General features: G+C 63.3%; 48 protein-coding genes and 1 tRNA gene (1 of these 49 running past the window's edge). 2 read left to right on the forward strand and 47 right to left on the reverse strand.

What is annotated here, in order from left to right; translation table 11 throughout:
* On the forward strand, positions 1-874 hold the 3' portion of the coding sequence (locus C7450_RS16260; protein ID WP_110375483.1) for a glycosyltransferase family 8 protein. 95 nt of this gene lie to the left of the window's left edge; the window shows 874 of its 969 coding nt (coding positions 96-969); its start codon lies beyond the left edge, outside the window; its stop codon occupies positions 872-874.
* Positions 875-1,083: 209 nt separating this feature from the next.
* Here the strand turns inward: C7450_RS16260 and C7450_RS16265 are convergent, their stop codons facing one another.
* The 4 genes from C7450_RS16265 to crcB all read right to left on the reverse strand — a co-directional run bounded on the left by C7450_RS16265 (position 1,084) and on the right by crcB (position 4,249).
* Positions 1,084-1,812 carry an ATP12 family chaperone protein gene (locus C7450_RS16265; protein WP_110375484.1) on the reverse strand — a complete coding sequence of 243 codons (729 nt, stop codon included), beginning with the start codon at positions 1,810-1,812 and terminating at the stop codon, positions 1,084-1,086.
* 61 nt (positions 1,813-1,873) lie between these two features.
* A complete protein-coding gene (gene copM, locus C7450_RS16270; protein WP_110375485.1) occupies positions 1,874-2,254 on the reverse strand; it encodes a CopM family metallochaperone in 381 nt (126 codons plus the stop codon).
* Between the two features lie 125 nt (positions 2,255-2,379).
* Positions 2,380-3,786 carry an RluA family pseudouridine synthase gene (locus C7450_RS16275; RefSeq protein WP_110375597.1) on the reverse strand — a complete coding sequence of 469 codons (1,407 nt, stop codon included), beginning with the start codon at positions 3,784-3,786 and terminating at the stop codon, positions 2,380-2,382.
* Positions 3,787-3,865: 79 nt separating this feature from the next.
* Positions 3,866-4,249, reverse strand: a complete 384-nt coding sequence (crcB, locus tag C7450_RS16280; RefSeq protein WP_110375486.1) for a fluoride efflux transporter CrcB — start codon at positions 4,247-4,249, stop codon at positions 3,866-3,868.
* A 113-nt stretch (positions 4,250-4,362) separates the two neighbouring features.
* Here crcB and C7450_RS33570 point away from each other — a divergent pair, with 113 nt between their 5' ends.
* On the forward strand, positions 4,363-4,728 hold the full coding sequence (locus C7450_RS33570) for a hypothetical protein (protein WP_146227357.1): 366 nt from the start codon (positions 4,363-4,365) through the stop codon (positions 4,726-4,728).
* Between the two features lie 343 nt (positions 4,729-5,071).
* Here C7450_RS33570 and C7450_RS16290 read toward each other — a convergent pair whose 3' ends face one another.
* From C7450_RS16290 to tuf (C7450_RS16500), 43 genes are all read right to left on the reverse strand, one after another.
* Positions 5,072-6,382, reverse strand: coding sequence for a replication-associated recombination protein A (locus C7450_RS16290; protein WP_110375488.1), 1,311 nt, complete (start codon positions 6,380-6,382; stop codon positions 5,072-5,074).
* Positions 6,383-6,461: 79 nt separating this feature from the next.
* Entirely contained in the window at positions 6,462-7,871 is a 1,410-nt protein-coding gene (locus C7450_RS16295) for a Do family serine endopeptidase (protein WP_110375489.1), read from the reverse strand.
* 148 nt (positions 7,872-8,019) lie between these two features.
* A complete protein-coding gene (gene rplQ, locus C7450_RS16300) occupies positions 8,020-8,442 on the reverse strand; it encodes a 50S ribosomal protein L17 (RefSeq protein ID WP_110375490.1) in 423 nt (140 codons plus the stop codon).
* Between the two features lie 126 nt (positions 8,443-8,568).
* On the reverse strand, positions 8,569-9,585 hold the full coding sequence (locus tag C7450_RS16305) for a DNA-directed RNA polymerase subunit alpha (protein WP_110375491.1): 1,017 nt from the start codon (positions 9,583-9,585) through the stop codon (positions 8,569-8,571).
* 234 nt (positions 9,586-9,819) lie between these two features.
* The gene (rpsK, locus tag C7450_RS16310) at positions 9,820-10,209 is read right to left on the reverse strand and encodes a 30S ribosomal protein S11 (protein WP_110375492.1); all 390 of its coding nucleotides are present in this window, start codon (positions 10,207-10,209) and stop codon (positions 9,820-9,822) included.
* A 153-nt stretch (positions 10,210-10,362) separates the two neighbouring features.
* On the reverse strand, positions 10,363-10,731 hold the full coding sequence (gene rpsM, locus C7450_RS16315; RefSeq protein WP_110375493.1) for a 30S ribosomal protein S13: 369 nt from the start codon (positions 10,729-10,731) through the stop codon (positions 10,363-10,365).
* A 220-nt stretch (positions 10,732-10,951) separates the two neighbouring features.
* Positions 10,952-11,533, reverse strand: a complete 582-nt coding sequence (locus C7450_RS16320) for an adenylate kinase (protein WP_110375494.1) — start codon at positions 11,531-11,533, stop codon at positions 10,952-10,954.
* Positions 11,530-12,870 (reverse strand): preprotein translocase subunit SecY, encoded by a 1,341-nt coding sequence (gene secY, locus C7450_RS16325; protein WP_110375495.1) that lies wholly within the window; start codon positions 12,868-12,870, stop codon positions 11,530-11,532. The genes C7450_RS16320 and secY overlap by 4 nt, the downstream gene beginning before the upstream one ends.
* Before the next feature lie 90 nt (positions 12,871-12,960).
* Complete coding sequence (gene rplO / locus C7450_RS16330; RefSeq protein WP_110375496.1) at positions 12,961-13,440, reverse strand: 50S ribosomal protein L15; 480 nt, start codon at positions 13,438-13,440, stop codon at positions 12,961-12,963.
* Positions 13,441-13,451: 11 nt separating this feature from the next.
* Positions 13,452-13,664 (reverse strand): 50S ribosomal protein L30, encoded by a 213-nt coding sequence (rpmD, locus tag C7450_RS16335; RefSeq protein WP_110375497.1) that lies wholly within the window; start codon positions 13,662-13,664, stop codon positions 13,452-13,454.
* A 12-nt stretch (positions 13,665-13,676) separates the two neighbouring features.
* Positions 13,677-14,246, reverse strand: coding sequence for a 30S ribosomal protein S5 (rpsE, locus tag C7450_RS16340; protein ID WP_110375498.1), 570 nt, complete (start codon positions 14,244-14,246; stop codon positions 13,677-13,679).
* 181 nt (positions 14,247-14,427) lie between these two features.
* Entirely contained in the window at positions 14,428-14,790 is a 363-nt protein-coding gene (rplR, locus tag C7450_RS16345) for a 50S ribosomal protein L18 (protein ID WP_110375499.1), read from the reverse strand.
* 10 nt (positions 14,791-14,800) lie between these two features.
* A complete protein-coding gene (gene rplF / locus C7450_RS16350) occupies positions 14,801-15,334 on the reverse strand; it encodes a 50S ribosomal protein L6 (RefSeq protein ID WP_110375500.1) in 534 nt (177 codons plus the stop codon).
* Positions 15,335-15,369: 35 nt separating this feature from the next.
* On the reverse strand, positions 15,370-15,768 hold the full coding sequence (gene rpsH, locus C7450_RS16355) for a 30S ribosomal protein S8 (protein WP_110375501.1): 399 nt from the start codon (positions 15,766-15,768) through the stop codon (positions 15,370-15,372).
* A 12-nt stretch (positions 15,769-15,780) separates the two neighbouring features.
* Positions 15,781-16,086, reverse strand: coding sequence for a 30S ribosomal protein S14 (rpsN, locus tag C7450_RS16360; protein WP_110375502.1), 306 nt, complete (start codon positions 16,084-16,086; stop codon positions 15,781-15,783).
* Positions 16,087-16,119: 33 nt separating this feature from the next.
* Entirely contained in the window at positions 16,120-16,695 is a 576-nt protein-coding gene (gene rplE / locus C7450_RS16365) for a 50S ribosomal protein L5 (protein ID WP_110375503.1), read from the reverse strand.
* A complete protein-coding gene (gene rplX, locus C7450_RS16370) occupies positions 16,688-17,005 on the reverse strand; it encodes a 50S ribosomal protein L24 (protein WP_110375504.1) in 318 nt (105 codons plus the stop codon). The genes rplE and rplX overlap by 8 nt, the downstream gene beginning before the upstream one ends.
* Positions 17,005-17,373: a 50S ribosomal protein L14 gene (gene rplN, locus C7450_RS16375; protein ID WP_019403813.1), complete on the reverse strand. Its 369-nt coding sequence runs from the start codon at positions 17,371-17,373 to the stop codon at positions 17,005-17,007. Before rplN ends, rplX begins: the two co-directional genes overlap by 1 nt.
* A gap of 102 nt (positions 17,374-17,475) precedes the next feature.
* Positions 17,476-17,718: a 30S ribosomal protein S17 gene (rpsQ, locus tag C7450_RS16380; RefSeq protein WP_110375505.1), complete on the reverse strand. Its 243-nt coding sequence runs from the start codon at positions 17,716-17,718 to the stop codon at positions 17,476-17,478.
* Between the two features lie 10 nt (positions 17,719-17,728).
* Complete coding sequence (gene rpmC, locus C7450_RS16385) at positions 17,729-17,944, reverse strand: 50S ribosomal protein L29 (protein ID WP_110375506.1); 216 nt, start codon at positions 17,942-17,944, stop codon at positions 17,729-17,731.
* Between the two features lie 10 nt (positions 17,945-17,954).
* Positions 17,955-18,368 carry a 50S ribosomal protein L16 gene (gene rplP / locus C7450_RS16390; RefSeq protein WP_110375507.1) on the reverse strand — a complete coding sequence of 138 codons (414 nt, stop codon included), beginning with the start codon at positions 18,366-18,368 and terminating at the stop codon, positions 17,955-17,957.
* A 21-nt stretch (positions 18,369-18,389) separates the two neighbouring features.
* Positions 18,390-19,100, reverse strand: a complete 711-nt coding sequence (gene rpsC, locus C7450_RS16395; protein WP_110375508.1) for a 30S ribosomal protein S3 — start codon at positions 19,098-19,100, stop codon at positions 18,390-18,392.
* Positions 19,101-19,110: 10 nt separating this feature from the next.
* Positions 19,111-19,503 carry a 50S ribosomal protein L22 gene (rplV, locus tag C7450_RS16400; protein ID WP_110375509.1) on the reverse strand — a complete coding sequence of 131 codons (393 nt, stop codon included), beginning with the start codon at positions 19,501-19,503 and terminating at the stop codon, positions 19,111-19,113.
* Between the two features lie 2 nt (positions 19,504-19,505).
* Positions 19,506-19,784 carry a 30S ribosomal protein S19 gene (gene rpsS, locus C7450_RS16405; protein WP_110375510.1) on the reverse strand — a complete coding sequence of 93 codons (279 nt, stop codon included), beginning with the start codon at positions 19,782-19,784 and terminating at the stop codon, positions 19,506-19,508.
* A gap of 10 nt (positions 19,785-19,794) precedes the next feature.
* Positions 19,795-20,634: a 50S ribosomal protein L2 gene (rplB, locus tag C7450_RS16410; protein WP_110375511.1), complete on the reverse strand. Its 840-nt coding sequence runs from the start codon at positions 20,632-20,634 to the stop codon at positions 19,795-19,797.
* Positions 20,635-20,655: 21 nt separating this feature from the next.
* Entirely contained in the window at positions 20,656-20,967 is a 312-nt protein-coding gene (locus C7450_RS16415) for a 50S ribosomal protein L23 (protein ID WP_110375512.1), read from the reverse strand.
* Complete coding sequence (gene rplD, locus C7450_RS16420) at positions 20,964-21,584, reverse strand: 50S ribosomal protein L4 (RefSeq protein WP_110375513.1); 621 nt, start codon at positions 21,582-21,584, stop codon at positions 20,964-20,966. Before rplD ends, C7450_RS16415 begins: the two co-directional genes overlap by 4 nt.
* Entirely contained in the window at positions 21,584-22,306 is a 723-nt protein-coding gene (gene rplC / locus C7450_RS16425; protein ID WP_110375514.1) for a 50S ribosomal protein L3, read from the reverse strand. The genes rplD and rplC overlap by 1 nt, the downstream gene beginning before the upstream one ends.
* 50 nt (positions 22,307-22,356) lie before the next feature.
* Positions 22,357-22,665: a 30S ribosomal protein S10 gene (gene rpsJ / locus C7450_RS16430; protein WP_110375515.1), complete on the reverse strand. Its 309-nt coding sequence runs from the start codon at positions 22,663-22,665 to the stop codon at positions 22,357-22,359.
* An 81-nt stretch (positions 22,666-22,746) separates the two neighbouring features.
* Entirely contained in the window at positions 22,747-23,937 is a 1,191-nt protein-coding gene (gene tuf, locus C7450_RS16435; protein ID WP_110375516.1) for an elongation factor Tu, read from the reverse strand.
* A 55-nt stretch (positions 23,938-23,992) separates the two neighbouring features.
* Positions 23,993-26,068, reverse strand: a complete 2,076-nt coding sequence (gene fusA, locus C7450_RS16440; protein WP_110375517.1) for an elongation factor G — start codon at positions 26,066-26,068, stop codon at positions 23,993-23,995.
* Between the two features lie 29 nt (positions 26,069-26,097).
* Positions 26,098-26,568, reverse strand: coding sequence for a 30S ribosomal protein S7 (gene rpsG, locus C7450_RS16445; protein WP_110375518.1), 471 nt, complete (start codon positions 26,566-26,568; stop codon positions 26,098-26,100).
* A 79-nt stretch (positions 26,569-26,647) separates the two neighbouring features.
* Entirely contained in the window at positions 26,648-27,019 is a 372-nt protein-coding gene (gene rpsL, locus C7450_RS16450) for a 30S ribosomal protein S12 (RefSeq protein WP_110375519.1), read from the reverse strand.
* Between the two features lie 594 nt (positions 27,020-27,613).
* Entirely contained in the window at positions 27,614-31,789 is a 4,176-nt protein-coding gene (gene rpoC, locus C7450_RS16455) for a DNA-directed RNA polymerase subunit beta' (RefSeq protein ID WP_110375520.1), read from the reverse strand.
* Positions 31,790-31,984: 195 nt separating this feature from the next.
* Positions 31,985-36,106: a DNA-directed RNA polymerase subunit beta gene (rpoB, locus tag C7450_RS16460; RefSeq protein ID WP_110375521.1), complete on the reverse strand. Its 4,122-nt coding sequence runs from the start codon at positions 36,104-36,106 to the stop codon at positions 31,985-31,987.
* Between the two features lie 433 nt (positions 36,107-36,539).
* Positions 36,540-36,914, reverse strand: coding sequence for a 50S ribosomal protein L7/L12 (gene rplL, locus C7450_RS16465; protein ID WP_110375522.1), 375 nt, complete (start codon positions 36,912-36,914; stop codon positions 36,540-36,542).
* Between the two features lie 45 nt (positions 36,915-36,959).
* Positions 36,960-37,478, reverse strand: a complete 519-nt coding sequence (gene rplJ / locus C7450_RS16470) for a 50S ribosomal protein L10 (protein ID WP_110375523.1) — start codon at positions 37,476-37,478, stop codon at positions 36,960-36,962.
* 589 nt (positions 37,479-38,067) lie between these two features.
* Positions 38,068-38,766 (reverse strand): 50S ribosomal protein L1, encoded by a 699-nt coding sequence (gene rplA / locus C7450_RS16475; protein WP_110375524.1) that lies wholly within the window; start codon positions 38,764-38,766, stop codon positions 38,068-38,070.
* An 11-nt stretch (positions 38,767-38,777) separates the two neighbouring features.
* Positions 38,778-39,209 carry a 50S ribosomal protein L11 gene (gene rplK / locus C7450_RS16480; RefSeq protein WP_110375598.1) on the reverse strand — a complete coding sequence of 144 codons (432 nt, stop codon included), beginning with the start codon at positions 39,207-39,209 and terminating at the stop codon, positions 38,778-38,780.
* Between the two features lie 259 nt (positions 39,210-39,468).
* A complete protein-coding gene (gene nusG / locus C7450_RS16485) occupies positions 39,469-40,032 on the reverse strand; it encodes a transcription termination/antitermination protein NusG (RefSeq protein WP_110375525.1) in 564 nt (187 codons plus the stop codon).
* 10 nt (positions 40,033-40,042) lie between these two features.
* On the reverse strand, positions 40,043-40,240 hold the full coding sequence (gene secE, locus C7450_RS16490; RefSeq protein ID WP_110375526.1) for a preprotein translocase subunit SecE: 198 nt from the start codon (positions 40,238-40,240) through the stop codon (positions 40,043-40,045).
* 160 nt (positions 40,241-40,400) lie between these two features.
* Positions 40,401-40,477 (reverse strand) — tRNA-Trp (locus tag C7450_RS16495).
* Positions 40,478-40,860: 383 nt separating this feature from the next.
* Positions 40,861-42,051, reverse strand: a complete 1,191-nt coding sequence (tuf, locus tag C7450_RS16500) for an elongation factor Tu (RefSeq protein ID WP_110375516.1) — start codon at positions 42,049-42,051, stop codon at positions 40,861-40,863.
* Positions 42,052-42,054: the final 3 nt, after the last annotated feature.

Consider the following 42,054-nt stretch of genomic DNA (forward strand, 5'->3'; position numbering starts at 1 on the left):
GGAACCGGATATCCCGGCCGATATCGTCATCCTCTGCGACGGGTCTGACGTGGCGCCCGGCTATGATGCCCTGCCGGCGGATATGCGCGCGCGCATCACCCTGCTGCCCTGGGAAAGGTCGTCCGAGATCGCCGCCCTGCCGCTGGGCCGGCACGTCACCCAGGCCGCCTATCGACGCCTGTTCCTGCCGGCGCTGCTGGCGGAGCGCTACCGGCGCATCGTCTACCTCGATTCCGACGTGGTAGTCGTGCGTCCCGGCCTGTCACGCCTGCTCGGCCTGGAACTCGCCGGGCGCCCCGTTGCGGCGGCCATCGACATGATCTTCTTGAAGGACTTCGAGGAGGGCCCGCTGACGGCGGAATTCCGCGCCTATCGCGCCGGCCTCGGCCTGCCGCTCGCCCAGCCTTACTTCAACTCCGGCCTGCTCGTCATCGACCGGGACCTGTGGCGCGAGCAGGCCGTGACCGAGAGGGCGCTCGCCTTTCTCGCGGCTGCGCCGGCCCGCTGCCTGTTCCACGACCAGAGCGCCCTCAATGCGGTGCTGCATAACAACTGGCTCCCGCTCTCGCCGCGCTACAACTTCATGGGGGACTTCCAGTTGCTCGATCTGGAAACCCGGATCGCGCCGATCGTGATGCATTTCGTCAATCATCCGAAGCCCTGGCATTTTCGGGATTGGGCCGGCGAGGATCGCTTCGCGCAGATCTACCGGGATTGGCTGGCCGATACGCCCTGGGCGGCCGACGCCCTGCCCTCGCCCCATGCCTTGCGGGAGCCTGCGCCGCTCACGCCGGCCTTCACGGCCTTTCGCGAAAGGCTTCTGGCCTATCTCAGAGCCCAGGCCTTCGCCGACACGGCCGCGGGCTGGCCTTAGCGGCAACAGGGATTAAGCGGTCATTCCGGGGCCTTGCGTTAGCAAGGAGCCCGGAACCCATGAACACCACAGTGGGCAAGAAGACACATCGGGCCAGCGCTTTATTGATTGGCCGTCGTGTTCATAGGTTCCGGGCTCGGGCCTCCCGGCCCGCCCCGGAATGACGACGGAGGTTCCGTGGGAAACCGACGCCGCCGGGCTGGCCGTGATCACGCCCGCGACAATGCGAACAGGCGGGCAGCGGCGGCAAAGTCCTGCCAGCGCGCCGCACGGCGGGCGCTGGCTTCTTCATCCTCGCCCCAGGCGTCGATCTGGAAATCCTCATCGACATGGGCCGCTGCCCAGGCTTCGGCCGGCGAGAGATGGCCCTCGGCGACGGCCAGCGCCAGCAGCACCGAGCCCGTAAGCGTCGTCATCACATTCAGCGCGGCGAGGGAAAAGGGCGCGGAATAGCGCTCAACGCGCGCCGCCACGGCCTCAAGGGCAGCATCCGGCTGCGTGACATGCATCACGCCCTCGGCGAGGATGAAGCGCGCCCCAAGCTCCTCCCGGGCCCAGGCAAGCACCGGGTCCCACAACGCCGCCTGGCGCGTAACGAGCTTCTCAGGATGGGCGGCGCGATAGCAAAGGAGATCGGAGCCGGCATAGCGGATGACCTCGGCGGCGACCGCCTCGCCGCTATCAGCCACCCCGTCGATGGCCGAATTGGCGAGCCGGGTCAGGGGCATCCGGCGCGGATCGATGACGCCCTCCTGCGCCTCCCATTCCGCGGCGACGGCCTCGGCCAAAGCCTGCGTCGGCAGCACGAGAGGCCTGCGTCCCGGCGTCCGCGCGCCCCGCCCGTCGAGCACCAGCGCAAAACCGTCCGGGCGCGTCTCCACGCCGGCCAAGGTGTAGAAGCGCTTCGGAAGGCTGGGGGTAGGCGATTCAGACGGCATGCCGGATCGGTGTCCCTTGCTGGCGTGGGCGGGCAAGGCTTCTCTTTACCTGCCTTGCCCGTCATTGACCATGTCTGGCGAGCCACCCGCGCATGAAGGCGATTTCCTTGTCCTGCGCCGCGATGATCTCCTCGGCAAGCTTGCGGATCTCCGGATCTTTGCCGTGCGCCAGCACGACCTTCGCCATGGCCACGGCGCCTTCGTGATGGGGGATCATCTGCCGGACGAAATCGACGTCCGCATTGCCGGTGTAAGGGATGGCCATCCCCGCATGCATGGCGGCATTGGCCGCCTCATAGGCCTTCGTGGACGGCGATGCAGCCGGCGCCGTCTGCGCAGCGGCCCCATGACCGGCATGAGGGCTGGCCTGCTGCGCGAGCGCGGGCTGGATCGTGAGAGCAGCCAGACCGGCGGCCGCAAAGATATACGTTTTTAAGAACATCCGTGGCTCCCTGAACTCTGGAACGCCCGGTGGACGTCGCCGAAAGTCCCGGTCAAATCACAGCCTTCCCTGTGGGAAGGTCAAGCGGCATGAGCGGCGGGGAGCGGCGATCACAGCCGTGGCTGTCACTCCTCCGGCGCCTCGACGATCGGGTCATAAAGGCTCGTGTCGAAGCCGAGCAGATTCCACGTCTGCTGCATATGCGGCGGCAGGGGGGCCGTAACGTCGATGGGCTTGCCGGTGCGCGGATGCGGGATGACGATGCGGCGCGCCAGGAGATGCAGCTTCTTCTGGATGCCGCCCGGCAGTTCCCAATTCTCGATATCGAAATATTTGGGATCCCCGACGATCGGGTGGCCGATATGGGCGGTATGCGCGCGCAGCTGGTGCGTGCGCCCGGTGACCGGTTTCAGCGAGAGCCAGGCGAGCTTCTGCGCCATCGTATCGACGAGCGCATAGTAGGTCACAGCGTGGCTGGCGCCGTCGTCTCCGTGCCGCGCGACGCGCATGCGGGCATCGCCGTCGAGCGCCTCTTCCTTCGCCAGATAGGTGGAAATGCGGCCCTGTTTCACGCGCGGCACGCCGGCCACCAGCGCCCAATAGATCTTCCGGGCGGAGCGCGACCGGAAGGTCTTGGCGAGGGTCGCCGCCGCCAGCCGCGTCTTGGCGATGACGAGGCAGCCCGCCGTGTCCTTGTCGAGACGATGAACGAGGCGCGGCTTCTGGCCATCGGCATCACGCAGGGCCTCCAGCAGGCCATCGACGTGGCGGGTGGTGCCCGAGCCCCCCTGGACCGCGAGGCCCATCGGCTTGTTGAGGACCATCACGTCGCTGTCCTCATAGAGCGTGATGGACTTCAGGAACTCCGCGTCCTCCTGGTCCCGGCCGGCCGCGCGCACGGGCGCCCGCCGTTCCTCGAGCTTGAGCGGCGGGATGCGGACGGACTGGCCGGACGCCAGCCGCTCGTTGGGCTTGGCGCGCTTGCCGTCGATGCGCAGCTCGCCCTTGCGCACGATACGCTGGATATGGGTGAAAGCGAGCTGCGGGAACCGCGCCACCAGGAAGCGGTCGACCCGCATATCCGCCTCGTCCGGCGTCACGACGAGCGTCTGCACGCCTGTCGCCAGGGTCTCGGTCGCCGCGGCCTTCTGCTTCTGCTTTTGCGATACCGGAGCGGCAGCAGGAGACGACTTGGCGGAAGGCGACTTGGCGGGAGACGATTTGGCAGGAGACGATTTGGCGGAAGGCGGCTTGGTCAAAGGCGGTTTGGCACGCCGTGACGGCGCCTTGCCCGCCCCGCTATCGCCCCGTGGGCTGTCCGATGCGCGTTCCGTCCGTGCCGTTGCTGGCGATCGCGAAGGCGTCGGGCGTTCGGCGCGCCGTTGAGCGCTCTCCAGGCCATCGTCATAACCGCGCCCGAACGCGCTCTCGCCTTCATGCCGCGCGGGACGCGCCTTCGCGGCGGAGGGCCGCGGCGCAGTCCCGGTCTTCGCAGCCGATGCGCTTCTGGAACGGAGATCACCGCTCTTCATGCGATCGCCGCCCTTGGTGCGCGCGCCGCCGCTGCGGCCGCGCGGCGACCTGCCTTTGGTCTCAGTCATAAAAAAGTTCTCACGCAAGGTTCCTGACGATGGCAAGCCCCGCAGCGAGCGCCAGAATCGAAATGACAACAGAGCCCAGGACATAGCCCAGGGCCGGGATCCACTCGCCCCGCTCCCACAGCAGGACCGCATCGAGGGAGAAGGTCGAGAACGTCGTATAGCCGCCCAGCACGCCGGTTGCCACGAACAAACGCACCGGCTGCGCCCATCCCGGTTCCGATTTAAAGGCCAGCCACCCGGCGACAAGCCCCATCACGAGCGATCCTGTCACATTGACGATCAGGATCCCCCAGGGAAAGGGGGTCGCGAGGAAGCGCCCGACACCGATGGTGACGCCATAGCGGAGACAGCCCCCGAGACCGGCTCCCAGAAAGATTAGCAACAATGCTTGCATCAAAGCCCCGTCTCATCACAGCACGCGCCCTCCTTTAGCAAGCGCACAATCCGGGCACCGAACGCAAGCCTTCCCACGCTTGATGCGTCGCAATGAGATCATCGTGGTGATCCATGGAGCAGTATTTTTTAAGGACTGCTTTTATGAAGTTCCCTTTGATTATCGTAACATCGATTGCGCTTGCCGGCTGTGGCGGACGCGAAGCCCACCCTGTGGCTGCGGCGCAACCCGGGGATTCGAGAGCCTCCTGCCCCGCTCTCATGTCGGAGTATCAGGCCAATGCCACGCAGATGGCCTCCAAGGGCGGCGAAAGAGCGCTCAACAACGGCAAGAATGCAATCGTCGGTGCCGCAGGGGCCTTGCTCTTTGCGCCCTCGCTGTTCTTCATGGATCTGAAGAGCTACGAGAAGGCCGAAATCGACGCACTGCAAGCCAGAAACCAAGTGTTACAGGGCTTGATGAGCGCACAGGGCTGCTAGAGCATGCTGTATTTGGATGGAATCCCACGGTCATCCCGGGGCGTTGCGCAGCAACGAGCCCGGGATCCATGAACACGCGGCCCGAGAAAAGACGCATCGGACTGTGCCTCTCTGGTAGACCATGGTGTTCATGGGTTCCGGGCCCGGGCCTCTCGGCCCGCCCCGGAATGACACCACGGTTCCGTATGAAGTCAGCATGCCCTAGCGCATTTTCGAGCGAGGTGGACACCGGTTCGCGTGAAGAAAATGCGCTAAAACAAAGACATGGAGCATTTTCGCGATTCGGAGAAACGCGAAAATGCTCGAGCGCATGATCCGATCGGATCGAAAGGCACACTGAACTCTATTCGCCGCGCCGCTCGCTGCGCAGTTTCTCCCACCAGTCGAGCCGCTTGCGGATCTCCCGCTCGAAACCCCGCTCGACAGGCGCGTAGAAATGCTGGCGGCCGAGGGCCTCAGGCCAATAATCCTGGCCTGAGAAGGCATCCGGCTCGTCATGGTCGTAGGCATAGCCCGCGCCATAGCCCTCCCCCTTCATGAAGCGGGTCGGCGCATTGAGAATGACCTTGGGCGGCATCAGCGAGCCGCCCTGCTTCGCCACCGCCTTGGCGGCGCTGAAGGCCTTATAGGCCGCATTCGATTTCGGTGCGGTCGCGAGATAGATCACCGTCTGCGCCAGCGCGAGTTCCCCCTCCGGCGAGCCGAGAAAATCATAGGCATCCTTCGCCGCATTGGCGACGACGAGCGCCTGCGGATCGGCAAGGCCGATATCCTCCACGGCCATACGCACCAGCCGACGGGCGAGGAACAGCGGGTCCTCGCCCGCGTCGAGCATGCGCGCGAGATAATAGAGGGCGGCATCGGGGTCCGAGCCCCTGATGGTCTTGTGGAGCGCGGAGATGAGGTTGTAGTGCCCCTCCTGCGCCTTGTCATAGATCGGCGCGCGGCGCTGCACCACCTCCTGCAGCGCCGCCGCCGTGAAGATCTCACCCGCGCCGGCCGCCCGCCAGATTTCCTCCGCCAGCGTCAGCGACGCCCGGCCATCGCCATCGGCCATATGGATGAGCGCGAGCCTTGCACCCTCGTCGAGCGGAAGCGGTTTTCCTTCGATGTCCTCGGCCCTTGCGAGCAAACCCTGAATCGCATTCTCATCGAGCGCACGGAAGGTCATCACCCGCGCGCGCGACAGGAGCGCCGCATTCAGCTCGAACGACGGGTTCTCCGTCGTCGCGCCGACGAGCGTGATCGTGCCATCCTCCATGACCGGCAGAAAGGCATCGAGCTGGGCCCGGTTGAAGCGGTGGATCTCGTCGACGAAAAGCAACGTGCTCTGTCCGACCGCGCGGCGGCCACGCGCCACATCGAAGGTCTTCTTCAGGTCGCCGACGCCGGAGAAGATCGCCGACATGGGCTCGAACACGAGGTCGGTCTCATGGGCGAGGAGCCGCGCGACCGTCGTCTTGCCCGTCCCCGGAGGCCCCCAGAAGATGAGGCTGCCGATCGAGCCCGATCGCAGAAGGCGCGTGAGCGCGCCTTCCGGCCCGACCAAGTGGTCCTGGCCCACGACCTCGCTCAGGCGCTGCGGACGCAGGCGATCCGCCAGCGGACGCGGCGCGCCACGGTCGAGACCCGCCGATTGGAAGAGATCAGCCATCGCTAAGATCAGACATCAATGAGATCAGACATGGATCTGTTCCCCAGTTCTCACAGCACCGCCGCCGGAGCGATCGGGCTCACCCACCGAACATGGTGGTGAACACCTGCCCCTTGCGGTTGATGGTAACTTGCCAGTAGCTCGCACGGCTGCGCATCACTCTGTCAAGGTCCTTCGTGGTCTCGACCTCGCTGCCATTCACCGCCAGGACCACATCGCCCGTCTGGAAGCCGAGCCGTTCCGCGGTCGAGCCCTGATCGAGTTCCTGGACGGCGACGCCCTTGCTGAGCCCCTGCAGCGACAGCTCCTCGGCAACCGCCGGCGACAGGTTGACGATCGTCGCACCGCGCAGCGGCGAATTGCTGGCAACCGTCAGCGCCTCGCGGGCGGGCCTCTCCGGAGCCGCCGCGAGCTCGACCGGGATATCCGCGCGCTTGCCACCGCGCAGGATGGTGACAGCCACCCGGCCGCCGAGGGGCCGCGTGGCAAAGCGGTAGCCGAAGCTGTCAGGATCCTCGATCGCCCGTCCATCGACGGCGACGATCACATCGCCCGATTTCAGGCCGGCGGCGCCCGCCGGACTGCCGGGCAAGGTCGACACAACCAGTGCGCCCGTTGGCCGCTCCATCCCCATGCTCTCCGCGATATCAGCGGAAACAACCTGCAGCCGCGCGCCGAACCAGGGCCGCCGCACGGATTTACCGCCCTCCTTCGCCGAAGCAAGGACGGTGCGCACCATGGCCGCGGGCACGGCGAAACCGATCCCCATGCTGCCGCCCGAACGCGAGAAGATCGCGGTGTTGATGCCGATCACATGCCCAGACGCATCGACCAGCGGGCCGCCCGAATTGCCCGGGTTGATAGCCGCATCGGTCTGGATGAACGACTGGAAGTCGCTGATCCCCACCTGCGTGCGCGCCAGGGCGGAGACGATGCCTTGCGTCACCGTCTGGCCGACCCCGAAGGGGTTGCCGATAGCGATGACGAAATCCCCGACCTCTATGGTATCGTCGCTGCCGAGTGGCGCCGTCGGAAACGGGCCGTTCCCCTTGATGCGCAGGACTGCCAGGTCGCTGCGCGGATCACGCAGCACGATGTCCGCCTCGAACTCGCGCTTGTCCCCCAGCGCCACCCTCACCTCGGTCATGTTCTCGATGACGTGGTTGTTGGTGATGACGAGACCCGACGGCTCGACGATCACGCCGGAGCCCAACGACCGTTGGACCCTGTCCTGCGGTACGCCAAAGCCGCCGTCCCCGAAGAAACGGCGAAAGAACGGGTCGTCAAAGAAAGGGTTCTGCGGCCGCTTCTCGACACGCGTGCCATAGACATTCACGACGGCCGGGGTCACCTGCTTGACCACCGGCGCCAGCGAAAACTGCACCTGGGCGCGGTTGTCCGGCACCGCCCGTTGCTGGGCCAACGCCGGCAGGGGCGCCAGCAGCAGGGCGAGCACGGAAGCACAAGCGAAAGTACGAAGCATCGGCATATAATCCTGTTGTCGTGCCAGAGCTATAAGCTGCTCCGCGATTGCGCGCAAAGCGCGGCAGCGCGGCCTCACGCGCGAGCCTCCAAAAGCAAAAGGGCGGCCCGAAGCCGCCCTCACGATCGTTCTGCTGCTGCGCGACTGGCGCCGCTCAGGCCTCGGTATCGGCACCGTCCTGGTTCTGCACCGGGCCGGAATCCAGACCCTTCGCATCGACGTCGCGATCGACGAATTCGATCACCGCCATCGGGGCGCCGTCGCCAAAGCGGAAACCGGCCTTGAGAACGCGGGTGTAACCCCCGTTGCGCTCCTTGTAGCGCGGGCCAAGCACATCGAACAGCTTCTTCACGAGGGCCACGTCGCGGACCTGGGCGATCGCCTGGCGGCGCGCATGCAGATCGCCGCGCTTGCCGAGCGTGACCAGCTTCTCGACCACCGGACGCAGATCCTTGGCCTTCGGCAGCGTCGTGACAATCTGCTCGTGCTTGATCAGCGCGGCAGACATATTGGCGAACATCGCCTTGCGGTGTTCGGCCGAGCGATTGAACCGGCGATGGGCAAAACCGTGATGCATCTGGCTGTCTCCTTGATTGTACGACCGCCGTGCCACGGAACGGCCGCTGCTGATACCCGCGAGCCCAGATCAGGGCTCCGGCAGCGTGCTAACGGAGGAGCCGGCCCGAGGCCGGCTCCGTTGTGATCAGTAATGCTCTTCGAAACGCTTGGCGAGCTCTTCGATATTGTCCGGCGGCCAGCCGGTCACTTCCATGCCGAGGTGCAGGCCCATGGAGGCGAGAACTTCCTTGATCTCGTTCAAGGACTTCCGCCCGAAGTTCGGCGTCCGCAGCATTTCGGCTTCCGTCTTCTGGATCAGGTCGCCGATATAGACGATGTTGTCGTTCTTCAGGCAGTTGGCCGAACGCACCGACAATTCGAGCTCGTCCACCTTCTTCAGGAGAGCCGGGTTGAAAGGAAGCTGCGGCGTGGAGATCGATGTCTCCTCGCGGCGCGGTTCCTCGAAATTGACGAAGACCGCCAGTTGGTCCTGAAGGATGCGGGCGGCATAGGCAACCGCGTCCTCGGCCGACACCGACCCGTTCGTCTCGACCGTCATGGTCAGCTTGTCATAGTCGAGGATCTGACCCTCGCGGGTATTCTCGACCCGGTAGGAGACCTTCTTGACGGGGCTGTAGAGCGCGTCGACGGCGATGAGGCCGATCGGCGCATCCTCGGGACGGTTGCGCTCGGAAGGAACATAGCCCTTGCCGGTGTTGACCGTGAATTCCATGCGGATCTCGGCACCGTCGTCGAGCGTGCACAGGACGAGTTCCGGATTGAGGATCTGCACGTCGCCGACGGTCGCGATATCGCCCGCGAAGACCGGCCCGGGCCCCTGCTTGCGCAGCGCCATGCGCTTCGGCCCTTCGCCCTGCATCTTGATGGAGATCATCTTGATGTTGAGGACGATGTCCGTCACGTCCTCGCGGACGCCCGCGATCGACGAAAACTCATGCAGCACGCCGTCGATGTGGACGGCCGTGACGGCCCCGCCCTGCAGCGACGACAACAGAACCCGGCGCAAGGCGTTACCGAGAGTGAGACCGAACCCGCGCTCCAGCGGCTCGGCGACCACGGTTGCAATCCGCTTCGGATCGTCTCCGGGGGTGACGTCAAGCTTGCCCGGCTTGATCAGTTCTTGCCAATTCTTCTGGATCACGACCGCACCTCATGCCAGTCCAAAGATCAAACGGCGCCATCCAATCGCTCCGTCTGATCAAAGCCAACGTTTCCGGCAGTTTGCACTGCCTTGGCGGTACCGCAAATAGACAGCTGTTGACTGCCTTGCGAGACCGCATGAATTTACAGATCGAGGGCATATCAATGCCAACGAGAGCCGGATCCGCCCGATGTGACGCCCGGCTCGACCGAAAGCGAAATGCCTGCGACCGCGTCAGACGCGACGACGCTTGCGCGGACGGCAACCGTTATGCGGGATCGGCGTGACGTCGCGGATCGACGTGACCGTGAAGCCGACCGACTGAAGCGCACGCAGGGCCGACTCGCGACCCGAACCGGGGCCGGACACCTCGACCTCGAGCATCCGCATGCCATGCTCTGACGCCTTGCGCGCCGCATCTTCCGCCGCGACCTGCGCTGCATAAGGGGTGGACTTGCGCGACCCCTTGAAGCCCATCGAACCGGCGGACGACCAGGAAATGGTATTGCCCTGCGCATCGGTGATGGTGATCATCGTGTTGTTGAACGAGGCGATCACGTGAGCGACCCCCGACACGATGTTCTTGCGTTCGCGACGGCGGACGCGGGCGACTTCTCTTGCCATTGTCTCTTCTATCCAATCCTTCAAGCGCGCCCGTGATCCCAGGCGCTCGGGATAAACTGCCGGAACGTCCGGCAACCATAACAACCACCCCAGACACCATCAGGGTCTGGGGCCAAACGATCCCATCAATCCACGAGCGGCGCCCGCAACCGATTACTTCTTCTTGCCGGCGATCGGCTTAGCCTTGCCCTTGCGGGTCCGCGCATTGGTATGCGTGCGCTGACCGCGAACGGGAAGACTGCGACGATGACGCAGGCCGCGGTAGCAACCGAGGTCCATCAGCCGCTTGATGTTCATCGACACATCACGACGAAGATCGCCCTCGACCAGATAATCCCGGTCGATCGTCTCGCGGATCTGCAGCACTTCCTGGTCAGTCAGCTGGTTCACGCGACGATCCGCCGGGATACCGACCTTCTCGCTGATCTCCTGCGCCTTCTTGGCGCCGATGCCATGAATGTACTGCAGCGCGATCACCACGCGCTTGTTCGTCGGAATGTTGACGCCTGCGATACGGGCCACGTTCCAGTCTCCTCAACCCTTACCATCGAAGCCGAAGCTTCATGCGGTTCGATAATGTGCCAACTCCAGGGCGACCTGGAGGAATAGTCTTGCGAACGGCCCACACGACAACACCGGCCGGCACCCTTTTGCCCAGGATACCGGCTCGGTCACAGACTAACGTCGGCAGATTCCTGTCTTTAGGCGTTCACACAAGTTTCGTCAACCTTATCTAACGAAATCAGCCGGCCACGATCGCGCGAATCGCCGCGGTGACATCGTCGATGGGCGCCATTCCGTCGACCGAACGCAAGGTGCCCTTGCGACCATAGTAGTCCGTCAGCGGCGCCGTCTGTTGCCGGTAGGCGTCGAGGCGTGTCCGGAAGACATCCGGATTGTCGTCGCGCCGCACCGCTTCGCCGCGCGCCTCGGCATCCCTAGCGCGCTTGACGATGCGGTCGACGAGGATGCCCTCGTCCACCTTCAGCTCGATGATCGCATCAAGCTGCATGCCTTTGTCTTCCAGCATGCGGTCAAGCGCCTCGGCCTGCCCGACCGTCCGGGGAAACCCGTCGAGGATGAAACCGTTGCGTGCATCCGGCTCCTCGATCCGTGAGGCAACGATGGAAACCACCAGATCGTCGGGGACAAGGGACCCCTGATCCATCAGCTCCTTCGCCTGCAGGCCGATCGGCGTCCTGGCCGCAACGGCCGCCCGCAACATATCCCCCGTCGACAATTGCGGGATCCCGTGGCGCTCGACCAGCCGAGCCGCCTGCGTGCCCTTACCGGCCCCCGGAGGTCCGAGTAGGATCAGTCTCATTTGCGCCGTGCCCCCTTCAGCTTCGACTTCTTGATCAGCCCTTCATACTGATGCGCCAGCAGATGCCCGTGCACCTGAGCCACCGTATCCATCGTCACGCTCACCACGATCAGCAGCGATGTGCCGCCAAAATAGAACGGGAGGGCCGCATAGGAAATCAGCACTTCGGGGATCAAGCAGATCAAAGCGAGATAGGCCGCGCCGACGACTGTGATGCGCGTGAGCACATAGTCGATATACTGGGCCGTGCGCTCGCCGGGCCGGATACCGGGGATGAAGCCGCCGTGCTTCTTGAGGTTGTCCGCCGTCTCGTTGGGGTTGAACACAATCGCCGTATAGAAGAACGCGAAGAACACGATCAGCAGGACGTACAGGATCATATAGAGCGGACGACCATGCGCGAGATAGGTCGAGAGGGTGGCCAGGATGCCCGTTCCGCCCCCCTGCGCCTGCGAAAAGCTCGCAAAGGTGGTCGGCAGCAGGAGCAGCGACGAGGCGAAGATCGGCGGAATGACGCCCGCGGTATTGAGCTTCAGCGGCAGGAAGGAGCTCTGCCCCTCGTACAGCTTGTTGCCGACCTGGCGCTTCGGGTAGTTGATCAGCAGGCGGCGCTGGGCGCGCTCCATGTAGACGATCAGCGCGATACAGGCGATCGCCATCACGATCACGCCGAGGATGAGGGCCGTCGAAACAGCCCCCTGGCGGCCGAGCTCGAGCGTGCCGGCGATGGCCTGGGGCAATTCCGCGACGATGCCGGCAAAGATGATCAGCGACGTGCCGTTGCCGATGCCGCGCGACGTGATCTGCTCGCCGAGCCACATCAGGAACATGGTACCGCCGGTCAGCGTGATCACGGTCGTGATCCGGAAGAACATGCCGGGCTCAGCCACCATGTTCCCCGACCCTTCAAGCCCGATGGAGATGCCATAGGCCTGGAAAACCGCCAGGATAACCGTGAGATAACGCGTATACTGATTGATGACCTTACGCCCCTGCTCCCCCTCTTTCTTGAGGGCTTCGAGCGTGGGAACGACACTGGTCAGCAGCTGGATGATGATCGATGCCGAGATATACGGCATGATGTTGAGCGAAAAGATCGCCATACGGCTGACCGCACCGCCCGAGAACATGTTGAACAGCCCGAGCACGCCACCCTGGGTCTGGCGAAACAGCTCGGCGACCGCATCCGGATTGATCCCGGGAAGCGGAATATAGGTACCCAGCCGATAGACGAGAAGCGCACCCAGCGTAAACCAGATGCGCTTCTTGAGTTCCTCGGCCTTCGCCAAAGCTCCAAAGTTCAGATTTGCTGCAAGCTGTTCGGCTGCCGACGCCATCGATGATCAATCCCGCAAAGGCTTCGTGGCGGCACCGGCCACCGCAGGAAACGGGTGCCTCGCCGCCACTGGCTTTAGATAGGGCTTCGCCTACGCTTCTGCAGGTGCTGCAGCGCTCAGAATTTTCACTGAGCCGCCCACCTTCTCGATCGCGGCGATCGCCGACTTCGACGCGCCCGCGACCTCGAACGTGAGCTTGGACGTAAGCTCACCCTGGCCGAGGATCTTGACCCCGTCGCGCGCCTTGGAAACGACGCCCGCCGCAATCAGCACCTCGAGGGTGACAGCGCTTGCCGCATCGAGCTTGCCCGCGTCGACCGCAGCCTGAACCCGGCCAACGTTAACCTCGTTGAGGTCACGCCGGAAGGGGTTCCAGAAGCCGCGCTTCGGGAGCCGCCGATGGATGGGCATCTGTCCACCCTCGAAGCCCTTGATCGCTACGCCCGAACGGGACTTCTGACCCTTGACGCCACGGCCGCCGGTCTTGCCCTTGCCCGAACCGATACCACGACCGACACGCATGCGGTCCTTGGTCGCGCCCGGATTATCGCGAATGTCCGTGAGTTTCATCGACATTCTCCTCACCGTGCTGCCGGCGTGTCGTCAACGACGCGCACGAGGTGACGAACCTTATCGATCATTCCGCGGACAGCCGGAGTGTCCTCGAGAACCGAACGACGGTGAAGCTTATTGAGACCAAGGCCGATCAGCGTCTGACGCTGGGCAGCCACGCGGCGGATCGGGCTACCGATCTGCTCGACCGTGACGGTCTTCTTCCCGGAGGATTGAGCCATGTTCAAGCCTCCTTACGCTTCAGCGACAGCCGCGTCGCTCATATCGGCATCGCGGCGGCGGGACTGCAGGGTGGACACCTTCAGGCCGCGGCGAGCCGCGACTGAACGCGGGCTATCTTCGTGCTTGAGCGCGTCGATCGTCGCCCGGACCAGGTTGTACGGGTTCGACGAACCGAGCGACTTCGCGACAACGTCGTGCATGCCGAGGGTCTCGAAAACGGCGCGCATCGGGCCGCCGGCAATGATGCCGGTACCGGCCGGTGCCGCGCGCAGGATGACCTTGCCGGCGCCCCAGCGCCCGGCGACGTCATGATGCAGCGTACGACCTTCCTTCAGCGGAATACGCACGAGCGCGCGCTTGGCGGCCTCGGTCGCCTTGCGGATCGCCTCCGGCACCTCGCGGGCCTTGCCATGGCCGAAGCCGACGCGGCCCTTCTGATCGCCGACCACCACGAGGGCCGCGAAGCCGAAGCGGCGACCACCCTTGACGACCTTGGCGACGCGGTTGATATGCACCAACCGATCGACAAATTCGCTATCGCGCTCCTCACGGTCGCGCTGCTGCTGACGCTCTCTCGCCATACCTTTGTCTCCACTTTCGCAGGGCGGCGGCCCCGCTCGCTTCGAACCACACCAAATCCGCCGCTTTTTTAGGGGGCAATCGCGCTAGCGACACGCGATTCCCATAACGCAAGTCCACCGCGTAACCGGTTGCCTGCTTTCGCACAACCCCCGGTGACGCGGCGGACTTGAATAAGTCGAATTAAAAGTTCAAGCCACCTTCACGCGCGGCCTCGGCCAAAGCCTTGACACGCCCGTGGTAGATGAAGGCGCCGCGATCGAACACGACGTCCTTGACGCCGGCCGCAACCGCACGCTCGGCAATGAGCTTGCCGATCGCGGCAGCGGCCTCGATGTTGGCACCGCTCTTGAGTTCTTCGCGAACGGTTTTCTCAAGCGACGAAGCCGCAGCAAGCGTGCGGCCAGCCGTGTCATCGATCACCTGGGCATAGATCTGCTTCGAGGTGCGATGCACCGACAAACGCGGCCGTCCGTTCGCAGCAGCGCGTAGAGCGCGGCGAACACGCGCCTTGCGACGCTCAGTGGTTCCGAGTTTCTCCGCCATGGTCGGCCCCTTACTTCTTCTTGCCTTCCTTGCGGAAGATGAATTCGTTGGCGTATTTCACGCCCTTGCCCTTGTAGGGCTCGGGACCGCGGAATTCGCGGATCTCGGCAGCGGCCTGGCCAACCTTCTGCTTGTCGATGCCGGCGACGACGATTTCCGTCGGCTTGGGCGTCGTGATGGTCAGCCCGGCCGGGATCTCGAAATCGATGTCATGGCTGTAGCCAAGCGACAACTTGAGAACCTTGCCGGCAACGGCTGCCTTGTAACCGACGCCGGTGATCTCGAGCTTCTTCTCGAAGCCCTGCGACACACCGATGATGAGGTTCTCAACCTGGCTGCGCGACATGCCCCACAGCGCGCGAGCGCGCTTGGTCTCGTCACGCGGGTCGACCTTGACCTCGCCGTTGTCGAGCTTCACCGACACGTCATCCGGCACGACGAAGAACAGCTCGCCCTTCGCGCCCTTAACCTTGACAGTTTGCCCGTCGAGCGTCGCAGTGACACCGGCCGGGACAGGAACTGGCTTCTTACCAATACGAGACATGATGGTCTTTCCCGTGGTTTGTGAGTGCCGCTCGATCAGAAGACCTTGCAGAGCACTTCGCCGCCCACGTTATTCTCCCGGGCCTGATGGTCGGCCATCACACCGCGCGGCGTTGAGAGAATGGTGATGCCGAGACCATCCGCAACGCGCGGCATGCTATCGACAGAGGCGTACACGCGCCGGCCCGGCTTCGACACGCGCTGAATCGAGCGGATCACCGGCGTGCCGTCGAAATACTTCAGCTCGATCTCGAACTCCGTACGGCCGTTGCCATACTCGGTCGTCGAATAGCCGCGAATGTAGCCTTCCTGCTGGAGCACGTCGAGGACGCGCGCCCGCAGCTTGGAACCCGGCGTTCCCACCTTGCCGCGCCGCCGCATCTGGGCGTTGCGGATACGGGTGAGCATATCGCCTAGCGGATCATTGATCGCCATCGCAGATCCTCCTTACCAGCTCGACTTGACCAAGCCGGGGACAAGCCCCTGCGAGCCCAGCTCACGAAGCGCGATACGCGACATCTTGAGCTTGCGATAGAACGCGCGCGGCCGACCGGTGACCTCGCAACGGTTGCGAACACGCGTCGGATTGGAGTTGCGCGGCAGCTCGGCCAGCTTGAGGCGGGCCTCGAACTGCTCCTCCGGCGAACGCGACTGGTCGTTCGCCACGGCCTTCAGACGCGCACGCTTGCCGGCGTACTGCTTCACAAGCCGCTCACGCCGCTTGTTCTTCTCGATTGAACTCTTCTTAGCCATTATGTTCTCCGGTGTCCGCGTATGAGAGCAATCTCACTGCCGGAACGGGAAGTTGAAGTGCTTCAGAAGCGCGCGCGCTTCCTCGTCGGTCTTCGCCGAGGTGCAGACGATGACGTCCATACCCCAGATCGCTTCGACGCGATCGTAGTTGATCTCGGGGAACACGATGTGCTCCTTGATCCCGAGAGCATAATTACCGCGCCCGTCGAACGACTTCGGGTTGAGGCCGCGGAAGTCACGGACGCGAGGCAATGCGATCGTGATGAGACGATCCATGAACTCGTACATCCGCTCCTTGCGGAGCGTGACCTTCGCGCCGATCGGCATGTTCTCGCGAACCTTGAAGGTCGCGATCGCCTTGCGGGCCTTCGTCACGACGGGCTTCTGTCCGGCAATCAGCGCCAGGTCAGCAGCCGCGACGGCAGCCTTCTTGGAATCGTTGACGGCCTCGCCGACGCCCATGTTCAGAACGATCTTCTCGATCGACGGAACCTGCATACGGTTCTTGTAGCCGAATTCCTCGACGAGCTTGTCGCGCACGACCTCGTCGTAATGCTTCCTGAGGCGCGGCACATAGCCGACGCCGAGATCCTGATGAGCCTCAGCCATCGATCAGTTCTCCCGAACGCTTGGCGACACGCACCTTGCGCCCGTCGTCCATAAGTTTGAACCCAACACGCGTCGGCTTGCCGTCTTTCGGATCCGCCACTGCGATATTCGACAGGTGCAGAGGGGCTTCCTTGGAAATGATGCCGCCTTCCGCATTGGCCGTCTGGCGCTGGTGACGCTTCACCAGGTTGACGCCACGGACCAGGGCCCGCTCTTCCTTCGGCAGAACCTGCACGACCTCGCCCGACTTGCCCTTGTCGCGACCGGTGAGAACGACGACCTTGTCGCCCTTCTTGATCTTCGCGGCCATCACAACACCTCCGGCGCGAGCGAGATGATCTTCATGTGGTTCTTGGCGCGCAGCTCGCGGGGCACCGGCCCGAAAATACGCGTTCCAACCGGCTCCTTCTGATTGTTGATCAGCACGGCAGCGTTGCGATCAAAACGAATCACGGAACCATCGGCGCGACGGATATCCTTGGCGGTGCGTACGACGACCGCCTTCATCACATCGCCCTTCTTCACACGGCCGCGCGGAATAGCCTCCTTGACGGACACGACAATGATGTCGCCCACGCCGGCATATTTGCGCTTCGAGCCACCCAAGACCTTGATACACATGACGCGACGGGCGCCGGAATTATCGGCAACGTCAAGATTCGTCTGCATCTGGATCATGGCAACGATCCTTTCTCTGTCTCAGACCGGTTTCCGACAACTGACGCTGCCGGACTACGACTGACGGGGATCTTCCGGTCCCCTCGCCTCTCGATAATTCACTCAGGCTGCGGTGGAGCTATCCAGCGCGACCCAGGTCTTCAACTTCGATATCGGACGAGTCTCCTCGATCCAAACCGTATCGCCGACCTTGAACTTATTGCCCTCGTCGTGGGCATGGTAGTTCTTCGAGCGACGCACCGTCTTCTTGAGAAGCGGATGCGTAAAGCGACGCTCGACCTTCACGACGATCGTCTTGTCCTGCTTGTCGCTGACGACGACGCCCTGCAATACACGTTTCGGCACGGCGGCCTCCTCAAACCTTGGGCGCTTCAGCGAGCTTCTGCTGCTGAAGAGTCTTGACGCGAGCGATGTCGCGACGCACCACCCTCACGCGGTCCGTGCTCTCAAGCTGGCCCGTGGCACGCTGAAAGCGCAGGTTGAACTGCTCCTTCTTCAGCTTCAGAAGCTCGTCCTGGAGCTGATCGGCCGACATCGCGGTGAGGTCGGAAAAACGCTGTTTCGTTTTCATCGTCTAACTCTCACTCCGCAATGCGCTGAATGAAGCGCGTCCGGATCGGGAGCTTCGCGGCACCGAGACGCAGCGCTTCACGCGCTATGTCTTCCGGCACGCCGTCGAGCTCGAACATGATACGGCCGGGGTGCACACGCGCCGCCCAATATTCAGGCGAGCCCTTGCCCTTACCCATACGCACTTCGGTCGGCTTGTCGGTGACGGGAACATCCGGGAAGATCCGGATCCACACACGCCCCTGACGCTTCATCTGGCGGGTGATCGCCCGACGCGCTGCCTCGATCTGCCGTGCCGTCACGCGCTCAGGCTCGAGAGCCTTGAGACCGAACTGGCCGAAATCGAGATTCGTGCCGCCCTTTGCCGTGCCGTGAATCCGGCCCTTGAACTGCTTACGAAACTTGGTCTTCTTGGGCTGCAGCATGATCTGCCTCCTAAAGCGGCGTTACGCCGCAGCCTCTCTACGGCCATGGCTGCGCTGACCGCCGCTTTCCTCGGCCATCCGCTTGTCCTGGGCCATCGGATCATGCTCAAGGATTTCGCCCTTGAAGATCCACACCTTGATTCCACACGTCCCATAGGTCGTGAAGGCCGTCGCCGTACCGTAATCCACGTCCGCGCGCAAGGTGTGAAGTGGCACACGCCCTTCACGATACCATTCCATACGCGCGATCTCGGCACCGCCGAGGCGGCCGGAACAGTTGATACGAATGCCTTCCGCGCCGAGGCGCATCGCAGACTGCACGGCGCGCTTCATGGCGCGACGGAACGCCACACGGCGCTCGAGCTGCTGGGCGATCGATTCCGCGACGAGCTTCGCATCGATCTCCGGCTTGCGGACCTCGATGATGTTGATCGCCACATCGGCGTCGGTCATCTTCGCCACGATCTTGCGCAGCTTGTCGATGTCCGCACCCTTCTTGCCGATCACCACACCGGGACGCGCCGAGTAGATGGTGACGCGGCACTTCTTGTGCGGACGCTCGATGACGATCTTCGAGACCGCCGCCTGCTTCAGCTGCTTCAGGAGGGCCCGGCGGATCGCCATGTCCTCATGCAGCAGCTTGCCATATTCGATCTTGCCCGCGAACCAGCGCGAATCCCATGTGCGGTTGATGCCGAGCCGCAGACCGATCGGATTGACCTTCTGACCCATCGTGCTCTCCTCAGGCTCCGCGGCCGGTTTCTTCAGCCACTTCGCGAACCACGATGGTCAGGTTCGAAAACGGCTTCTCAATGCGCACGCCGCGGCCGCGGGCACGAGCGTGGAAACGCTTCATGACCAGACCCTTGCCGACGAACGCCTCGGCAACGACGAGATCGTCGACATCGAGATCGTGGTTGTTCTCAGCATTGGCGATTGCGCTCTCGAGCGTCTTGCGGACGTCAAGAGAAATGCGCTTGCGGCTGAACTCGAGGTCAGCGAGAGCGGTCGAAACCTTCTTGCCGCGGATCAGGGCCGCAACAAGATTGAGCTTCTGCGGGCTGACGCGCAGGTTGCGCAGAACAGCCTTCGCCTCGTTGTCCTTCAGCGCGCGAGGATTTGCGGGCTTGCCCATGCCTATCTCCTCTTCGCCTTCTTGTCCGCGGCATGGCCATGGAAGGTCCGGGTCGGTGCGAATTCACCGAACTTGTGACCGACCATCTCCTCGCTGACGAAGACGGGAATGTGCTTCTGGCCGTTGTGGACGCCGAAGGTCAGGCCCACGAACTGCGGCAGGATGGTGGAGCGACGGCTCCAGATCTTGATAACTTCCGAGCGCGTCGCAGAACGCGCCGCCTCGGCCTTCTTGAGGAGGTAGCCGTCGAAGAACGGGCCCTTCCAGATCGAACGTGCCATCGCCCGCCCCTTATCTCTTCTTCCGCTGGTGACGCGACGTCACGATGAAGCTGTCAGTCCGCTTGTTCGCGCGGGTCTTCTTGCCCTTGGTCGGCTTGCCCCATGGGGTCACCGGATGGCGACCGCCCGAGGTACGACCCTCACCACCACCATGCGGGTGGTCGATCGGGTTCATCGTCACACCACGGTTGTGGGGACGCCGTCCGAGCCAGCGCGAGCGACCGGCCTTGCCGACCGATGTATTCATGTGGTCCGGGTTCGAGACGGCACCGACCGTCGCGAAGCACTGGCCATGAACGAGACGCTGCTCGCCCGAATTGAGACGAACGATCACGTAGCCCTGGTCGCGACCGACGATCTGGGCATAGGTGCCGGCGGAACGGGCGAGCGCGCCGCCCTTGCCGATCTTCAGCTCGACGTTATGCACGATCGTGCCGACCGGCATGTTCGCCAACGGCATCGCATTGCCCGGCTTGATGTCGGCCTGGTTGCCCGCGACCACCGTGTCGCCGACGGCCAGACGCTGCGGCGCCAGGATATAGGCCAGACCGCCATCCTCGTATTTGACGAGGGCGATAAAGGCCGTGCGGTTCGGATCATATTCGATCCGGTCCACGATCCCCGCCTGCTCCAGGCGCTCACGACGCTTGAAGTCAACGATGCGATACGTGCGCTTGTGCCCACCACCGCGGAAGCGGACGGTCACCCGTCCGGTATTGTTACGGCCGCCTGCGGACGACTTGCCCTCAGTCAGCGCCTTGACCGGCTTGCCCTTGTAGAGCTCCGAGCGATCGACGATCACCAGCTGGCGCTGGCTCGGAGTAACCGGTTTGAAGGATTTCAAAGCCATGGGATCAGTCCTTCACCCGCCTCAAAGGCCCGTCGTCACGTCGACGCTGTGACCCTCGGCGAGGGTGACAACCGCCTTCTTCACGTCCGAACGCTGGCCGAGGGTGTTGCGGAACCGCTTCACCTTGCCCTTGGTGACCAGCGTATTGACGCTGAGCACCTTGACGTCGAACAACTTCTCGACTGCCGCCTTGATCTGCGGCTTCGTCGCCTTGCCCGCGACCTTGAACACCACCTTGTTGTGCTCCGACGCCGTCGTCGCCTTCTCGGTGATGACCGGCCCGACGATCACATCATAGTGTCGCGGATCGAGTGCGATGGGAGTCTTGCTCATTTGAAGCGCGCCTCCAACGCGTCGATAGCGGCCTTCGTCAGAACGAGTTTGTCGCGCCGCAGGATGTCATAGACGTTGATGCCCTGCACCGGCAGCACATCAATGTTCGGAATGTTGCGGGCCGCGAGCCGGAAATTCGTCTCGAGCTCAGCACCGTCGATCACCAGCGCACTCACGAAGCCGAGCTTGCCGAAGGTCTCCTTGAGAGCCTTCGTCTTGGGCGCGGCGACGCTCGCCTTGTCGAGAACGACGATGGCGCCGTCCTTGGCCTTGGCGGACAGGGCGTGGCGCAGCGCCAGGGCACGCACCTTCTTCGGCAGATCATGCGCATGGTCACGCACGACCGGGCCGAAGGCCTTGCCACCGCCGCGGAACTGCGGCGCGCGCGCCGCGCCGTGGCGGGCGTTGCCCGTGCCCTTCTGGCGGTAGAGCTTCTTGCCCGTGCGGGCAATCTCGGCACGGCCGAGCGACTTGTGCGTACCCGCCTGACGCTTGGCGAGCTGCCAGCGCACATAGCGGTGAATAAGGTCGACGCGCGGCTCCAGACCGAAGATCGTCTCATCGAGATCGATCGTGCCGGCAGCCGAACCGTCGAGCGTGGTCACATCGAGTTTCATCACGCGTTCTCCTGTCCCTCGGCTTGCGCCGGAACAGCCGCGGACTTCGGCTCGCGGAACGCACCCGGAAGCGGCGCTTCCTTCGGCAACTTACGCTTCACCGCGTCACGTACCAATATCCAGCCACCAGACACACCCGGCACAGCACCCTCAACCAGGATGAGCCCGCGTTCCACGTCCGTCTGCACGATGCGCAGGTTCTGCGTGGTCACACGCTCGACACCGAGGTGCCCAGGCATCTTCTTGTTCTTGAACGTCTTGCCGGGATCCTGACGACCACCGGTCGAACCGATCGAGCGATGCGACACCGACACGCCGTGGCTCGCCCGAAGACCGCCGAAGTTCCAGCGCTTCATGCCGCCGGCGAAGCCCTTACCGGTGCTCGTGCCCGTCACATCGACGAACTGCCCGACCACGAAGTGATCCGCCGTGATCTCCGCACCCACCGGAATGAGGTGCTGGGGGTCGACGCGAAATTCCGCGAGCTTCTTCTTCGGCTCGACGGTCGCGACCGCGAACCGACCGCGCTCCGCCTTCGAGACGTTCTTGACCTTGGCCTTGCCGATGCCAATCTGCAGTGCGGTATAGCCATTCGTATCAACGGTCCGGTGCGCAACAACCTGGCAGCTGTCGAGCTTCAGAACCGTAACAGGGACGTGCTCACCCGCGTCCGTGAAGACGCGTGTCATCCCAACTTTTTGTGCGATCACGCCTGAGCGCATGAGCGGATCCTCTAAGGCGTTCCAGAAACCAACCAACCCGGGAGGGAAGGTCAGAGCTTAATTTCGACTTCAACGCCAGAGGCAAGGTCGAGCTTCATAAGAGCATCGACTGTCTGCGGCGTCGGCTCAACGATGTCGAGAACGCGCTTATGGGTACGCATCTCGAACTGCTCGCGCGACTTCTTGTCGATGTGCGGCGAACGGTTCACCGTGAATTTCTCAATACGCGTCGGCAAAGGAATCGGCCCCCGCACCTGCGCCCCCGTCCGCTTCGCGGTCGACACGATTTCACGCGCCGAAGCGTCGAGAGCATCGTGATCGAACGCCTGGAGGCGGATACGGATATTCTGGTTAGTCATGACAACGCCCTCGGGCCAAAATTCCGGCGACGCGACCGCACACGCCTTGTGATGGCGCGTGCGGCTGACGCGTCTTCTGCCTTACTCGATGATGGAGGCGACGACGCCGGCGCCAACCGTGCGGCCACCTTCGCGGATCGCGAAGCGCAGCTTCTCTTCCATGGCGATCGGAACGATCAGCGTCACTTCCATCGCCACGTTGTCGCCGGGCATCACCATCTCGGTGCCCTCGGGCAACGTCACAACGCCCGTCACGTCCGTCGTCCGGAAGTAGAACTGCGGACGGTAGTTCGTGAAGAACGGCGTGTGCCGCCCGCCCTCTTCCTTCGTCAGGATGTAGGCTTCGGCCTTGAACTTCGTGTGCGGCTTCACCGAACCCGGCTTGCACAGAACCTGACCGCGCTCGACGTCCTCGCGCTTCGTGCCGCGCAAGAGCGCCCCGATGTTGTCGCCCGCCTGACCCTGGTCAAGGAGCTTGCGGAACATCTCGACGCCCGTCACCGTCGTCTTCACCGTCGGCTTCAGGCCGACGATCTCGATTTCCTCGCCGACCTTCACGATCCCGCGCTCGACGCGGCCCGTCACCACCGTGCCGCGACCCGAGATCGAGAACACGTCCTCGACCGGCATCAGGAACGGCAGGTCAACCGGACGCTCCGGCTGCGGGATATACGCATCGACCTGCGTCATCAGTTCGAGAACCGCGTCATGGCCGATCACCGGATCGCGGTCTTCCAGCGCGCACAGCGCCGAACCACGCACCACCGGAATGTCGTCGCCGGGGAACTCGTATTTCGACAGAAGCTCGCGCACCTCGAGCTCGACCAGGTCGAGAAGCTCGGCGTCGTCGACCATGTCGACCTTGTTCAGGAACACCACAAGCGCCGGAACGCCCACCTGGCGCGCCAGAAGGATGTGCTCGCGCGTCTGCGGCATCGGGCCGTCGGCCGCCGACACAACCAGGATCGCCCCGTCCATCTGCGCCGCACCCGTGATCATGTTCTTCACATAGTCGGCGTGGCCGGGGCAGTCCACATGCGCGTAGTGACGGTTCTTCGTCTCGTACTCGACATGCGACGTCGAGATCGTGATCCCGCGCGCCTTCTCTTCAGGCGCCTTGTCGATCTGGTCATACGCCGTGAACGCAGCGCCGCCGGACTCGGCAAGAACCTTCGTGATCGCCGCCGTCAACGACGTCTTGCCGTGGTCAACGTGACCAATCGTCCCGATGTTGCAGTGCGGCTTCGTCCGCTCAAACTTCTCTTTGGCCATCGTAGGGCTCCTGATAGGAACTCGACGTTTTGCGTCGTTGGTTGCGGATCACAGCTCAGGCGTACTTCGCCTGAACCTCGGCGGCGACCGCCTGCGGCACCTGCTCGTAGTGGTCGAACTGCATGGTGTAGGTCGCACGGCCCTGGCTCATCGAGCGCAGGGTATTCACGTAGCCAAACATATTCGCGAGCGGAACCATGGCGTTCACCACCACGGCATTGCCGCGCATATCCTGGCCCTGAATCTGTCCGCGGCGCGAATTCAAATCGCCGATGACGGATCCGGTATAGTCTTCGGGTGTTACCACCTCGACCTTCATGATGGGCTCGAGCAGAACCGAGCCACCCTTCTGAAGGCCTTCGCGCAGAGCTGCACGCGACGCGATTTCGAAGGCGAGCGCCGAGGAATCCACCTCGTGGAACGCGCCGTCGATCAACTGAACCTTGACGTCCACAACCGGGAAGCCGGCGAGGATGCCCGCGCCGAGAACGCTGTTGAGGCCCTTTTCGACGCCGGGAATGTATTCCTTCGGAACCGCACCGCCGACGATCTTGGATTCGAACTCGAAACCCTTGCCCGGCTCATTCGGCTCGATGATGAACTTCACCCGCGCGAACTGGCCGGTACCACCGGTCTGCTTCTTGTGGGTGTAGTCGATCTCGGTCTTCTTCGTGATCTTCTCACGATAAGCGACCTGCGGCGCGCCGATATTGGCGTCGACCTTATAGGTGCGCTTCAGGATATCGACCTTGATGTCGAGATGAAGCTCGCCCATTCCCTTGAGAATGGTCTGGCCCGACTCCTGATCGGTGGACACGCGGAAGGACGGATCCTCTGCCGCGAGCTTCGACAGGGCGATGCCGAGCTTCTCCTGGTCGGCCTTCGACTTCGGCTCGATCGCGATCTCGATGACGGGTTCGGGGAACTCCATCTTCTCGAGAATGACCGGCTTCAGGTTGTCACAGAGCGTGTCGCCCGTGCGGACTTCCTTGAGGCCAGCGAGCGCGACGATATCGCCGGCGTAGGCTTCCTTGATGTCTTCGCGGTTGTTCGCATGCATCAGAAGCATGCGGCCAACGCGTTCCTTCTTGTCGCGGGTCGAGTTGAGGATCGACGTGCCTGATTCCACATGACCGGAATAGACGCGGCAGAAGGTGATCGTCCCGACGAAGGGATCGTCCATGATCTTGAAGGCGAGCATGGAGAAGGGCTCGTCGTCAGACGGATTGCGAACGGTCGGCTCTTCGGTATTGAAGTCGAGACCGGAAATCGCGCCACGATCGACCGGCGAAGGAAGGTAATCGACCACCGCGTCGAGAAGCGGCTGCACGCCCTTGTTCTTAAAGGCCGAGCCACAAAGCACCGGGTGGAACGCACGCTTCTGAACGGCGAGACGGACGAGCCTGCGCAGCGTCTCCGCGTCGGGCTCGGTGCCTTCCAGATAGGCGCCCATGGCGTCGTCGTCGAGTTCGACGGCGGCCTCGACGAGCTTCGTGCGATACTCAGCCGCGAGCTCGGCGAGCTCCGCGGGAATCTCGACCTGGTCGAACCGTGCGCCAAGGGACTCATCTTCCCACACGATGCCTTTCATCGCGATGAGATCGACGACGCCCTTGAAGTTGGACTCCGAGCCGATCGGGATCTGCAGGCAAACCGGCTTGCCGGCCACGCGGTCGATGATGTCCTTGACGCATTTGAAGAAGTCGGCGCCGATCTTGTCCATCTTGTTGACGAACACGATGCGCGGCACGTCATACTTGTCGGCCTGGCGCCAGACGGTCTCGGTCTGCGGCTCGACGCCCTGGTTTCCGTCAAGAACGCAAACCGCGCCATCAAGGACGCGCAGGGAACGCTCGACCTCGATGGTGAAATCGACGTGGCCGGGGGTGTCGATGATGTTCAGGCGCTTCTCGCGCCAGATGCAGGTGGTCGCGGCGGAGGTGATCGTGATGCCACGCTCCTGCTCCTGCTCCATCCAGTCCATGGTGGCAGCGCCCTCATGGACTTCACCGATCTTGTGGCTCTTGCCCGTATAATAAAGGATGCGCTCCGTCGTCGTCGTCTTGCCCGCATCGATGTGGGCCATGATGCCGAAGTTACGGTAGTCGCCAATGGCATGAGTGCGCGGCATTGCAGATATTCCTCGACGGCTTGCGCTCGTTACCAGCGATAATGCGAGAAGGCACGGTTGGACTCAGCCATCCGGTGGGTGTCCTCACGCTTCTTCACGGCGCTGCCGCGATTGCTCGAGGCGTCCATAAGCTCAGACGAAAGGCGCTCGACCATCGTCTTGTCGTTGCGCGAGCGGGCAGCCTGGATGAGCCAGCGGATCGCCAACGCCTGACGACGATCGCTCCGCACTTCGACCGGAACCTGGTATGTCGCACCGCCAACGCGGCGAGACCGCACCTCGATCGCGGGGGCAACGTTCTCCAGCGCCTGCTTGAAGACGCCGAGCGGCTCGCTCTTCAGCTTCTGCTCGATGATGTCGAACGCACCATACACGATCGATTCAGCGGCCGACTTCTTGCCGTCGCGCATGATCGAATTCATGAACTTCGTAACGACGATGTCACCGAACTTCGGGTCCGGGATGATCTCGCGCTTCTCGGCACTGTGACGACGGGACATGTCGCTCGTCCTTAACTTCGTATTTCGTCAACTGGGGCAGCCTTGCGGCACCCTGCTCAACCGGCAAGAGCCGGTACGATCACTTCGGCCGCTTCGCACCATACTTCGAACGGCGCTGCTTACGGTTCTTCACGCCCTGGGTATCAAGGACACCGCGCAGGATGTGGTAGCGGACGCCGGGAAGGTCCTTCACGCGGCCGCCACGGATCATGACAACCGAGTGTTCCTGGAGGTTATGCCCCTCACCCGGAATGTAGCCGATCACTTCGAAGCCGTTCGTCAACCGGACCTTGGCCACCTTACGAAGAGCCGAGTTCGGCTTCTTCGGCGTGGTCGTGTAAACACGCGTGCAGACACCGCGCTTCTGAGGGCAAGCCTCCAGCGCAGGAACCTTGTTACGGCTCTTGGGTGCCACCCGCGGCTTGCTGATCAACTGGTTGATCGTCGGCATGCTTTGTTCTCTCGCTTCGGCCGCGTAACGACCTTTGGCCTTGTTCGGCACCACCCACCCCGACAAGGACAGGCAGCAATTCACCGTGCGTCAGCACAGCACTATAAACCACGCACAACGAGTCGCGCCTTGAGCTGTTTCAGCTGAAGGCGCGAAGCGCGTGCAGAGGATCACGGCACTTGCGCGACGCGATCTTGCCCCAGGTCTAACGTCACCAGCTTCGCCGGCGGTCAGTTGGTGCTAAATTAGCAGCGTTTAGGGCTCATATCTCGAAACGAGTCGCTTCGATAAGCGAGCGCCTACTGCCTGCCTGAGTGGGCTGCTTCTAGACTCAGAAACCTTGCGCGTCAATAGAAATTTACCGTTCTGCCGTGCAAGCACCTGTTCGCAGCACCGACGGGCACGCCGCCGATACCGTCGAGCGATCGTGGCGCGGTGAGAAGCCCCCTCTCGCAGCGGAATTGCAGGCAATCGAGCATCACGCCGGCCCACAGGACTGCGAAATGCTGAAAAAAAGGGCACCGCGACGATCGCGATGCCCTTCTGTCGTCCCGAACGAATCCGCGGCCGTTAAGACGCCGCGGCCGCGTCGTCTTACTCAGCGGCCGGCAGCTCAGGCCGAACCACGGCCTGATTCTCGGAAACCCGCTGCGCGAGAATGAGATCGTCACGACGCTGGGCGATTTCACGAAGACGTGTCGCCAGGGCGCCGGTACCCGCCGGGATCAGCGAACCGACGATCACGTTCTCCTTCAGTCCCTCGAGCGAGTCGGCCTTGCCGTTGACGGCCGCTTCGGTCAGCACCCGGGTCGTCTCCTGGAACGAGGCGGCCGAGATGAAGGAGCGTGTCTGCAGGCTCGCCTTGGTGATGCCGAGCAGAACCGGGGTACCGGCCGCCAGCTTCTTGCCTTCGGCCTCCAGCTTCTCGTTCGCCTCCGCAAGCTCCATCCGATCGACCTGCTCGCCATGCAGGAACTCGGAATCGCCGGGCTCGTCGATCTCAACCTTCTGCAGCATCTGGCGAACGATCACCTCGATGTGCTTGTCGTTGATATTCACGCCCTGCAACCGGTAGACCTCCTGAATCTCGTTGACGAGATAGGCGGCCAGTTCCTCGACGCCCTTGATCGCCAGGATGTCGTGCGGAGCCGGATTGCCGTCCACGATGAAGTCGCCGACCTCGACGATGTCGCCATCCTGCAGATGGATGTGCTTGCCCTTCGGGATCAGATACTCGACCGCGTCGGAACCGTCGTGAGGCGACAGCGTCAGACGCCGCTTGTTCTTGTAGTCGCGGCCGAAGGAAATCGTCCCCGACTTCTCGGCGATGATCGCCGCATCCTTCGGACGGCGCGCCTCGAACAGTTCGGCCACGCGCGGCAGACCGCCCGTGATGTCGCGGGTCTTGGCGCTGTCGGTCGGGATACGCGCCAGCGCGTCACCCGCCTTCACCTTGTTGCCGGGGTCGACGGCGATAATGCCGTCGACGGGCAGCAGCCAGCGAGCCTCGCCGCCACGTGCGAGCTTCGCAACCTTGCCGTCCGCATCAAGCACGACGATGGCCGGCCGCAGGTCCGAGGTACGCGACGAACCGCGCCAATCGATGACGACGCGCTTGGCGATACCCGTCGCCTCGTCGACCGTCTCGGTGATGGAGCCGCCTTCGACCAGATCCTCGAAGGCGACCGTGCCATCGACCTCCGAGAGGATCGGCCGGGTGTAGGGGTCCCATTCGGCGATGCGCTGCCCGCGCTTCACCTGGTCGCCATCGTCCACCTTCAGACGCGCACCGTACTGCACCCGGTGAACCGCCCTCTCCTGCCCGTCCGGGGCATGCAGCACGACGGCCACGTTGCGGCCCATGGCGATGAGATCGCCATCGGAGTTGCGCGCCACGTTGCGGTTGCGCAGCTTCACCTCGCCCTCGAAATTCGTCTCGAGGAACGACGAGTCAGCAATCTGCGCGGCACCGCCGATATGGAAGGTACGCATGGTCAGCTGCGTGCCCGGCTCACCGATCGACTGCGCGGCGATGACGCCGACGGCCTCACCGTGGTTGACGGGCGTGCCACGCGCCAGGTCGCGGCCGTAGCAGGTAGCGCAGACGCCGACCCGCGACTCGCAGGTCAGCACCGAGCGGATCTTCACTTCCTGGATACCGGCCGCATTGATCGGCTCGATATGCCACTCTTCGATCATCGTGCCCTTCGGCACCAGCACGTTGCCTTCGCTGTCGATGACATCCTCGACGGCCGTGCGGCCGAGGATACGCGAAGCGAGGGTCGCCACGATCTGACCCGCGTCGACGATGGCACGCATGCGAATGCCGCGCTCGGAGCCGCAGTCCGGCTCGCGAATGACGGCGTCCTGCGCCACGTCCACGAGGCGGCGGGTCAGGTAACCCGAGTTCGCCGTCTTGAGCGCGGTGTCGGCCAGACCCTTACGGGCACCGTGGGTCGAGTTGAAGTACTCGAGAACGTCGAGGCCTTCCTTGAAGTTCGAGATGATCGGGCTTTCGATGATCTCGCCGGAGGGCTTGGCCATCAGGCCGCGCATGGCGCCGAGCTGGCGCATCTGCTCGCGCGAGCCACGGGCGCCGGAATGCGCCATCATGTAGATCGAGTTGACCTGCTTGTCGCGGCCGTTCTCGTCCTTCTGGGTCGCCGAAATGCGGGCCATCATCTCATCCGCGAGACGAGCGGAGCACTTGCCCCAGGCATCGACGACCTTGTTGTACTTCTCACCCTGGGTGATGAGGCCGTCGTTGTACTGCTGCTCGAACTCCTTCACGAGCGCGCGCGTCTCCTCGACGATCCCCCACTTGTTCTCCGGGATCAGCATGTCGTCCTTGCCGAACGAAATGCCCGCCCTGAACGCATGGTAGAAGCCGAGGCTCATGATGCGATCGCAGAAGATGACCGATTCCTTCTGCCCGCAATTGCGGTAGACGGCATCGATCATGTTCGAGATTTCCTTCTTCGTCATGAGCTTGTTCACGACGTCGAAGGGCAGCCGCGGATCCTTCGGCAGGATTCGCGACAGGATCACGCGGCCGGGCGTGGTGTCGTAGATCTTGGTATAGGCGCGACCGTCCTCGTCGATCCCCTGCCAGCGGAAGCGGATCTTCGTGTGATAGGTCACGACCTTGGCCGCGATCGCATGCTCGAGCTGGCCGATATCGGAGAAGGTCTTGCCCTGGCCGGGCTCGCCCTCGGCGATGATCGACAGATAGTAGAGGCCGAGCACGATATCCTGCGAAGGCACGATGATCGGCTGACCATTGGCCGGGTGCAGGATGTTGTTCGTGGACATCATCAGCACGCGCGCTTCGAGCTGCGCCTCGAGCGACAGCGGCACGTGGACGGCCATCTGGTCGCCGTCGAAGTCGGCGTTGAAGGCCGCACAGACGAGCGGATGCAGCTGGATCGCCTTACCCTCGATCAGCACCGGCTCGAAGGCCTGAATGCCGAGGCGGTGCAGCGTGGGCGCGCGGTTCAGCATCACCGGATGTTCGCGGATGACCTCGTCCAGGATATCCCAGACCTCCGGCTTTTCCTTCTCCACGAGCTTCTTGGCCTGCTTGACCGTCGCGGACAGCCCCTTGGCGTCGAGGCGCGCGTAGATGAAGGGCTTGAACAGCTCCAGCGCCATCTTCTTCGGCAGGCCGCACTGATGCAGCTTCATCTCCGGGCCGACCACGATGACCGAACGGCCGGAATAGTCGACGCGCTTGCCGAGGAGGTTCTGGCGGAAGCGGCCCTGCTTGCCCTTCAGCATGTCGGCGAGCGACTTCAGCGGGCGCTTGTTGGCACCCGTGATGACGCGGCCGCGGCGGCCGTTGTCGAACAGCGCATCGACCGCTTCTTGAAGCATGCGCTTCTCGTTGCGGATGATGATATCCGGCGCCCTGAGCTCGATGAGGCGCTTCAGGCGGTTGTTGCGGTTGATCACGCGACGGTAGAGATCGTTGAGATCCGATGTCGCGAAACGGCCGCCATCGAGCGGCACCAGCGGGCGGATATCCGGCGGGATCACCGGAACCACCGTCAGGATCATCCACTCCGGCTTGTTGCCCGACATCTGGAACGCCTCAATGATCTTGAGGCGCTTCATCAGCTTCTTGGGCTTCAGCTCCGAGGTGGTCGTCGCGATCTCGTGGCGCAGGTCCGTCGCGATCTTGTCGAGGTCGAGGCTGCGCAGGATCTCGCGAATCGCCTCGGCACCGATCAGCGCCGTGAAGGAGTCGTCGCCGTACTCCTCCTGCGCGCGCAGGTACTCTTCCTCGGACAGGAGCTGACGCTCCTTCAAGGGGGTGAGGCCCGGCTCGATGACGACATAGTACTCGAAATAAAGGATACGCTCGAGATCCTTGAGCGTCATGTCGAGCAGGAGGCCGATGCGCGACGGCAGCGACTTCAGGAACCAGATGTGGGCGACGGGAGCCGCGAGCTCGATATGGCCCATCCGCTCGCGCCGGACGCGCGCCAGCGTCACCTCGACGCCGCACTTCTCGCAGATGACGCCCTTATACTTCATGCGCTTGTACTTGCCGCACAAGCACTCGTAGTCCTTAATCGGCCCAAAGATGCGCGCGCAGAACAGGCCGTCACGCTCGGGCTTGAACGTACGGTAGTTGATCGTCTCCGGCTTTTTGATCTCACCGAAGGACCAGGACAGAATCTTTTCCGGGCTCGCGATCGATATCTTGATCTGATCGAAGGTCTGCGCAGGAGCCTGGGTATTGAAGAGATTCATGACCTCTTGATTCATCGCCGTCTCCTTCAAGCCGGGATTGGAGCACCGCTTTCTGCTCCTGCCGGCCAAATATCCGTCGAGCCTGCATCAGGCCCTGTGCAAAACTTTGGATCGGTCGGCTGCGCATGCCTCAGGACATCCGCAGCCTCCAACCGCCTCACGACCCGGCCGCCACACCTGAACGGCGACGGACCGGAGCGAGCGTAGCGCTCACTCCGCGGCCTCTTGCGGCGGCAACTCGACCTGCGGCTGCTTCGTCGATAGCAATTCGACGTTGAGGCCGAGCGACCGCATCTCCTTCACGAGCACGTTGAAGCTCTCCGGAATACCGGCCTCGAACGTGTCGTCCCCGCGGACGATCGCCTCGTAGACCTTGGTACGGCCGGCCACGTCGTCCGACTTCACCGTCAGCATCTCCTGCAGGGTGTAGGCGGCGCCGTAGGCTTCGAGCGCCCAGACCTCCATTTCGCCGAAACGCTGGCCGCCGAACTGGGCCTTGCCGCCCAGTGGCTGCTGCGTGACGAGCGAATACGGGCCGATCGAGCGGGCGTGGATCTTGTCGTCGACGAGATGATGGAGCTTCAGCATATAGATGTAGCCCACCGTCACCTTGCGATCGAAAGCCTCGCCGGTCCGCCCGTCATAGAGCGTGACCTGACCGGAGCGGTCGAGACCGGCCTCCTCGAGCATGCGCTCGATGTCGGCCTCCTTGGCCCCGTCGAACACCGGCGTCGCGATCGGAACGCCACGACGCAGGTTCTGCCCCAGTTCGACGAGATCCGCGTCACCCAGCTGATCGAGGTCGCCCTGCGTGCCGTAGATGTCACGCAACGTGCCCTTCAGCCGCGTCGAATCCTGCGACTTGAGGTAAGCATCGACCGCAAGACCGACCTGCCGGCCGAGACCGGCGCAAGCCCAGCCCATATGCGTCTCGAGGATCTGCCCGACATTCATGCGGCTCGGCACGCCGAGCGGATTGAGCACGATATCGGCATGCGTCCCGTCTTCCAGGAACGGCATGTCCTCGATCGGCACGATCCGCGATACGACGCCCTTGTTGCCGTGACGGCCGGCCATCTTGTCGCCCGGCTGGATCTTGCGCTTCACCGCGACGAAGACCTTGACCATCTTCATGACGCCGGGTGGCAGCTCGTCGCCGCGCTGCAGCTTCTCGACCTTGTCGAGGAAGCGCTGTTCAAGGCGCTTCTTCGACTCGTCATACTGCTTGCGCATGGCCTCGAGCTCGGCCGTGATCGCGTCGTCCGACACGGCGAAGGCCCACCACTGCGAGCGCGGGAATTCGGTCAGCCCCTCGCGGGTCAGCTCGACGTCCTTCTTGAAGCCCTTCGGGCCGGCGATCGCCACGCGGCCCGACAGCACTTCCGCCAGACGCGCATAGACGTTGCGATCGAGGATCGCCTGCTCGTCGTCGCGGTCCTTGGCCAGACGCTCGATTTCCTCGCGCTCGATCGCCTGGGCGCGCTCGTCCTTGTCGACGCCGTGACGGTTGAAGACGCGGACTTCGACGACCGTGCCCGTCACGCCCGGGGGCACGCGGAGCGAGGTGTCACGAACGTCCGAGGCCTTCTCGCCGAAGATGGCGCGCAGGAGCTTCTCTTCCGGCGTCATCGGGCTTTCGCCCTTCGGCGTGATCTTGCCGACGAGGATATCGCCCGCATTCACTTCCGCGCCGATATAGACCATGCCGGCTTCGTCGAGGTTCTTCAGCGCCTCTTCCGACACGTTCGGAATATCGCGCGTGATTTCCTCAGGCCCGAGCTTGGTGTCGCGGGCCATCACCTCGAATTCCTCGATGTGAATGGAGGTGAAGACGTCCTCCTTCACGATCCGCTCGGAGAGCAGGATCGAGTCCTCGAAGTTGTAGCCGTTCCACGGCATGAACGCGACGAGCACGTTGCGGCCGAGCGCGAGCTCGCCGAGATCCGTCGACGGACCGTCGGCAATGATGTCGCCCTTGCGCACATGGTCGCCCACCTTCACCAGCGGCCGTTGGTTGATGCAGGTCGACTGGTTGGAGCGCTGGAACTTCATCAGCCGGTAGATGTCGACGCCCGACTTCGTGGGGTCGAGATCCTGCGTCGCGCGGATAACGATACGCGTCGCGTCCACCTGGTCGATGATACCCGTGCGGCGCGCGGCGATCGCGGCGCCGGAATCGCGGGCCACCACCGCCTCCATGCCGGTGCCGACGAAAGGCGCGTCGGCCTTCACCAGGGGCACGGCCTGGCGCTGCATGTTCGAGCCCATGAGCGCGCGGTTGGCGTCGTCGTTCTCGAGGAACGGAATGAGCGCCGCGGCCACCGACACGAGCTGCTTCGGCGACACGTCCATGTAGTCGACGCGATCAGGCGGAACCACCACCACGTCACCGGCGCGGCGGCAGACCACGAGGTCTTCCGTCAGCTTGCCGACGCTGTCGATGTCGGCGTTGGCCTGGGCGACGTAGTATTTCGATTCCTCCATGGCGGAGAGATAGGCCACTTCGTTGGTGACCGCCCCATCACGGACCTTGCGATACGGCGCCTCGATGAAGCCGTATTTATTCACGCGCGCGAAGGTCGCCAGCGAGTTGATCAGACCGATGTTCGGGCCTTCCGGCGTCTCGATCGGGCAGATGCGGCCGTAATGGGTCGGATGCACGTCGCGCACCTCGAAGCCGGCGCGCTCACGCGTCAGACCACCCGGGCCAAGCGCCGAAAGACGACGCTTGTGAGTGACTTCCGACAGCGGGTTCGTCTGATCCATGAACTGCGACAGCTGCGACGAGCCGAAGAACTCGCGCACCGCCGCGGCGGCCGGCTTCGCATTGATCAGGTCCTGCGGCATCACCGTGTCGATATCGACCGACGACATGCGCTCCTTGATGGCGCGCTCCATGCGCAGGAGACCGAGGCGGTACTGGTTCTCCATGAGCTCGCCGACCGAGCGCACGCGGCGGTTGCCGAGATGGTCGATGTCGTCCACCTCGCCACGCCCGTCGCGCAGGTCGACGAGGGCCTTCACGACCGCCAGCATGTCCTCGCGACGCAGCGTCCGCACGGTGTCGGCCGCATCGAGATCGAGGCGCATGTTCATCTTCACGCGGCCGACGGCCGAGAGGTCATAGCGCTCGGAATCGAAGAACAGCGAGTGGAACATCGCCTCTGCCGTGTCCAGCGTCGGCGGCTCGCCGGGACGCATGACGCGGTAGATGTCGAACAGCGCTTCCTCGCGGGAGGAATTCTTGTCGACGGCCAGCGTGTTGCGGATATAGGGGCCGATGTTGATGTGGTCGATGTCGAGGACCGGAATCTCTTCGAAGCCGGCATCAAGGAGCACCTTGAGCAGCTTCTCGGAAATCTCCTCGCCGGCTTCGGCGAAGATCTCACCGCTCGCCATATCGACGAGGTCCTCGGCCACATACTGTCCGACCAGATCCTCGCTGGTCGCACGAAGCTCCTTGACGCCCTTCTCCGTGAGAATGCGCGCCGCACGGGCTGTGAGCTTCTTGCCGGTCTCCAGGACCACCTCGCCGGTGTCCGCATCGATCAGGTCGACGGTGGCCTTGAAGCCCTTGAGACGCTCCGCGTCATAGGGAACGCGCCAGCCCTCGCCATCCTTCTTGTAAAGGATCTTGTTGTAGAAGGTCTCGAGGATTTCCTCGCCGTCGAGGCCGAGCGCATAGAGCAGCGACGTCACCGGCAGCTTGCGGCGACGGTCGATACGCGCATAGACGATGTCCTTGGCGTCGAACTCGATATCGAGCCAGGAACCGCGATAGGGAATGATGCGGGCGGCAAACAGGAGCTTGCCCGACGAATGGGTCTTGCCCTTGTCGTGATCGAAGAACACGCCCGGCGAACGGTGCATCTGCGAGACGATGACGCGCTCGGTGCCGTTGACGATGAAGGTGCCGTTGTCTGTCATGAGCGGCATGTCGCCCATGTAGACGTCCTGCTCCTTGATGTCCTTGACGGACTTCGAGCCGGTATCCTCGTCGATATCGAACACGATCAGGCGCAGCGTGACCTTGAGCGGCGCGGCAAAGGTCATGCCGCGCTGGCGGCACTCGTCGACGTCATATTTCGGCGGCTCGAAGGTGTATTTCACGAATTCGAGCAGCGACGCGCCGGAAAAATCGGAAATCGGGAAAACGGACTTGAAGACGGCCTGGAGCCCTTCCTCTGGCCGCCCTCCCTTCGGCTCATCGACCATCAGGAACTGGTCATAGGATGCCTTCTGAACCTCGATGAGGTTCGGCATCTGTGCCACTTCCCGGATCTTGCCGAAGAACTTGCGGACACGCTTCGGGCCAGTGATCGTCTGGGCCATGTCTGTTCTCGCTCCTCACGCACGGCTGACCTGGCGGCCTCCAAAGGCCGAACGGCTCATAAAGGCCGCCAGGTCAGCCGGCCGCTCACGCGGCATGTTGCCTTGTCACCCGCGACAGTCCGACGGACTACCGCCATCACCTTGTCCTCGCCGACGGCCCCACCATGTGGTGGTAACGCATCGACGACACAACGGCCCCGGAGACTCTACGCCTTCGGGACCGCCGTATTCTCAACTTGTAGCGCTCCGCATCAGCGGCCCGCCTCTAACCAAGAAGGGCCAAGAGCCCCTTCCCATTGCGATCTCCTCAAACCGAAATCGCCAGAACCAAGTCTTGAAGCCAGAACCAAGTCTTGAACAGAAACAGGGGCCGAACGATGCGCTGTGGCGTGACCGGACCCTGCGCAGCACGAGCATCAAGCCCGTGCGGAAATCACTTGAGCTCGACCTTGGCGCCGACCTTCTCGAGGGCAGCCTTGATCTTCTCGGCTTCTTCCTTGGCCACGCCTTCCTTGACGGGCTTCGGAGCGCCTTCGACGAGGTCCTTGGCTTCCTTCAGGCCGAGGCCGGTGACGGCACGGACTTCCTTAATGACTTCGATCTTCTTGTCGCCGATGGCGGCGAGGACAACCGTGAATTCGGTCTGCTCCTCGACGGCGGCAGCAGCCGCAGCGCCGGGCGCAGCAGCAACAGCCACGGCGGCGGCGGCGGACACGCCCCACTTCTCCTCGAGGAGCTTCGCCAGCTCGGCAGCCTCAAGAACGGTCAGGCTCGACAGTTCGTCGACGAGCTTTGCCAAATCAGCCATGATACACTTCCTGGATTGGTTCGATTGATTGGGGTTTAGACGGCCTTACGCCGCTTCGTCTCGCTTGGCATATGCCCCGAACACGCGCGCCAGCTTGCCGGCGGGCGCATTGACGACCTGCGCAATCTTCGTCGCCGGAGCCTGGACGAGGCCGACGAGCTTGGCACGCAGTTCATCAAGGGACGGCAGAGAGGCAAGCGCCTTCACACCGTCCGGGTTCAGAGCGGTCACTCCCATCGCGCCGCCAAGGATAACGAGCTTGTCGTTGGCCTTGGCGAAATCGACAGCGACCTTCGGCGCCGCAACGGGGTCGCTGGAATAAGCCAGCAACGTCGGCCCCTTCAGAAGGGGTCCGATTGATGCGACGTCCGTGCCTTCGAGAGCGATCTTGGCGAGGCGATTCTTCGCGACCTTGACCGAGGCGCCAACCTGCTTCATCTCCCTGCGGAGCTTCTGCATGTCAGCGACTGTCAGGCCGGCATAGTGAGCTACGACGACGACGCCGGCCGATGCGAAAACATCACCCATTGCCGCGACGAACTCGGCTTTTGCCGCTCTGTCCACTTGGCTCTCTCCGGTTCAGCAGCTGGGAACATCCCCGCTGCCGGCTGCACATGCCACACGCCGTGCACTAGGCCTGCGCCCAATGCGCCACGCATGGCGCCCGCAAGCCCTGTCCCCCAGATCGCAGAGATCAAACTCACGCCCCAGGTAGTAGGTCCGAACCAACCCACCCAAAGGGACACCCGCAAGGGGCGCCCATCGTGCAAATCAGCCTTCCCCGTCTATGCTGGCTTCACATTGGAAATTAAGCCGCAAGCGGCACCCGCAGTCTCGGACAGGACATATGGCCGGTTCGTGCAAAGCTGCCGCTTTGCCCGCCGGCCACATTCACCCGGTCACCCGGGCGAAACTCTCAAGCCTGGCATCGGCGACGGAAACCGTCGTGGCGATTCCAGGCAAGAATGGGTTTAATAACCATTCACCTGCGGTTTGCCAAGGGCCTTTGCCGGTTTGCCAAGAGCGTTTTGCCAAGAGCGTTTGGCAAGAGGATGCACCAAGGGGCAACCGCCACCGGGGGCACACCGCAGGGGAATGTGTTCATCTGCCTCATGTAGCGCCCTATTGCGCCGAAGATGAGGCAGTGCGTCACTTACGCGCCGAGCACGCTCGCAGGGTCGACCTTCACGCCCGGCCCCATCGTCGAGGAGATGGCAACACGCTGGACATAGGTGCCCTTGGCGCCCGACGGGCGCGCCTTGGAGACCGCGTCGACGAAAGCCTTGATGTTCTCCACGAGCTTGCCCTCGTCGAACGAGGCCTTGCCGATGCCGGCATGAACGATACCGGCCTTCTCGACGCGGAACTCGACGGCACCACCCTTGGCGGCGGCAACGGCACCCTTCACGTCCATGGTGACGGTGCCGACCTTCGGGTTCGGCATCAGGCCGCGCGGGCCGAGCACCTTGCCGAGACGGCCGACGAGCGGCATCAGGTCCGGGGTCGCGATGCAGCGATCGAAATTGATCGTGCCGCCCTGGACGATCTCGAGCAGATCCTCGGCGCCGACGATGTCCGCACCTGCCGCCTTGGCTTCGTCAGCCTTGGCGCCGCGGGCGAAGACGGCCACCCGGACCGTACGGCCGGAGCCGTTCGGCAGGTTGCAGACGCCGCGGACCATCTGGTCGGCGTGGCGGGGATCGACACCGAGATTCATGGCCACTTCGATGGTTTCATCGAACTTGGCCTTGGCGCGCTCCTTCACCATCTTCACGGCCTCATCGAGGCCGTAGAGCTTCACACGGTCGATACCATCGCGAAGGGCGGTGATGCGCTTTGCTACTTTTGCCATGATCGACCTCCTCAGCCCTGGACCTCAAGACCCATCGAACGGGCCGAGCCTTCGATCATCGCCACGGCCGCCTCGACGCTGTCGCAATTGAGGTCGACCATTTTCTTGCCCGCGATGTCACGCAGCTGCTCGCGCGTCACTTTGCCTGCGACGGCGCCCTTGCCCGGCGTCTTCGAGGCGCTCGTGATGCCAGCGGCCTTCTTCAGGAAATAGGAGACCGGCGGCTGCTTCATCTCGAAGGTGAAGGAGCGGTCCTGATACGCGGTGATGATCACCGGGATCGGCGTGCCCTTCTCCATCTGCGCGGTCTTCGCATTGAAGGCCTTGCAGAATTCCATGATGTTGAGGCCGCGCTGACCGAGCGCCGGACCGATCGGCGGCGACGGATTGGCCGCGCCTGCCGGAACCTGAAGCTTCACGTAACCCGTGATCTTCTTTGCCATGATGGCTGCTCCCATGGGACGGCGCTGCGGATGCCTCTCCGCGCGCCGGGGATGACAGATCGCGGTGCGGTCCGTTTGTTCCGGCTGGCGACCGGCAGACCTTCCGCGGATGGACCGGCGAGCCTGCGTCGCCGGGGGTAGGAGCACAAGGCTCCAACAGCGAAGGGCGGCCAGCATGCCGGCCACCCTTGCAAAGCCTCTTTAGCAACAGGAGCGACCCGAGACAAGTCTCAATGGCCGCGCCCGCGGCCAATCCGGATCACACCTTCTCGACCTGCCCATATTCGAGATCGACGGGGGTCGCACGGCCGAAGATCGACACCGCCACCTTCAGGCGGGCACGCGCCTCGTCGACTTCCTCGACAACACCATTGAAGGAGGCAAACGGCCCATCGGCCACGCGCACCTGCTCGCCCACCTCGAAGCTGACGGACGGCTTCGGACGATCGACCCCTTCGGCGACCTGGCCCTTGATCCGCTCCGCTTCACGGTCCGGGATCGGCATCGGCTTCGACTTGTCGGCGCCGAGGAATCCGGTGACCTTCGGCGTGTTCTTGATGAGGTCATAGACCTCGTCGGTCAGATCGCATTTCACCAGGACGTAACCGGGGAAGAACTTGCGCTCGGTATCGACCTTGCGGCCGCGGCGCACCTCCACGACCTTCTCGGTCGGAACGAGAATTTCGTCGAACTTGTCCTCAAGGCCGCGCTGCACGGCCTGATCGCGCAGGGACTGCGCCACCTTGTTCTCGAAATTCGAATAGGCGTGGACGATGTACCATCGCTTGGGCGCGGATGAGAGGCTCAGGCTGGGAGAAGACATCGCGAAGCTCCTAGCGACCGATACCGAGGATCAGGGTCACGCCAAAGCGGATGATCTGGTCGGCAAGAAGGAAAAACAGGCTCGCGACGATGACCATCACAAACACCATGGCCGTCGTGACGAGCGTCTCCTTGCGGGTCGGCCACGTGACCTTGGAGGCCTCGTTACCCACCTGCTGAATGAACTCGACCGGATTCGTCTTCGCCATATTGTCTCACCATAACCGTCGCGCAGTGCTGATTTGGCATGACAACGGCCAACCCGCAAGGGCTTGGAGCGCTGCGGCCTGTTGCAATGCCAGTCTACGATCGGCGCAACCTGCAAAAAATTGCAGTCAGGAACTGAATTGCCGGCCTTCGGGGATCCGCTGGCAGGAGTGGAGGGACTCGAACCCCCAACCCCCGGTTTTGGAGACCGGTGCTCTAGCCAGTTGAGCTACACTCCTAGCGGATGCCTGCGGTAACAGGCCGGCGCTGGCGGCCACCTCGAGCATGGTCACGCTCACGATGGAATCGCCACGCCCTTCCTATACATCACTCGCGCAACATGGCGATAGGCGAATGATGGGAATATTCACCGCCACGTCCATCGCGGGATAGGGCGGCCGGGCGACGCGGCCGAACACGCCTTGTGATGGCGCGTGCGGCTGATGCATCTATTGGTTCGGGTCCGACATTGGCATCCGCCTGATACGGGCCTTGGAGCCAATGTCGGAGCCACGAGAACCACTAGCAAGTTATTGGTTCTCGTGGAGCTTTTGAATTTGACATTTGATCTGGAGCCTCAGGTCAGGCGAGACTTAAATGTCAAATTCGCTCCACTCGTGTCTTACTCGATGATGGAGGCGACGACGCCGGCGCCAACCGTGCGGCCACCTTCGCGGATCGCGAAGCGCAGCTTCTCTTCCATGGCGATCGGAACGATCAGCGTCACTTCCATCGCCACGTTGTCGCCGGGCATCACCATCTCGGTGCCCTCGGGCAACGTCACAACGCCCGTCACGTCCGTCGTCCGGAAGTAGAACTGCGGACGGTAGTTCGTGAAGAACGGCGTGTGCCGCCCGCCCTCTTCCTTCGTCAGGATGTAGGCTTCGGCCTTGAACTTCGTGTGCGGCTTCACCGAACCCGGCTTGCACAGAACCTGACCGCGCTCGACGTCCTCGCGCTTCGTGCCGCGCAAGAGCGCCCCGATGTTGTCGCCCGCCTGACCCTGGTCAAGGAGCTTGCGGAACATCTCGACGCCCGTCACCGTCGTCTTCACCGTCGGCTTCAGGCCGACGATCTCGATTTCCTCGCCGACCTTCACGATCCCGCGCTCGACGCGGCCCGTCACCACCGTGCCGCGACCCGAGATCGAGAACACGTCCTCGACCGGCATCAGGAACGGCAGGTCAACCGGACGCTCCGGCTGCGGGATATACGCATCGACCTGCGTCATCAGTTCGAGAACCGCGTCATGGCCGATCACCGGATCGCGGTCTTCCAGCGCGCACAGCGCCGAACCACGCACCACCGGAATGTCGTCGCCGGGGAACTCGTATTTCGACAGAAGCTCGCGCACCTCGAGCTCGACCAGGTCGAGAAGCTCGGCGTCGTCGACCATGTCGACCTTGTTCAGGAACACCACAAGCGCCGGAACGCCCACCTGGCGCGCCAGAAGGATGTGCTCGCGCGTCTGCGGCATCGGGCCGTCGGCCGCCGACACAACCAGGATCGCCCCGTCCATCTGCGCCGCACCCGTGATCATGTTCTTCACATAGTCGGCGTGGCCGGGGCAGTCCACATGCGCGTAGTGACGGTTCTTCGTCTCGTACTCGACATGCGACGTCGAGATCGTGATCCCGCGCGCCTTCTCTTCAGGCGCCTTGTCGATCTGGTCATACGCCGTGAACGCAGCGCCGCCGGACTCGGCAAGAACCTTCGTGATCGCCGCCGTCAACGACGTCTTGCCGTGGTCAACGTGACCAATCGTCCCGATGTTGCAGTGCGGCTTCGTCCGCTCAAACTTCTCTTTGGCCATCAG

It is taken from the genome of Chelatococcus asaccharovorans, from assembly GCF_003201475.1.
In the GTDB taxonomy this organism is placed as follows: Bacteria; Pseudomonadota; Alphaproteobacteria; order Rhizobiales; family Beijerinckiaceae; genus Chelatococcus; species Chelatococcus asaccharovorans.

What these genes read in the sequence shown, in the direction of transcription:
- C7450_RS16265 (WP_110375484.1), bottom strand. Translation starts at nt 1,812, where the DNA reads ATGCCGTCTGAATCGCCTACCCCCAGCCTTCCGAAGCGCTTCTACACC.
- copM (WP_110375485.1), bottom strand. Translation starts at nt 2,254, where the DNA reads ATGTTCTTAAAAACGTATATCTTTGCGGCCGCCGGTCTGGCTGCTCTC.
- C7450_RS16275 (WP_110375597.1), bottom strand. Translation starts at nt 3,786, where the DNA reads ATGAAGAGCGGTGATCTCCGTTCCAGAAGCGCATCGGCTGCGAAGACC.
- crcB (WP_110375486.1), bottom strand. Translation starts at nt 4,249, where the DNA reads ATGCAAGCATTGTTGCTAATCTTTCTGGGAGCCGGTCTCGGGGGCTGT.
- C7450_RS33570 (WP_146227357.1), top strand. Translation starts at nt 4,363, where the DNA reads ATGGAGCAGTATTTTTTAAGGACTGCTTTTATGAAGTTCCCTTTGATT.
- C7450_RS16290 (WP_110375488.1), bottom strand. Translation starts at nt 6,382, where the DNA reads ATGGCTGATCTCTTCCAATCGGCGGGTCTCGACCGTGGCGCGCCGCGT.
- C7450_RS16295 (WP_110375489.1), bottom strand. Translation starts at nt 7,871, where the DNA reads ATGCCGATGCTTCGTACTTTCGCTTGTGCTTCCGTGCTCGCCCTGCTG.
- rplQ (WP_110375490.1), bottom strand. Translation starts at nt 8,442, where the DNA reads ATGCATCACGGTTTTGCCCATCGCCGGTTCAATCGCTCGGCCGAACAC.
- rpsK (WP_110375492.1), bottom strand. Translation starts at nt 10,209, where the DNA reads ATGGCAAGAGAAGTCGCCCGCGTCCGCCGTCGCGAACGCAAGAACATC.
- C7450_RS16320 (WP_110375494.1), bottom strand. Translation starts at nt 11,533, where the DNA reads ATGAGACTGATCCTACTCGGACCTCCGGGGGCCGGTAAGGGCACGCAG.
- secY (WP_110375495.1), bottom strand. Translation starts at nt 12,870, where the DNA reads ATGGCGTCGGCAGCCGAACAGCTTGCAGCAAATCTGAACTTTGGAGCT.
- rplO (WP_110375496.1), bottom strand. Translation starts at nt 13,440, where the DNA reads ATGAAACTCACGGACATTCGCGATAATCCGGGCGCGACCAAGGACCGC.
- rpmD (WP_110375497.1), bottom strand. Translation starts at nt 13,664, where the DNA reads ATGGCTCAATCCTCCGGGAAGAAGACCGTCACGGTCGAGCAGATCGGT.
- rpsE (WP_110375498.1), bottom strand. Translation starts at nt 14,246, where the DNA reads ATGGCGAGAGAGCGTCAGCAGCAGCGCGACCGTGAGGAGCGCGATAGC.
- rplR (WP_110375499.1), bottom strand. Translation starts at nt 14,790, where the DNA reads ATGGCGGAGAAACTCGGAACCACTGAGCGTCGCAAGGCGCGTGTTCGC.
- rplF (WP_110375500.1), bottom strand. Translation starts at nt 15,334, where the DNA reads ATGTCTCGTATTGGTAAGAAGCCAGTTCCTGTCCCGGCCGGTGTCACT.
- rpsH (WP_110375501.1), bottom strand. Translation starts at nt 15,768, where the DNA reads ATGGCGATCAATGATCCGCTAGGCGATATGCTCACCCGTATCCGCAAC.
- rpsN (WP_110375502.1), bottom strand. Translation starts at nt 16,086, where the DNA reads ATGGCTAAGAAGAGTTCAATCGAGAAGAACAAGCGGCGTGAGCGGCTT.
- rplE (WP_110375503.1), bottom strand. Translation starts at nt 16,695, where the DNA reads ATGGCTGAGGCTCATCAGGATCTCGGCGTCGGCTATGTGCCGCGCCTC.
- rplX (WP_110375504.1), bottom strand. Translation starts at nt 17,005, where the DNA reads ATGGCCGCGAAGATCAAGAAGGGCGACAAGGTCGTCGTTCTCACCGGT.
- rplN (WP_019403813.1), bottom strand. Translation starts at nt 17,373, where the DNA reads ATGATCCAGATGCAGACGAATCTTGACGTTGCCGATAATTCCGGCGCC.
- rpmC (WP_110375506.1), bottom strand. Translation starts at nt 17,944, where the DNA reads ATGAAAACGAAACAGCGTTTTTCCGACCTCACCGCGATGTCGGCCGAT.
- rplP (WP_110375507.1), bottom strand. Translation starts at nt 18,368, where the DNA reads ATGCTGCAGCCCAAGAAGACCAAGTTTCGTAAGCAGTTCAAGGGCCGG.
- rpsC (WP_110375508.1), bottom strand. Translation starts at nt 19,100, where the DNA reads ATGGGTCAGAAGGTCAATCCGATCGGTCTGCGGCTCGGCATCAACCGC.
- rplV (WP_110375509.1), bottom strand. Translation starts at nt 19,503, where the DNA reads ATGGGCAAGCCCGCAAATCCTCGCGCGCTGAAGGACAACGAGGCGAAG.
- rpsS (WP_110375510.1), bottom strand. Translation starts at nt 19,784, where the DNA reads ATGGCACGTTCGATCTGGAAGGGCCCGTTCTTCGACGGCTACCTCCTC.
- rplB (WP_110375511.1), bottom strand. Translation starts at nt 20,634, where the DNA reads ATGGCTTTGAAATCCTTCAAACCGGTTACTCCGAGCCAGCGCCAGCTG.
- C7450_RS16415 (WP_110375512.1), bottom strand. Translation starts at nt 20,967, where the DNA reads ATGAGCAAGACTCCCATCGCACTCGATCCGCGACACTATGATGTGATC.
- rplD (WP_110375513.1), bottom strand. Translation starts at nt 21,584, where the DNA reads ATGAAACTCGATGTGACCACGCTCGACGGTTCGGCTGCCGGCACGATC.
- rplC (WP_110375514.1), bottom strand. Translation starts at nt 22,306, where the DNA reads ATGCGCTCAGGCGTGATCGCACAAAAAGTTGGGATGACACGCGTCTTC.
- rpsJ (WP_110375515.1), bottom strand. Translation starts at nt 22,665, where the DNA reads ATGACTAACCAGAATATCCGTATCCGCCTCCAGGCGTTCGATCACGAT.
- tuf (WP_110375516.1), bottom strand. Translation starts at nt 23,937, where the DNA reads ATGGCCAAAGAGAAGTTTGAGCGGACGAAGCCGCACTGCAACATCGGG.
- fusA (WP_110375517.1), bottom strand. Translation starts at nt 26,068, where the DNA reads ATGCCGCGCACTCATGCCATTGGCGACTACCGTAACTTCGGCATCATG.
- rpsG (WP_110375518.1), bottom strand. Translation starts at nt 26,568, where the DNA reads ATGTCCCGTCGTCACAGTGCCGAGAAGCGCGAGATCATCCCGGACCCG.
- rpsL (WP_110375519.1), bottom strand. Translation starts at nt 27,019, where the DNA reads ATGCCGACGATCAACCAGTTGATCAGCAAGCCGCGGGTGGCACCCAAG.
- rpoC (WP_110375520.1), bottom strand. Translation starts at nt 31,789, where the DNA reads ATGAATCAAGAGGTCATGAATCTCTTCAATACCCAGGCTCCTGCGCAG.
- rpoB (WP_110375521.1), bottom strand. Translation starts at nt 36,106, where the DNA reads ATGGCCCAGACGATCACTGGCCCGAAGCGTGTCCGCAAGTTCTTCGGC.
- rplL (WP_110375522.1), bottom strand. Translation starts at nt 36,914, where the DNA reads ATGGCTGATTTGGCAAAGCTCGTCGACGAACTGTCGAGCCTGACCGTT.
- rplA (WP_110375524.1), bottom strand. Translation starts at nt 38,766, where the DNA reads ATGGCAAAAGTAGCAAAGCGCATCACCGCCCTTCGCGATGGTATCGAC.
- rplK (WP_110375598.1), bottom strand. Translation starts at nt 39,209, where the DNA reads ATGGCAAAGAAGATCACGGGTTACGTGAAGCTTCAGGTTCCGGCAGGC.
- nusG (WP_110375525.1), bottom strand. Translation starts at nt 40,032, where the DNA reads ATGTCTTCTCCCAGCCTGAGCCTCTCATCCGCGCCCAAGCGATGGTAC.
- secE (WP_110375526.1), bottom strand. Translation starts at nt 40,240, where the DNA reads ATGGCGAAGACGAATCCGGTCGAGTTCATTCAGCAGGTGGGTAACGAG.
- tuf (WP_110375516.1), bottom strand. Translation starts at nt 42,051, where the DNA reads ATGGCCAAAGAGAAGTTTGAGCGGACGAAGCCGCACTGCAACATCGGG.